Source organism: Mesonia aestuariivivens, from assembly GCF_019311235.1.
GTDB lineage: Bacteria > Bacteroidota > Bacteroidia > Flavobacteriales > Flavobacteriaceae > Mesonia > Mesonia aestuariivivens.
On the sequence record NZ_JAHWDF010000009.1, the window covers coordinates 57672 to 115342 of the forward strand.

Below are 57671 nucleotides of genomic sequence, written 5' to 3' on the forward strand. Positions count from 1 at the left end.
ATCATAACTAAGTTTATAATCTACTCCAGGAGGGAAATCGGCTTTCATATCTTCCAACTCCTCTTTTACTTTATCAATTACATCACTTGCATTACTACCATAACTTTGTTTTAATACAATTGCAGCTGAAGGGTGACCATCTAAATTGGAGTAAATATCAAAAAATTCACTACCTAGCTCTACCCGACCAACATCTTTTAGATGAAGACTTTCACCTTCAGAATTGGCTCTAATAATTATATTTTCATATTGCTTGGGATCGTTAAACCTCCCTTTATAAGTAAGCACATATTCTAAAGATTGCGCTTGTATACCAGAACTTCTACCTAACCTACCGGGACGCCCCACAATACTTTGCTCTTGCATGGCTTCCATAACTTCATCTACAGAAACATCATAGGCTCTCATACGGTCTGGGTCTAACCAAACACGCATCGCATATTTTCTACTCCCTAAAATGGTAGAACGTGCAATACCTTTAATTCTATTAATTTCAGGTATCATTTTCACATTAGCATAATTGTATAGAAATTTTTCATCTATACTCTTATCTTTAGCGTAAAGGTTAACATACATTAACATACTAGGCTGTATAGGTGTAATAGTAACCCCTTCTCGTTGCACTAACTCTGGCAACAATGGCATTACCTGATCCACCCTAGTTTTTACGCGTACTACAGCTTCATTAGGATCTGTACCCGGTTCAAAAATTATACGTAATGTAGCTTCACCGGCACTTGTTGCATCGGTAGCCATGTAACGCATATCTTGAACTCCATTAATAGAATTCTCTAAGGTAATTAAGGTCGATTTCACCAATACATCTGCACTTGCTCCTGGATACGCGATAAAAATATTTACCGTTGTTGGAGCAATTTGCGGAAACTGTGATATTGGTAATTTTTTTATGGCGAGAGACCCCATAAACACTATAATAATAGAAATCACTATAGCAAATACGGGTCTATGTATAAATTTACTAAACATATCGTTTTATTTTGCTATTGATTTACTCTGCGGAAAGTTGAAGGTGACTAAGCATCTCTTCTGGTTCTTGATATTCAAAAGAAATTTCATCTCCATCTTTCACTTTTCTTAATCCGTTAAGAAGAATTTTATCTGATTCACTCACCCCTTCTTTTATGACGTATAAATGTGGTATTTCACCTATCAATTTTATTTCTTTAGCATGAATTTTATGATCTTCTGAAACTACATAGATATAGTGTTTATCTAAAACTTCAAAAGTGGCTTTTTGTGGCACCAATAAAGCATGATTATAAGGTATTTTAGAAATAATATTACCAGTCTCTCCGTGTCTTAACAATCCATCTGGGTTATCAAAAGTGGCTCTAAATGGAATATTACCTGTCTCGTTATTAAAGTCTGCTTCGATGGTTTCTACAATTCCTTTTTCAGAAAATTTTTGATGATTAGCCATTAACAATTCTACTTGAGCCTTGGTGCTATCTTTATGAGCCATTTTAAAGTCTAAATACTCAGCTTCAGGCACATTATAATAAACCCACATTTTACTGTTATCTGACAAGTTCGTTAGCAATTCTCCTTCATCTACTAAACTCCCTTCTCTAACGTGAAAACGGTCAATGATACCATCAAAAGGTGCTCTAATGTCTGTAAATTGTAGGTGTACTTGTGATAGTTGTAGTTCTGCTTTAGCTTTATCGTATTTTGCTTTTGCCATTGCTAGTTCATTTGCTGCAACTACATTACTATCTGCTAATGTGGTCGTATTTTGGTATTCTATTTTAGCAAACTCTGCCTCTGCTTTAGCTTTTAGCATTTCTGCCTGATACAAGTTAGGCATAATTTTAAAAAGTAAATCTCCTTTTTTAACCGTCTGTCCTTCATCTACATAAATTTTTTGAAGATACCCTCTTTCTTGGGCTCTTAACTCAATATGTTTTATAGAGTGAATTTGACTTACATATTCTTTAGTAGTAATAGTGTCTTTTATAATAGGACTAGTGACTACTAATTTAGATTTTTCTTCTTTGTGTTCTTTTTTAGATTCACAACTTGTAGTAATTACAAGCGCAAATAAGCTTATAACCATGAGAATATTCCTCATCATAACTTCATTATATTAATAGTTTTGTTTGAATAATTGAAATAGTGTAATAAACACACCAGTAGCTTCATTTTAAATAAAAATGAATACTCATAAAACAACAGTGATTAGCTTAAAGACTATACTGTTTATCTTAAGTCAAAAAAATCAAATTCTATAAACACAAAATGCTATGTACAGAGGTTGCTGTACGGATGAATGTGGGGATAAATCCTCTGGAAAGGAGATGCCTTTACTATTTTCTTTAAGAATGTAATCAGAAAACAGTGTATAAAACAGTACGGTTAACGTATTATTTTTTTGGATAAGTTTTTTAACAGAAACCCACTCGTATTCTTCTACTTCTACATCTTCAATGGCTTTTATTTCAAAATCATTTTCAGAAGAAGAAGGCAAAGTTAGATATTGAAATGACTGTGGATTTACTTTTGATAGAATGTCTTCTTTATCTATCTTAATAAGATCTTCAAAAGTAAATGAGTTCGTATTCTTTTGATGAGCTAGCACTCCACTGTGGGCACATAAGCTTACCAAAAAAATAAACAACAAGGTTAAATATTTTGCAAAAACTCTTTTCATAATCTTTTACAAAAGTACATCAAGTCATCATAAATTACAAATTTTAAGCTTTTTAGTTCACGCTAACTTAAATAAAAACTCCTTTTCATTTAGGTAAAAGTAAGCTATCACTAGGTTTTTCATTAATTATTTAGTATTCTAATAATAACTTAAATATTTAATTTATGCAGTTAAGCTCTTCGCTTTTGTTTCATTAATCTGCTACATTTTAAAAAAACATAAACATTTATCGTACGAAATTGAAAATCAAAACATATATTTTTTTTTAAATTACTTTTTTAGTTTATCCATAACGAAATATCCTTTTAAAAACATGATGAATATTACTCCCCTTACAGTGTTTAGCCTATCTATTGAAATGAATCTTAAAATGTAGGATAAAAAATATACCTAAAAAACAAAAGAAATTGAGGGGTTACGTTTTAGTAGAAAGTTTATATTAGTTTTAAATATATTTGAAAAAATTATTCTAACTTATGAAAGCAATTCTCTCTTTATTAATCACTTTCTCTTTAATTAGCTGTCAAAAAGAAAAATCTAACAAAAGTTCTGAATGTGAACCGCTTGGTAATATTAATATTGTAGTACATAAAAACGACCATAAAATTGATAGTATTGGCATAAAAAACTCAAATAATAAACAAAAAGCGACCATTGTTAAAGCATCTGCAGACACTTTAAAGTTTCATATAAATGAGCCTTTAAATGATTTATATAAAATAAATTTCTTTTCAAAAAAACACATATCGCCATTAAAAATCTGGTTAGATGGTGATCATACTATTATAGATATTGAGATTAATAGATTTGCTAAAGTGACTCATGTAACCAACTCTCCAATACAGGATCATATTAAAGAATATTCAGCAACTTTAAAAGAACTTTACAAAAATCCCGAAGAAAATAAAGAAAAAATAAATAATTTTTTACTTACAGAAATTAAGAATAACATCAAATCTCCTTTTATCTTTTCTCCTGCTGAAATTTATTATTACAGCAACATCAACGATCAAGTAAAACTTCAAGAATTAGATAGCTTACTTCAACAAATACCATCAGATTTAAAAAATCATAAATTAAGTATACTTCCTAAGCTTCATAAAAGTCTAAATAATTAAAAAACTTAATTACGTTTAATAATTTAGCTTTAAAATTTTAACTAAAATATTTTTCTAAAGAAAGCCTTAGGGATGACTTTGCTAAAATTAGTATCTTGCATTTCATAAATTTATCCCATGCGTTTTCTACTTTTATTTATAGCTTTTCATTTTTTTCAAATTTCAACGGCTCAATTACTTTCTGATCATGACAAGAATTACACCAGGGCAGATTCACTAAGAGGTTCTTTGAGACCAGAAAGAACAGGCTATGATGTACTTAAATATGATTTGTATGTAAAAGTTATACCCGAAGAAAAATACATTTCGGGCGTTAACAAAATTACTTTTAAGACTTTAGAGGAATTGCCAAAAATGCAATTGGATTTATTCAAAAACATGAAGGTAGATTCGATTACTTATAAAGGGAAAAAAGTAAAATTTTATAGAGAATTTAATGCTGTTTTCATAGAATTTGAACAACCTATTCAACAAAAAAAAGAAAGTACACTTAACTTTTATTACTCAGGCAAACCAATTGTTGCCAAAACCCCACCTTGGGACGGAGGTTTTATTTTCACCAAAGATAAAAATAATGAAGATTGGGTAAGTGTTGCGGTACAAGGCACTGGAGCCAGCTTATGGTATCCTAATAAAGACCATTTAAGCGACGAACCAGAAGAAGCAGAAATACATATCGCTGCTCCAAAAAATTTAGTAGCAGTTTCAAACGGTCGGTTATTAGGAAAAGAAAAAGTAGATGAAAATTACACACAATGGAATTGGAAAGTTACCAACCCCATTAATAATTACAATATTATTTTAAACATTGGTGATTATGTGAATTTTTCAGATCATTACAAAGATCTAGACCTCAACTATTATGTTCTCTCTTACAACCTAGAAAAAGCAAAAAAATCATTTAAAGAAGTAACCCCTATGATGGATTGCTTTTATGAAAAAATAGGTCCGTATCCATTTCCTGAAGATTCTTATAAATTAGTAGAAACTCCATTTTTAGGTATGGAACATCAAAGTGCCGTTGCCTACGGAAATGGTTTTAATTTCGGATATATGGGCAGAGATTTATCTGGCACTGGAGTTGGACTAAATTGGGATTATATTATAATTCACGAATCAGGTCACGAATGGTTTGGAAATAGCATTACTGCAAAAGATATTGCCGATATGTGGATACATGAGTCGTTTACCTCTTATACCGAAGCGATCTATATTGAATGCCGCTGGGGCTTAGAAAAAGCGCTCACCTACCTTAACGGTTTAAGACAAACTATGGTAAGTAACGACCGCCCCATTATTGGCGATTACGGTGTAAATTCAGAAGGCTCTGGTGATATGTATTTTAAAGGCGCTAATATGATTAATACCTTGCGCTTTATGATTAATGATGATGAAAAATGGTGGGAAATTTTAAATCATTTTACTTCAGCATTTAAACACACGACAACAGATACAGAAGCTGTAGTTCGTTTTTTTGAAGAGGAAACCGATCTAGAATTAGCATCATTTTTCAATCAATACCTAAGGCATACAAAGCTTCCAGAACTTCAATTTAAAAAAGAAAACGCTACCATTTACTACCGTTGGAAAACCGATGTTGAAAATTTTAAAATGCCTGTAGAACTTTTAACTAATCAAAAAGAAATAAGAATTACACCTAGTAATTCTTGGCAAAAATTAGACAAGTCTATTTCTAAAGAAAATTTACAAGTAAACTTAAAAAAGTTTTATATTACCACCAATTTAAATGAAGTATTGAATAGGAGAGATCATAGAAATTAGCTTAAATTTTTTAAGCTAACCTTGCTTTTAAGGTATTAATTCTATTTACTTTTCCGGTATGTGTTTCTTCAAATTTTTCTACAAAATAGATTTTTTTAGGCTTTTCAAATTTATCTATTTTTTTTGATTTTTGTATTTCTTCTTTTAAATGTTCTAGTACTTCTTCACTAAAAGCAGCTTCTACAAATAAAATTAGCTTTTCACCTAAAGCATCATCAGGCAATGAAGTAACAAAAAAGCGTTGTAAAATAATATTTTGTAATTTTTTTTCTACTTCTTCAGGATGTATTTTTACGCCACCACTATTAATTACATTATCAATTCTTCCTTTCCAAAAAAACTTTTTATAAGTGATTAATTCAACTACATCATTAGTAACCACCAATTGGTCTGAAACTAAAGGAGCTTTAATGGTTAGACAATTTCTATCATCTTGGGCTACGGTTACATTCGCTAATACTTTAAAAGGAAGTTTCTTTTTTCTACTTTTTTTAGAGTTTATTCTTCGAGCTGCTATATGAGTTACGGTTTCTGTCATTCCGTAAGTTTCATAAATTTTAGTAGGAATACCTTGCACTAATTGCTTAAGATGAACAGAAACAGCACCTCCTCCAACAATTAATTTTTGAATTAAATGAAGTCGCCCTAAAGAATTATCTAATTGAAAAGGAGTCATTGCACAAAAATCATAGCGCTTAAACACTTGGTCTATAGGGTTAGATTTGGGCTGTACACTATCTAAATGCCAACCTAATACCATAGCTCTTACCAGCATCATCTTCCCAGCAATGTAAGAAGCAGGTAAACATAACAAGGCCGTAGTTTGTTCAGGAAGCTTAAAAAATTTACCAGTAGCCTTAGCGCTATTAACCATGTATTCTTTCTTAACCTGAACAATTTTTGGTGTTCCTGTAGAGCCTGAAGTTTTTACCTCTACATATTCTTTTTCATCTAACCAATCTAAAATAAATTCTCCTATTGATTCTTCATAAGGTTCTCCTTCATTAATATATAAATTAGCCAATTGAATTAAGCCAGTTTCATTTAACTTATTCTTATTAAACTGAAAATCCTCGTGTAAACGTGGCGTGTAATAATCTGCAAATTCATTCATAACCAAATATCTTATTTCAACTACTAGCAAATGTTAATAAAACAATAAGAAATATTTAAGATTCAGATATTGTAGTAATTTTTTCCTGCGAAGAAGAATCATAAACTCTACCAAACAATTTTTGTTTCCAGTTTTTCCAGTTATACATTTTCGCCATGATAAATGTAAAAATAGGATAAATAATTATTACCGGAAGTAAGATATCTAAACCAGCTTCTGGCTCTGCCATGTCTTTTAAAATTGAATCTGACTGAAAAGCAGTCCAATTGGCAGTCACCAATAAAATACCTGTTAAGTTGTTACCAGCATGAAAACCAAGCGCTAACTCCATCCCTTCATCCATCAAGGTAATTAAGCCTAAAAAAAGACCCGTACCTATGTAATACACCATGATTATAGGACCTAATTTACCAACCTCAGGATTGCCCAAATGCATTAAGCCAAACATAAGTGAAGTTACCAAAAATGGCAACCACCTATTTTTAAAAGTTAAGCCTAAGCCTTGCATAAGGTAACCTCTAAAAAAATATTCTTCAAAACTGGTCTGAATAGGCACCAAAATAATAGCGATAACAAATAGAATAGTAAATTTTTCTGTATTAAAATTATACAGATAATTTTCAGGATTGCTTTTATAATCTATAAATGTCATCACCACAGTAAATACACTTATCATAAAAAAACTAAACAAGATACGCTTCCAGTCAATCTTTTTTCGAGTGGTGGTTAATGATTTTAAAGTTTGCTTATGCACTAATTTAACCCACAAAAACAATAATCCTAAAAATACCACAAAAGGAATTAGTGACTCTAGCACTACCCGATTAGCTCCTTTTTTTGCCACCTCTTGCTGCATTACCTGCCCTACATCTACTTGTAAAAGTTGGATAGCTAAATAATTTATCGCCATTAAGCCTAAAAAACCTAAAGGAGGTAAAATATATTTCCATTTTTTAAAACTTCCCTCTTGCGCAGCAATGCTAATAAAATCTTTCATCTATTATTTTAAAATTGAATGAACACCCCAAATCTCTGTGGGTATATATTGAATAAATTCTCCTTTTACCGCTAACGGACTTTCGATATTATTGGTATACAAACTACCAGTACCCAAACCTTGCGGCATGTTAGTTTGCTTAGTATAGGTGAATTGTGCAATAGCATTTAAACCTATATTGCTTTCTAAAGCACTCGTAATCCACCAACCAATATTATACTTTTCTGCCAAATCTATCCATTCTTGTGTTCCTCTAAAGCCACCAATTAAACTTGGCTTTAAAATAATGTATTGTGGTTGTATAGTTTGTAACAGTTCTTCTTTTTTTGTTACAGAAAATACCCCAATTAATTCTTCATCTAAAGCAATTGGTAAGGGTGTGTGTTGACAAAGATTAGCCATTACTTGGTGCTGCCCTTGTTTAATGGGTTGTTCTATACTGTGCAAATTTAATTCACTTAGGCGTTGAAGTTTCTCTAAAGCTTGCTCAGCAGAGAAGGCTCCGTTAGCATCTACCCGTAATTCTATTTGTGTAGCCGTATATTTTTTTCTGATGGATTGTAACAGGGCTATTTCTTTTTCAAAATCTATGGCACCAATTTTCAACTTAATACAAGAAAAACCTTGTTCTAATTTTTGCTGAATTTGCTCATGCATAAATTTTTCTTCCCCCATCCAAATAAGTCCGTTAATAGGTATTTTATCTTCTCCTTTAGTAAACTTAGAGGGAAGTAATTGAAAAGGATGTATTGCTTCAAATGACTTTAGCGCCATTTCTAACCCAAATTGAATCGAAGGAAATTCCGTTAACTCTGCTAACAACTCTTCTTTAGAAAGATGAATATTTTCACAAACCCATTTTAGCTTTTCTTCATAATCTGGACGATCATCAATACTAAGTGTTCTTAAAATGCCGCATTCTCCAATACCAAATTGTTCACCATCTTTTAAAATGATAAACCAAGTTTCTTTGGTCGTAAGAACGCCCCGCGATGTTCCGCTGGGGCGTTTAAAATTTAAAATATACTTTTTATATGTTGCTTTCATTAAACCTCTATACTCTCTCCTATTGGTAATAAATGAAGTTCTTTATTCTTCATCTTAAATTTATCATGTGCTAATTTATGGTCTATTTTAATTAAACCAAAGGTATCGTAGTGACATCCTAATATTTTATCGCATTCAATAAAATCACTAGCAATAACCGCATCATCTACGCCCATCGTAAAATTATCTCCTATAGGTAAAACTGCAAGATCTAATTTGGTACGCATCGGGATAAGTTTCATATCCATGGTTAGTGAAGTATCACCTGCAATATAGAGATTTCCTTCTGCTGTTTCTAGAACAAAACCTCCTGGTTGCCCGCCATAGCTTCCATCAGGAAAAGAGCTACTGTGATGTGCTACTACATATTTTAATCTTCCAAAATCAAACTTCCAGCTTCCGCCGTGGTTCATTGGGTGAGCATTAAAACCTTTCGATTCGTAATGCGAAGCAATTTCAGCATTACTCACCATGGTAGCGCCTGTATTTTTGGCAATGGCTTCTGCGTCTAGAATATGATCTTGGTGAGCGTGGGTGAGTAAAATATAATCTGCCTTTAAAGCATCTAATGCTACTTTATCTTTTGCTAAGTCGTTTCCTGTGATAAAAGGATCTACAACAATATGCTTACCGGCCACTTCTATCGCTAATGAATTTTGACCGTAATAGGTGATTTTCATAATTTTTATCTTTTAGTTTTTCAGGCAAAAAATAATAAATTTTATAATAATCACCTTATATCTTCACATAGAAATAACATTAAATTTTAGACAAAAAAAGCCGTGAAATTAACGGCTTTTTTATTTTCTAAATCAAAGCACCTATCAAAAATAAAATTGAAAATAAAAAAGTGCTTAAAGCGACTTTCTTTAATTCGGGATCTAATTCTTTTGGGACTTTATTATTGGCCACCGTTTTTAAATGAAAGAATAACGGTAAGAATGCTATTAGACTAATAGCTAACCAATAGTTTTGCGAATAAAATATAAACTCTAGGCTAGCAAAAAAAGCAAATAGAATTAAGGCTGAATGGTATTTCTTTGATTTCTCTCCTCCTAATTTAACCACCAAGGTATGCTTACCAGCGTTAGCATCACTTATACGATCACGCATATTATTTAAATTAAGTACTGCCGTGCTTAACAAACCTATTGAAATTGCTGGAAGAAATATTGTAAAATTTAATTGATGATGATAAAGAAAATAACTCCCAACTACACTTAATAAACCAAAAAAAAGAAAAACGAACACATCACCTAAACCTCTATAGCCATAAGCAGATTTCCCTACCGTATATTTAATGGCAGCTCCAATAGAAGCAATCCCTAATAGAAAAAACACTATTGAATATAAAAAATTATTCCTTCCAAATGCTACATAAATTAAAGCCAGTGCAAAAAGAATAGTGATTACCGAAGTAATAATCATGGCTTTTTTCATTTCTTTATCGGTAATAATTCCGCTTTGTAAAGCCCGCATAGGTCCAATACGTTCTTCATTATCGGTACCTTTTATTCCATCGCCATAATCGTTTGCAAAATTAGATAGAATTTGTAAACCTAAAGTGGTACAAATAGCTAAAATAAAAATATCCCAAGAGAAAAAACCGTACAAAATAGCTAAAGCAGTACCCATAATAATTCCTGCTATCGATAACGGCAAAGTTCTTAATCTTGCTGCACCTATCCATGTTTTAAATTTTGTGCTCATTTATTTTAAAGATACTTTTATTAATAATTCTTTAAACAGATCTGAAGTATGAGCACCATTTGCTCCTACTCCTTTACTTTTTGCATCTACTTCTCTTAGTTTTTCCACAATCCCACTAACTTCTTTCATCTTATAATTTCTGGCAGCCACCGCATAATCTTTTACAAAAAAAGGATTCACTCCTAAAGTTTTGGCAACATTAGCTTTATCTTGATTATTTAAACTATGGTATTTTAAAATTTTAGTAAAAAAACTAAATAAAATAGCGGTTGTTTGAAGTACTGGATGTTCTCTGGGGTTTTGAGAAAAATAATCTATAATTCGAAAAGCCTTTTTAAAATCTTTTTCTCCTAAAGCTTTTTGCAACTCAAAGTTATTAAAGTCTTTACTTATCCCAATATTCTCTTCAATAAGTTCAGGAGTAATTTGAGAACCTTCGGGCAAAATTAACTGCAACTTTTCAAGTTCGTTATTAATTTTACCTAAATCTGTACCTAAAAATTCTACCAGCAGCAAAGATGCTTTTGGGGTAATGGTATAATTTTTACCTCGAAGTACTTTAGCTATCCAATCTGGAATTTGATTATCGTATAATGGTTTACTTTCAAAAACCTCCGCAGATTTATTTAAGGTTTTATATAATGCTTTCCGCTTATCTAATTTCTTATATTTATAGCAAATCACCAACACGGTAGAAGGTTGCGGATTTTCGGCATATTTCACTAACTTCTCGATGCTGCGAGAAAGATCTTGAGCTTCTTTTACGATTAACAGTTGATATTTAGCCATCATCGGAAAACGCTTTGCCGATGAAACAATATCATCTATACTAACATCTCTCCCGTATAAAACCGACTGATTAAAGCCTTTTTCTTCTTCCGTAAGCAAATTCTTTTCAAAGTAACTTGCCAAACTATCAATATAGTAAGGCTCTTCACCCATTAAAAAATAAATAGGTTTTACTTCGTCTTTTTTTATATCTGCTATAATTTTCTTTACTTGCTCCATAAAAGCGCTACAGCCTAAGTTGTACTATTTAAATGATAAAACTTAACTTTCCATCCTATCAATTTCGGGTCAAAAATAGCGAAAATAAAACGGCTATTTTCGATGAACTCCGAAAAAAATTTATCATCCTCACCCCAGAAGAATGGGTTAGACAACATACCATTCAATATTTAATTCAACAAAAAAATTACCCCAAACAACTTTTAAATGCTGAAAAACAATTAAAAGTAAATGGTTTAACAAGGCGTTACGACATTGTAGCTTATAATCCCAATGGAAGTATAAACCTTATTGTTGAATGCAAAGCTCCATCGATAAAAATTACACAAGACACCTTCGATCAAATCGCGCGTTACAATTTATCATTAAAAGCTGAACAGCTGATGGTCACCAATGGACTTGAGCATTATTATTGCCAAATGGATTATGAATTAGAAAAATATCATTTCTTAAGAGAAATCTCACCATATTCGCTTTAATTTGCAATGTGAAAATTGCAGTCGTCATCTTAAATTGGAATGGTAAAAAGTTATTAGAAACTTTTTTACCTTCAGTAGTGAAACATTCTACTGAAGCTAATCTTTACTTAGCAGATAATGCCTCAGAAGATAATTCTGTAGCATTTGTTCAACAAAATTTTCCTAGAGTACAACTTATTCAAAACAAAGAAAACGGAGGTTATGCTAAGGGGTATAACGATGCGTTAAAACATTTAAAAGAAGATATTTTTATTTTATTAAATAGCGACGTTGAAGTAACTCCTAATTGGCTAACCCCTATTTTAGCACATTTTAAAACACAAGCCAATACCGCTATTATTCAACCTAAAATCTTAAATTACACAAATAAGAATAAGTTTGATTATGCGGGGGCTTGTGGTGGTTTTGTAGATCAATTAGGCTATCCTTATTGCCGCGGAAGAATTTTTGAAACTTTAGAAGAAGATAAAAATCAATATAACGAACCTCTTCAAGTAAGTTGGGCGAGCGGAGCTTGTTTTGCAATCCGAAAAGAAGTATTCTTTGAAGCAGGAAAGCTTGATGAAGATTATTTTGCCCATCAAGAAGAAATAGATTTATGCTGGCGAGTGCATCAGTTAAACTATGCTATTTGGGCACTCCCACAATCTACAGTTTATCATCTAGGAGGCGGAACATTGCATGCCATGCACCCAAAAAAAACATTTTTAAATTTTAGAAACAGTCTCTTTAATTTAGTAAAAAACAAACAACAATTTGTAACTTTAACTATTCTAATAAGAATGGTCTTAGACGGTGTTGCTGGTATTAAATTTTTAATCGAATTAAAACCGAAACATTTTCTAGCTATCTTAAAAGCTCATTATAGCTTTTATAAGTATTTACCAAAAATGATCAAAAAAAGAAAACCTACTTACAATAAAGAAAAATTCAGTCCGTTAAAATCAATCGTATGGCGATACTTTATTGAGAAAAAAACAACCTACAGGCAGTTATAAACTACTGCGCTAAATTATTGTTAATACTCAATATCAATATTGCATTTTTAATAGCTTTGAACCCATAATTAACATTTTAATATAACTATGATGAATAGAGTTTTTTTATTTTCTGTACTATCAGTATTAATGTTTACGTCTTGCGTATCTAAAAAGAAATATGCTGAACTTGAAGAACAACAGAAGGAGACTCAAGATTTGCTAAACACTGCAACAGTGAAGCTTAATTCTTGTTTAGATGAAAAAGAAACCAGAGTTTCTTACTTAGAAGACCAAGTAAACACTTTGAAAAAGACCAATAATGCATTATTAACGAACCAAGGTGATTTAGCTACTTTATCTAAAAAAGGAGCTGAAAATTTAGAGCGTTCATTAGAAAGCATCAAAGAAAAAGACCTTCAAATTAAAACCATGCGTGATGCTATTAACAAAAAAGACTCTGTTACTCTAGCTCTAGTAACTAGCTTAAAAGGTGCATTAAGTAATATTAATGATGAAGACATTGAAATTAATGTAGAAAAAGGAGTCGTATTTGTTTCTATCTCTGATAAACTTTTGTTTAGAAGTGGTAGCTACCAAGTTTCCAACCGTGCTAGAGAAGTATTAGGTAAAGTTGCTAAAGTAGTTAAAAACAAACCAGATTTTGAGTTTATGGTAGAAGGTCACACAGATGACGATCCTATTAAAACTGAATGTATTCAAGACAACTGGGATTTAAGTACAAAAAGAGCAACTTCTATTGTACGTATTTTACAAAATGATTTTGATGTAGATCCTGCAAGAATGACTGCTGCTGGTAGAGGTCAATATGTACCTGTATCTTCTAATGATAATGCTGAAGGTAAAGCTGCTAACCGCAGAACAAGAATTGTAGTACTTCCTAAATTAGATCAATTTTACAATATGATTGAAGAAGGAATGAAAGAAGCTGCTCAAAAATAATTTAGAAGTTAATAAATCACAAAAAGCTACTCAAATTTGAGTAGCTTTTTTTATGCTTTAAAATAAGGTTCATATTGCAAAACCCTAAAATCTAAAGTATTCATCTCAGGATTTTTCTGTTTTAGATATTTGTAATAACTCATGCTTCCCACCGCTCGATTGGCAGCACCAGATGGAGCAGTTAATGAAACCGTCTTAATAATTCTTCCCTCCAAGTTAAATTCATGAATTCTTGGCACCTCATCACTAACTTTTTTAAGTTGAATTTTAGGATAATTTCGTAGGTGTTTTCTAAAAAAATATTCAGGTCCATTTTTGCTATTTCCGCCAGTAAAAAGCAATGTATCTACAAAAGAATGTTCTTGAATAATTTTTATGATATTCCTTAATTTCACCTCTTTCATTCCTAAATCTGAAGCATCAATTTTCTCCCGCATCGCATATGCTACCATATCACAAATTCCTATTTTTTGATGCTGAAGAAATTCTTTTCGTTGTAGAATAGCTTCCTCGGTAATTTCAAATTTGAGGTTTAAGTTAAAAATTCGATCTAGAATCGTCCATAACTGCCCGTCACGACTTCCATAACAAAAATTCACATCGCCTGGCTTAAATTTACCCGTAGTAAATCTTGGAGGCGGCAAAGTACCAACTATTAGTTTTTTTGTTCCTTTAGGAATAAATGGCTGGTAAGGATGGGTATGTTTAAACAACGTATTTGGTTTTAGTTTGAATATAAAAAAACCTTCCATTACTGGAAGGCTTTATGTTTTAAGTTTGCTGTATAGATTGTATAAATCTACTTCAACTCTACAATTAAATCATCACTAAAAACCATATCACCTGCTTTTAGATAAATCTTTTTCACTTCACCTTCATCATTAGAGGTAATGGTAGTCCCCATTTTCATGGCTTCAATTACGAATAAAGGTTGGTTTTTGGTTACTTTATCACCTTCTTTCACCATAATTTCTGAAAGTGAACCTTGTAAGGGAGCAGCAACTTGCTTCGCATCAGATTTATCAGCTTTAACGTGTTCTACTTTTTCAACTTTAACAGATTTATCTTGTATGCGAATATTTCTGGTCTGTCCATTAACTTTAAAGAAAACAGTCACCATTCCGGAAGCATCTGGTTTAGTGGTAGAGATTAAGGTGATTAATAATGTTTTCCCTCGATCTAATTCAATAATAATTTCTTCTCCCGGTTTCATTCCATAAAAGAAGTTTCTAGTAGGAATATTAATTACTTTACCATACTTCACATAATGATCGTAAAGGTCTGTAAATACTTTTGGGTACAATTTATAAGAAATAAAATCTGTAAGCTCCCATTCTCGGTCCATACCTCCACTAAACTTCTCTTTAAATTCTGCAAATTCTTTATCAAAATTTACTGGCTCTAAATGCGCGTTTGGTCTATCGGTATAAGGTTTTTCTCCTCTTAAAATAATATCTTGTACCTTTTTAGGAAAACCACCTACTGGCTGCCCTAAATCACCTTTAAAGAAACTTTTTACAGATTCTGGAAAAGATAAAGTTTCACCTTTCTCAAAAAAGTCTTCGATGGTTAAGTCATTACTCACTAAATATTGAGCCATATCTCCCACGACCTTACTACTTGGCGTCACTTTAATTACGTCACCAAAAAGCTCGTTCACTTTGCCATACATCTCGGTAATTTCGTTAAAACGATCTTTTAAGCCTAAAGATTCTGCTTGTGGTACTAAATTAGAATATTGACCACCAGGAATTTCGTGTTTGTAAACCTCTCCTGTTCCTGCTTTTAGACCAGACTCAAAAGGATAGTAATATTCGCGAACACTTGTCCAGTAATTAGAATATTCATTAAGCTTATCGATATTCATTTTATTTTCTCGCTCACTATCGCTCATTGCTTCAACTAAAGAATTGAAATTAGGCTGAGAAGTTAAGCCAGACATTCCTGCTAAAGAAACATCGACCACATCTACACCAGCTTCAATAGCTTTTATATAAGTTGCCGATTGAATGGATGAAGTATCGTGCGTATGTAAATGAATAGGTAAAGAAACTTCACTTTTTAAAGCAGAAATTAATTCTGATGCGGCATAAGGTTTTAGTAAACCTGCCATATCTTTAATCGCTAAAATATGTGCGCCTGCATTTTCTAAATCTTTCGCTAGCTGAACATAATATGCTAAGTTATATTTATTGTTTTTAGGCTGAAGTATATCTCCTGTATAACACATGGAAGCTTCTGCAATACCTTGTGTATTTTTACGAACGTGTTCTATACTTGGTGCTAAGGATTGCATCCAGTTTTGAGAATCGAAAATTCTAAAAATATCTACACCGTTTTCCCAAGCTTCAGCTACAAATTTTTCAATAAGGTTATCAGGATAAGCGGTATACCCTACCCCATTTGAACCACGAAGTAACATTTGTAATAATATGTTTGGCATCGCTTTTCTTAAGAGTCTTAGACGCTCCCAAGGATTCTCTTTTAAAAAACGCATACAAACATCGAACGTAGCTCCTCCCCAAACTTCTAAACTAAATACTTCTGGATGGTTTTTAGCAAAACCTTCAGCCACTTTCATCATATCGAAAGTACGCATTCGGGTGGCTAACAAACTTTGGTGTGCATCACGAAAGGTGGTATCTGTAAAATGAATTTTTTGTTCAGATTTTAACCACTTCGCAAATTCTTCTGGTCCTTTTTCTGTTAATAAATCTTTGGTTCCTTTTGGATAAGGATCTTTATGTTCAAATTTAGGAACTTTAGGAGTCACTAACTTTTTATGTGGGTCGGTAAATTTCACATCATCATTACCATTGACAATTACATTTCCTAAAAAGTTAACCATTTTAGTCGCCCGGTTTCTTGGCTCTTTTATTTCAAAAAGCTTGGGCGTATCTTTAATGTAATTAACAGTTACTTGTCCACTTCTAAAGTTTTCATCTTTTAAAATATTATCTAAAAATGCCATATTGGTTTTTACACCACGCACTCTAAATTCAGCTAAAGCTCTACGCATTTTTCGGCAGGCTCCATCTAGGGTTCTACTATTGGCAGTTACTTTTACCAGCATCGAATCAAAGAACGGTGAAATACTTACGCCCTGATAAACACTACCGGCATCTAAACGAATTCCGAATCCGGAAGCACTTCTATAAGTCGTAATGGTTCCGTAATCGGGTTTAAAATCATTTTGTGGATCTTCCGTCGTAATTCTACATTGTACGGCATAGCCCTGCGTAGAAAGTTTATCTTGTGTTTCAATTTTAATTTGCTGGTCTGATAATTTATAGCCGCCGGCAATAAAAAGCTGAGACTTTACAATATCAACTCCGGTCACTACTTCTGTTACCGTGTGTTCTACCTGAACACGTGGGTTTACTTCAATAAAATAAATGCTTCCATCATCGTCTACTAAAAATTCAACGGTTCCTGCATTATTATAATTTACTGCTTTACAAATAGACAAAGCATAGTCATATAATTTGTGTTTGGTTTCTTCTTTTAAGTTATAAGAAGGTGCTACTTCAATCACTTTTTGATAGCGGCGTTGTACCGAACAATCTCTTTCAAAAAGGTGTACCATATTCCCGTGGTTATCGGCAATAATTTGCACCTCTATGTGTTTAGGGTTTTCTACAAATTTCTCAATAAAAACAGTATCATCACCAAAGGCATTACCTGCTTCACGTTTAGATTCAGGAAAAGCTTTACGCAACTCATCTTCAGTTCTAATTACTCGCATTCCGCGACCACCACCTCCAGAAGCGGCTTTTAACATTACCGGATAACCAATTACTTTAGCTTCATCTAAAGCGATATCGACTGTGGTTAGTGCTTTTTTGTTACTCTGAATAATTGGAACATTATTTTGTATGGCAACTTCTTTTGCTGTTACCTTGTCTCCTAACGATTTGAGTACAGAAACTCTAGGTCCTACAAATATTATCCCGTTATCTTCACAAGCTTGGGCAAATTTTGAATTTTCAGATAAAAAACCATAACCAGGATGAATGGCATCAATATCATTCTCTTTTGCTATTTCAATAATTTTATCGATATCTAAATAAGGCTTTAAAGGATCATTATCTTCTCCAATTTGATAAGCTTCATCTGCTTTATATCGGTGTAACGAATAACGATCTTCAAAGGTGTAAATACCGACGGTTCTTATACCTATTTCTGTACATGCACGAAAGATTCTAATAGCAATTTCACCACGGTTGGCAACGAGAACTTTATTAATTTTCATTTAAAAAACTGGTTTACAATGTTTAAAAAAATACTGAATGTTTTTGTTAAATTCAGACTCGGTAATATCGTTATTTTTTAGCAGTTTTTAAAACGTTTTTAAGAAGATTAGGACTTTTATAACATTTTTATTGAATCAAATCAGATAGATTTTCAATTGAAATATTGTTTTATTCTCTACCTACTTTTCATTCACTTTCATTCTTATCTCACTCATCATCAAATACTAATTTTTAAAAGCTATATGAAGCATATTTTTTAGTAATTAATTTTGTTAAAATAGATTAAACATTTCATTAAAACTTAAACCTTAACTAAGAAATGGAAAGTTAAAAATTGTTTATTTTTGATGTATGAAAAAATTTGAGGAAATCAATAAGAATAGCTTCGGAATTTTATTCGAATCTGTTTCTGAAGGAATTATTGTTGTCAATAAAAAACAAATTATTGTAGCCAGTAATATTTCTGCTAATCGCATGTTTGGTTATGATGAAGGCGAATTAAAAGGAAAACACCTAGATATATTAATACCGCGTAAACACGTACATCATCACGATGTGCTTGTGGATAAGTTTATGCATAACAGCAGCCACCGACAAATGGGGAATGGTCGGGATTTACATGGTTTACGAAAAAATGGCAAACAATTTCCGGTAGAAGCAGGATTAAATCCTTTTCAATTAGAGGGTGAAAATTATGTCATGGCTATGGTGATAGATATTACCATTCGTAAAAACCAAGAACGCCAAATTCTAGATTTAAACAATCAGTTAGAACAAAAAATTCAAATCAGAACTGAAGAGCTTCGACAAACCGTAATCGAGCTAGAAGATGAGATTATTAAACGAAAAGAAGCAGAAAATAAAATTAAAGAATCACTCAAGAAAGAACGAGAACTTAACGATTTAAAAACTAAATTTCTATCGTTAGTTTCTCATGAGTTTAAAACTCCGTTAAGTGGCATTCTCACCTCAACCACGCTTATTGCAAAATACACAAAAGAAGAACATCAAGAAAAAAGAGAGAAGCATCTTAAAACCATTAAAAACAAAGTAAAATATTTAAATAATATTTTAGATGATTTTCTTTCTATAGAACGCCTCGAGACTGGAAAAGCAGCTTATAAATTTAGTAGTTTCCCGCTGAGTAAAGTAACCAACGAGGTAATTTATGATGCAAATATGCTGCTAAAAAGCGGACAAAAAATTAGTTACCCTCAAAACATCGATGATATTGTTTTAGAATTTGATGAGAAGATTCTCGAACTTATTCTCACCAACCTCATCAATAACGCCATTAAATATTCGCCAGAAAATACAACGATTAACACTGAAGCTTTTCTAGAAGAAAATAACTTGATCTTAAAAGTTACCGATCAAGGAATTGGAATTCCAGAAAAAGAACAAAAATATATTTTCAAAAGGTACTTTAGAGCAGAAAATGCGCTCCTCAATCAAGGTACTGGTATTGGGTTAAACATTATTAAAAGTCATTTGGAAAACCTTGGCGGAACTATTATTTTTACCAGCAAAGAAAACCAAGGAAGCACCTTTACGGTAAGTCTTCCTATGAATACAAACCAATAACCCTACTTTATGAAAACTATTCTTCTCATTGAAGATGATACGGCACTCCGTGAAAATACTGCAGAACTTTTAGAACTTTCAGATTACCAAGTCACAACAGCTCCTAACGGAAAATTAGGAATAGAGAAAGCTTTACAAGAGCATCCAGACATTGTCATTTGCGATATTATGATGCCAGAAGTAGATGGCTATGGCGTGTTAGAAGCTTTAGCAAAAAATCAACAGACACAACATATTCCATTTATATTTCTTTCAGCTAAAACAGAACACAAAGAAATTAGAAAAGGAATGGATTTAGGCGCTGATGATTACCTCACCAAACCTTTTGATGAAGAAGAGTTAATTAGCGCCGTAGAAAGTAGATTAGCAAAATCTAAAATTATTGCGCAAAACACAACTAAAAACGCTCAAACTGAAGTAGAAAAAGAAGACGAAGTTAGAAATCTAAATGAACTCAAAAACCTTTTTGATGATGAAGGTGAAGTGACTACGTATAAAAAAGGAGCGACCATTTATAAAGAAGGTGATCATTCTAATTATATCTTTCTAATCTTAGACGGGGTGGTAAAAACTCACCAAATGGATGAAAATGGAAAAGAATTAATCACTGCGCTTTTTAAAGCAGATGAATTTTTAGGCTTCACCTCTTTTGAAGAAAACATTCCTTACCAAGAATCTGCTACCGCAGTAAAAAAAGTAGAGCTTGCGGGTATTTCTAAGCAAAGCTTAAAGTTAATTTTAGAAAGCAACAAAAAAGTTTCGTTAGAATTAATGAACGTGCTAACCGATAACTTATCAGAAATTAAGCAACAATTACTGCAAATGGCTTATAGTTCTGTAAAAAGAAAAACAGCACAAACCATCCTTCAATTTGTAAAAATATTAGATAAAAAACCTTCAGAAAATATTAAAATTTCCCGGGGTGATTTAGCTAGCGTTGCTGGTATTGCCACAGAAAGCTTAATTAGAACACTTTCTGCTTTTAAAAAAGAAGGCTTAATTGAAATTGAAGGAAGAAATATTAAAATATTAGATATTGAAGGTTTAGAAATGATGGAGTAATTTTTATAGAGAATAGAGAATAGAGAATAGAGAATAGAGAATAGAGAATAGAGAAAATTAAAAAAACTCAATCAATTCCCATATAGATTAACTTCATCTTTTATGATTAACTCAAAAATTTTACTAGCCTGCAACTAAACAAAAAATGTGGACTCCATTTCAATATAAAAACCCTTTTTATTTTAATAATGAAAAAGATGAGTTTCTGTATGGTTGGCAGCAATACACTTCTAATGGAGAAATTTCATACGGCTTTACGGGAGGTTTAGTGACAGGCTACAGAAAATTTATTCATCAAGATATGACCATTATTGTCTTAACTAATGGCTTAAAAGAAAAACCTATTCACAATAAAATTATCAGCAAAATTGCCGGAATCGTTGATTCTGAACTCAACTAATTAAATACTCCCCTTTCTTTAAAAACCGATAACCTTTGCTGGTTGAAGGCTTGTACAAATCACACTTTTCTTTCATAAAAAATTGAAAACCTGATTTTTGTCATTTTTCAACAAGTACTCCTCTTCTATTTTTGCTTCAAAATATAATGTACGAGGAAGATGAATATTTTAATGCCTACTGATTTTTCTGAAAACTCATGGAATGCGATTAGCTATGCTTTATCGTTCTTTAAGAATGTGTACTCTAATTTTTATTTTGTACACGTTAACTCTCCTGAATGGGAGCAGAAAAACGAAAACTTATCACCCACGTTAGTAGCTTCTAAAAACGCTACAGTGGCTTTTCAACATTTACTAGAACGTTTGGGAAAGGAAAAACTGAATAAAAAACATCAGTTTTTTACTTCTATAGAAAGCGGTCATTTTGTAGATACGCTTCGAGCACATGTGAGTGAACGTGAAATAGATTTTATTGTGATGGGTACCCAAGGTGCTAGTGGTTATCAAGAAGCGACTGTAGGAAGCCATTCTACAGAAGTAATTACAAGGGTTAAATGCCCTGTGTTAGTTATTCCTGAAAACGCTACTTATCGTGAGCCTAGACATATTACATTTCCTACAGATTTTAATATTTCTTATAAAAATAAAGTGATACACACCTTAAAACAGGTTTGTCATTTTAATGAATCTGCATTAAATGTACTTTACCTTTCTAAGAAAAGCGAAGACCTTACCGAAAGACAAGAAAGTAATCGGGTATACTTAAAAGAACAACTGATGGAAATTGAACACGGTTTTCATTTTACCAGAAACGATACGTTAGAAGAAGCAGTAGAGTCGTTTGTCACCTCTCACGACACGCAAATGATCACTATGATGGCAAAAAATTTGAATTTCTTTCAGCATATTTTATTTCATCCTTTAGCCCATAGAATTAGCTATCATAAAGAGGTTCCGTTTTTAGTTTTACACGAATAAAAAAATAATTATGTGCCAACCGCTCATTCAAAAATATAATATTCCAGGGCCTAGATATACGAGTTATCCTACCGTACCATATTGGGACAGCAATACATTTTCGGCTCGACAATGGAAAAAATCTGTGCTTAACTCTTTTGAAGAAACAAATATTTCTGAAGGGATAAGCCTTTATATTCATTTACCTTATTGTGAAAGTATGTGTACTTTTTGTGGTTGCAACAAACGCATCACCAAACGTCACGAAGTAGAAGAACCTTATATAACTTCTGTATTAAAAGAATGGCAGTTATACCTTGACTTTCTACCCAATAGACCCTTAATTAAAGAAATACATTTAGGGGGTGGCACACCTACGTTCTTTTCTCCTGAAAATTTACAACAGCTTATTAAAGGAATTTTAAAGCATGCTGAATTAGCCAATAATTATCAGTTTAGTTTTGAAGGTCACCCCAACAATACCACCAAAGCACATTTAGAAGCACTTTATGAGGTTGGTTTTAGACGAGTAAGCTACGGCGTACAAGATTATGATGTTAAAGTACAACAAGCCATTCATCGTATTCAACCTTTCGAGAAAGTTGAAAAAGCTACGCAATTGGCTCGAGAAATTGGTTATACTTCTATTAGCCACGATATTATTTTCGGGTTGCCTTTTCAAAGTATCGATGCGGTTGAAAATACCATTCTAAAGACTAAAGCTTTAATGCCAGATCGTATTGCCTTTTATAGTTATGCTCACGTACCTTGGATTAAAGGCAACGGACAACGAGGTTACAGCGAACAACATTTACCAAGTGCAGAAACAAAACGTACCCAATACCAACTCGGGAAAGAATTGTTAGAAGAAATGGGCTATGTAGAAATAGGTATGGATCATTTTGGACTTAAAACCGACGAACTTTACCAGTCATTAAAAACCAATAACTTGCACCGAAATTTTATGGGCTACTCTGCTTCAAAAACGCAATTAATGATAGGCTTAGGAGTGTCTGCTATAAGTGATAGTTGGTATGGTTTTGCACAAAATTCTAAAAGTATAGAAGAATATCAAGAAATGGTAGGCAGAGGAGATTTACCTGTTTTTAGAGGTCATGTATTAAACGATGAAGACCTTATGATTAGAAAACACATTTTAAATTTAATGTGCCATTTACAAACAGATCTGAATGAAGAAAATCGCTTTTTCGAACTTCCCGAAACCTTACACCGTTTACAGGAAATGGAAAAAGATGGACTTATTAAAATAAATCCAGATTCATTACAAATTACAGAAAAAGGAAGACCTTTTGTTAGAAATATATGCATGGCGTTTGATTTGCGCCTGCAACGAAAAAAACCAGAAACAAGATTATTCTCGATGACGGTTTAATAATTAAGTTAAAGTAGGTTAAGTTTTTAGTAGGCGGCCAGCACCCTAAGGTTTTTAAGTAAACTGAAGGGTGTTGGCTTTTTTTGAAAAATTCACCTTCTATCCTAAAAATAGAAATTTAGTGGTATTCTGAAGAGATTAAAGCTTTGAAGCTATTTAATGTTTTTCGCTTGATCGGAATCAAGAGCTTTTATAAAACATCAAAAACGACTGCCGAAAAGCCAAGCCCCGTTAAGGCCTTGCCATAAAAATTTTCATATGAAAATTGGTGGCCATATTTCTCGCATGAAACTTAGCACGTTCAGCCATTTCTCCTTCAAAATATTCGTCTAAGGTATTTATCCAAAGGTTAAGCCATACACCAAAATGTTTAGCTTCAATTTGGTGATTAAATTGATGATCTACCATAATATGAGCCCTTCCTGGTCGCCCTCGGAAGGTTCCTGCATAAAATAAATTACTATCCCAGAAATCTGTTAGTTTTTCTAAATGATCACCCCAATTGGTAATCGTCTCATTAAAAAAAAAGCCAATCTCGGGATTGGCTCTTACTTTATCGTAAAACCGATGCACGAGTAATTGTACATCGGCTCTGTTTTCTAATTCTTTCATAATTAAATCATCATCATAATTCCGTAGTACAAAATAAATAATAAATTTACAGATACACTACCTACTAAAGCGTTAAAAACTTGTTTTGAGGGCAAACAAGACAATACTGCAGTATTATACCCCATGCTAATCATAACCACTAAAAATAACTGTAGCATTTGCCAAACTCCGTGATCGGTCATTAGAATAAGCATCGCTGCAATGGCTCCTAAACAACTCGAAGCAATAATACCTATTGATGCACTACCGTAATACATTTCTTTAAATTCACCGTAACATTTTTGATATACAGACATCTTCTCTTGTTTTTAAATTACACTATAAAATTACAGAGGAAGAGCGTTTTGAAAAATGATATTAATCAGGTTAAAAAATCACATCCATTTAAAATAAATACATTTAATTTTTAACTTTATTATTATTAACTTAACTTTATTAATATTAAATTAAATTTTATAAAAAATGGCTCAACTTCCTATTAAATGTCCCAGCTGTCAAGACACGCTCGAGGTAAGTGAACTTTCTTGTGCTAGCTGTGCTACAAAAATTTCAGGAACATATGCACTTCCTGCCTTAATGCAACTGCCTGTAGAAGATCAAGAATTTATATTGGCTTTCGTGATAACTGGCGGTAGCTTAAAAAAAATGGCTTCACAATTAGGTAAAAGTTACCCTACCGTGAGAAACAAATTAGATGATATTATTAATCAATTAAATTCAAAATAGAAATGAAAAAAGTATTACTTGAGCCTTTTGAACATTATACTGAAAAGAAACTTTTAGGCATTGGCATTCTTGGTACCCTTATCGGTTGTTTTATAGCTTATGTATTTCATGCTCGATTTGACGGAGTTTTGGATGTTCATTTTGTAAAAGCTATAGAAATCTACCATCCGTTTTTAGATAACAGCATCAACATTATTACGCTTTCTTTATTACTATTTATCACTGGAAAAATAATCAATAAGAAAACTCGATGTATCGATATTTTAAATGCTTGTTTAATTGCAAGATTACCGTATTACCTCATCAGCTTCGGGAACATTAATAATTATATGCTAATGCTTTCTCAAAAACTTCTAAACTTTGATCCTTCACAACCTCAACTTATGCCTATTGGCGGAGTTGACTTGCTCCTACTTTTAGCTTTCGCTTTCATCTCATTACTTCTACTCATTTACTTTTTGTATTTGCTTTATAAAGGGTATCAGATTGCCACCAATGCTAAAGGTGCTTTAGCGATTGGTTTATTTATCTTGGCTGTTTTAATTGCTGAAGTAATTTCAAAATACCTCATTTATACCCTCTACTAATCATGAAAAAACTCCTATTAATACTCCTTTTATTTACTTGTCAATTAAGCTTTACCCAATCTATAGAAGGTGATTGGAAAGGAAGTTTAAACGTACAAGGAACCACGCTCCCTACTGTTTTTCATATTGAAAAAATAGACAGCAGCTATACCGCAACAATGGATAGTCCAAAACAAAATGCGTTCGGCATTCCGCTTGATGAGGTAAAACTTACAGATAACCATCTTAGTATTACTCATGCAGCAGCTCAACTTAGTTATGAAGCAACATTAGTTGATGATACTCATTTAGAAGGAACATTCGAGCAACGTGGTTTTAGTATCTCGCTAAATCTTGAAAAATTTTCTACGGAAGAGAAACAAACTTCTGCCGTAAAACCAAATCGACCACAAACACCAATGGCGCCTTATGCTTATCGCGTAGAAGAGGTTACTTTTTATAACCCGAAAGCAAAAATAAATTTAGCAGGAACGCTTACGATTCCTCAAGGAAAAGGAAAATTTCCAGCAGTTATTTTAATTTCAGGTAGTGGCCCTCAAGACCGAAATGAAGAAATTTTTAATCATCAACCTTTTAAAGTTTTAGCCGATCACCTGACCAAAAACGGAATTGCAGTATTGCGTTACGATGACCGAGGAACGGCTGCTTCTGAAGGAGATTTCGCCAGCGCTACAACTTTTGATTTTACTGATGATGCACAAGCAGCTATCGAATACTTAAAAAGCAGAAAAGAAATCAATAAGAAAAAAATTGGGGCGATTGGTCACAGTGAAGGTGGTGCCATTGCTCCTATTCTAGCTTCGAAAAATATTTTAGATTTTATCGTATTAATGGCTGCTCCTGGACTTCGTGGAGATCTACTTTTAAACCTTCAGCGTAAAAAGCAAGAAGAGTTATTAGGTATTAATCCTGAAGCTACCCAAAAACGACTTGATATTTTTAGTGAAGTCTATGAAGTGATTTTAGATACCAGTTTAACTTCCGAAGCAACAGAACAACAAACCCTTGCCGTTTTTGAAAAACATTGGAAAGGAATGGTTCCTGAATCAAAATTAGCACAAATAAACGAACAACATAATTCTGAATGGCTCAAAACTTTTATTCGCTTTGACCCTTCACCTTATCTTCAAAAAGTAAATAGTGGGGTTTTGGCTTTAAATGGCGAAAAAGACACGCAAGTTCCTGCAAAAGAAAATTTAGCGGCGATTGAAAAAAGTGTTCAACAATCTAGTGAAAAGCTAACCCTAAAATCATATCCAAAACTGAATCACTTATTTCAAGAAGCAACTACTGGAAGTGTACAGGAATATGAAGAAATTGAACAAACAATTTCGCCAAAAGTTTTAGCAGATATTAGTACGTGGATTTTAGAGACGACCCGCTAAAATTGTAATTTTGTTGTGTCATGACCGACTTAGTCTTGGTAATGCTTATAAAAACTCACTCCGTTGATAATGAACAATCTTAAAGATTTAGAAAAATTTAGTCAGCATTTAAAAAATTCTCCAAAAATGCCGGCTTTTTTTATAGGCCACGGTAGCCCCATGAATGCGATTGAAGATAATGAGTTTGTACAACAATTTAAAAAATTGGGAGCACATATACCAATACCGCAAGCTATTATTTGTGTTTCGGCACATTGGCTCACGCAAGGCACCAAAGTAACTGCGATGCCCAATCCAAAAACCATTCATGATTTTGGAGGTTTCCCAAGACCTCTTTTTGAAGTACAATACCCAGCTCTGGGCGACCCCGAACTCGCGAAAATCACCAAAGAAATTTTGAGTCCGTTTGAGGTGGAGTTAGATGAACATTGGGGTTTGGATCACGGCTCTTGGACGGTTTTACGTCATATTTATCCAGCAGCTAACATTCCAGTGATTGAGCTGAGTTTAGATTATAGTCAGCCGCTTTCGTATCATTATGAGTTAGCCAAAAAATTGGCACTTTTGCGACATAAAGGAGTGCTTATTATAGGCAGCGGAAATATTGTACACAACCTTCGCTATGTAGATTTTCAGCATATTAATAAATTAAATCACGGTTATGACTGGGCGTTTAATATTCAAGAAAAAGTAAATCAACTCCTTTTAGCAGGTAATTTTCAAGATTTGATTAACGTTCAAAACTTAGGAAACGATTTTAAAATGGCCGTACCTAGTTACGATCATTACCTCCCGCTTATTTATAGCTTAGCGCTTAAAGATAAGCAAGACCAAATCGAATTATTTAACGATTATGTGATTGGGGGTTCCTTGAGTATGACTTCGGTAAAAATTAGTGCTTCATGAAGAGAACCCTCAGTTACCTCTGGCCTTTAACCAAAAAAGTAAGCTCTGAATTTAGTGGAGAGTTGGAAGTTACTTGGCTTAACGGAAAGAAAATTCTAGACACTAAAAATGCCAACTATTCTTATGGCACTTTACACCAAATTTTGGATGTGGCCTTGCAAAAAACCAATGCAAATCGTGGCGGTCATACCTTAATCTTAGGCTTAGGCGGCGGAAGTATTTTACAATTGCTTCGGAAAAAATATAATTTCTACGGAAAAATTACTGCGGTCGAACTCGACCCTAAAATTATTGAAATTGCAAAAAAAGAATTCAACATTCAGCAATATGAACCTTTGGAAGTGATTGGTGAAGATGCTGAAAAATTCGTCAAACAAAACGATAAGAAATTCGATACGGTAATTGTCGATCTTTTTATAGATATAAAAGTTCCTGAACAATTTTATGAAATAGAATTCTGGCAGAATGTTTCAATATTACTTCAACCTAAAGCTACCATTATTTTTAACGCTGGCATTGGCGAAAATCAGCAAGCAAAAATTAATCAGCTTCAGCAGCAAATCGCTCAATCTATTTCATTTGAAAAAATAGAACACGTTAAAGGCACCAATACACTTTTACTGGGAAATAAAATTTAAATCTTTTGCTAGAAGATGATTTCCTTTTTAAATTAAACTCATATTTTTACAAAAAATTATTGATTTATGAACTCTAACTTTTCTGAAGCTGCTACATACCAAGCTCCTTCACTTACGCAAGACGAGATTAAAAAAGCTCAAGCTGGCTTTATCACCAAAGTGTATAGCTGGATGACTTTAGCCTTAATGATTACCGGATTGGTTGCTATTATAACGGCCTCTACCCCAAGTTTATTAAATGCCATTTTTGCCAATAAAATTGTATTTTTCGGACTTATTATTGGTGAGTTTGCTTTAGTAGCTTACTTAAGTTCTGCTATCAAAAATATGTCGGCAAGCACAGCAATAGCCCTATTTATTGCCTATGCCTCGCTTAATGGGCTAACCTTATCGTTTATCTTTTTGGCATACACCTCAGGATCTATCGCTTCTACATTTTTTGTAACTGCAGGAACTTTTGGGGCGATGAGCGCTTATGGTTATTTCACCAAAAAAGATTTAACCAAAATCGGAAACCTGTGCTTTATGGCACTTATAGGTATAGTGATTGCTTCTATCGTAAATTTATTCTTTCAAAATGAAATCTTATATTGGATTGTCACTTATGCAGGTGTACTTATTTTCGTAGGTTTAACGGCTTGGGATACGCAAAAGTTAAAACGAATTGCTGTTGAAGGAAATGAAAATTCTGAATCAGGACAAAAGCTTTCTATTATTGGGGCATTGACTTTATATCTAGATTTTATCAACTTGTTCTTGTTTTTACTTCGCATCTTAGGAAATAGAAGATAATTTTCAAAATAATCTTTTCGTATTCCTGAATTTATTTCAGAATCACATCAAATTCTTCTACTGACTCAGATGAGATTCCAGATCAGTTCTAGAATAACACAAAATAAATTATAAAAAAATCCCTAGCTTAAAAACTAGGGATTTTTTTATAATTGATTGTCTGTTCGAGCGGAGTCGAGAACTCAATTTAGATTAAAAAATTAAAACTAAAGACCTTTCAAATCAAATCCGCTCAAGAAACCAATTCATTTTATCTAAAACGTTCGAACATCGCTTTATCTAAACTTTCTTGATGATCTGGATGCGCTATAGATATTAAGGCTTTTGCACGTTGCTTTAAACTTTTTCCGTATAAATTTACCACTCCATTTTCTGTAGCAATATAATGAACGTGAGCTCTTGTTGTAGTGACTCCTGCGCCCTCTTTTAAGTAAGGAACTATTTTTGTAATTCCTTTAGCGGTAGCAGATGGCATGGCAATAATCGCTTTTCCTCCTTCAGAAAGGGATGCTCCACGAATAAAGTCCATTTGGCCGCCAACGCCAGAATATTGCATTTTACCAATGGTATCTGCACAAACTTGACCGGTTAAATCTATTTCTATGGCACTATTAATGGCGGTCACTTTTGGGTTTCGACGAATAATAGAAGTATCGTTGGTATAAGCTGCTTCTTTAAAATGCACTAACGGATTGTCATCTAAAAACTGATATAATTTAGGAGAGCCTATAGCAAAACAGGTAACTAGTTTTCCATTTTTCACCACTTTATTTTCACCGGTAATAATGCCTTTTTCTATAAGCGGTAAAACTCCGTCTGAAAACATTTCAGTATGGATTCCTAAATTTTTATGGTTGTATAAATTATTCAACACTACATTAGGGATTCCGCCAATTCCCATCTGCAAAGTAGCGCCATCTTCAACTAATTGAGCTACATGGTAACCAATTTGTTTTTCAACTTCAGAAGGTTCTACAGTAAATACTTCATGAATAGGCTCATTTACTTCTACGGCAGCATCAATTTTACTCATATGTATAATGCCATCACCATGTGTTCTTGGCACTTGCGGATTTACCTGTGCAATTACTTGTTTAGCACATTGTATAGCAGTTAGCGTTACATCTATAGAAGTCCCTAAGGAACAGTAACCGTGCTTATCTGGTGGTGATACTTGAATAAAAGCGACATCTAATGGTAAAATTCCGCGTTTAAACAACAGGTGCATTTCGCTTAAGAAAATAGGAATATAATCACCGTGTTCAGAATTTACCGTGCGTCTTACGTTACCACCTACAAAACAACTATTTACGTGAAAACTTTTGTTGTAAGGATCTTGAGCATACAAAGCATCACCTTCCGTATGCATCTGCACCAGTTCTATATCTTTAATTTCTTGATAACGTTCGCATAGCGCTTTAATAATTACCTTAGGGGTCATTGCGGCTCCCTGAAAAAATACACGATTTCCCGATTGCACATTTGCTACAGCATCTTCTGCCGAAATAAATGGTATCATAACTCTTCTTTTTTAATTTCTACGACAAAATTAGTACACTAGTAGCATTTAAAATATGATATTTAGCATACTTCAACAAAAAGAAGTTTTTGATGAAAAAATATTGGGCGCAACCCAAGGCTCGGACTATTTGTTATCTCTTTTTTGCTTTGCTTCGACAAGCTCAACATGACAATAAAAAAGGATAAATATATTCTGAGCGAAAGTTGAAGGGCTACTATCCTTTACGCGGAACGTGACAATCTATTTGTGAAGAAATTTTTTCTGTGGTATGAATTGCTTTAGGAGAAACATACGGAATTCCTAATCCTAAACCGCGAAGTATAAATAATAATCCCACGATCACTACAAATACAGGAATGGCTTTTTGTATTTTTTGCCGAAAAGAAACGCTTAGAAAATTACCGGCTAACACCACAGTCGTCATTAACGGGATTGTACCTAAACCAAATAAAAGCATGTACACTAAACTCATAGGTACACTTTCATAAGCAAATGAACCAAAAATAGCCATATAAAGCAGCCCACAAGGTAAGAAACCATTTAAAAAACCAATGGTTAAAAATGTATCGGGAGTCTTCTTTTGAAGTTCTTTTCCTAAGGCTGATTTCACTTTAGAAATGAGTTGAAATACAGGTCTTGAGAAATTATATTTATTGAATTTTTGATGCGGAATTATTACGACTAAAATCATAAGCACACCAATTGCTATCGATATGTTCTGCTGAATCCCAAATAAAAATAAGCCCTTACCTAAAAGTCCAAATAGCAACCCTATAAAGCTATACGTGAACAACCTACCCACATGGTAAAGGCTTAATTGTAGTAGTGTTTTAAATTTATTTTTTCTATCCAGCGGAAGCATAAAAGCGATGGGGCCACACATGCCTACGCAGTGAAAACTTCCTAACAATCCTAATATGAAAGCTGAATAAAGCATGATTCTTTTTATTGTCGCTCTGAAATTGCCTGTTGGCAGACAGGTTTATTTTCAGGATTTTATTACTTATTTTTTGAAAATTGTCAAGTCAAGCGGAGTCGAGAACTTTTTATTTTTGTAATTTCAAAAAACCTCTCGACTCCGCTAGAGGTGACCAATTCATTAATTTTCAATTTTTCCTTGTAAATTATAAAGAGATACCATCACCTTGAAATCGATTCAGGACTTCATTTCGCAAGATTTTATTTTTCTATTTGTTATGTGGTTCCAAATCAAGTCTGGAATGACGAAAGCATCAATGAGAACAAAAAAACATTATCGCTAAGGTCTAATTTGTAAATCTTCAGTATACAAATAGCTTTCACCACCTGATGTCCAGTTCACCGACAAGATATATTTTCCTTCCACTAAAGTTTTTGCAGCTACAAACATTTGCTGATTTTCTAAAGTAATAGGTATTTCTACATCTAATTTTTTACTTGAAGGTCTGTAAAAATTAACTGTGCCTTCAATATTTTTCTTTTCTGCTGGAAAAACAATTTTTATTCCTTGTTCATCTACGTTAACATGAATATTATTAACCAAATTAGCTGAATTTTGTTTAGCATTTATTTCATCTTGAAAAGCTAATTCTTGTTTGTAATATTCTTCAGTCACCAAATCATGATCAAATTTTTTATCGGTACTCATGCGTACGATAAAAAACATGATAAAACTTATAAAACATACAATGGCAATTAAAATGCCGGTTCCCCAATTTATTTTTTTCATCGCTATTTATTTTTTAATTTTCTAAAACACACTTCGACTAGAGCTCAAAGTAACATGTATAGTTCAACTTTAAAACCGTCGATTCTCGTCCCAATTTTTCTTAGTTATCATAGCGCCAAATCACTCGAACTGACAAGTTTCCTATCACCTAAAACTACGTGGGCCTAAAAATGAAGCTTTTGTTTTTTCGATTAATTCATCTCCACTATAAACTCCAATTTCCACGCGCTCTTTATCACTTTCTAATGCGGACTGATTAATATCTATAAATAATGTTCCTTTAGACAAACCTTGTTCTGGCACTTCAAAATTAGCATGTGTCACCAATTCTATTTTTCCTTGATGAGATAATAATTTAAAATGAACATCTTCAATACTTTTTACTGTTTTATTGACCAGCTTAAAGGTGTACACGTTTCTAATCACATTATTATCCTTTTTTTCATACAACTGGCCTGGCAAACGTAATAAAGAAGCTTCTACATCATTTCTTAAAAATAGCATTCCAGTTAAAACACCGATAAGAATAATTAAAACGGCGGTATAAGCTTTTAGACGAGGACTAAAAGTAACTTTCTTTTTTTCTGCAATATTCTCTTCACTAGCATACCGAATTAAGCCTTTAGGTAAATCTACCTTTTCCATTATAGCATCACAGGCATCAATACAGGCGGTACAATTAACACATTCTAATTGGGTACCGTTTCTAATATCTATTCCGGTAGGACAAACATGTACACATTGAGAACAATCTATACAATCACCTTTACCTGTAGCTTCACGGTCTTCGTTTTTTCTAAATTTAGCTCTTCCTTTTTCTTTCTCTCCGCGTTTATAATCATACGCAACCACAATAGATTTTTGATCTAATAAAACGCCTTGCAATCTACCATAAGGACAGGCAATAATACACACTTGCTCTCTAAACCATGCGAAAATAAAATAGAAGACCCCAGTAAATATAAGAAGAGAGATGAGTGTGCTTTTGTGAGTACCGGGGCCTTCTGTTACATATCTTAAAAGTTGATCACTCCCAATTAAATAAGCTAAAAATACATTGGCGATAAGAAAACTAATGATAAAATAGATACTCCATTTTAAAGCTCTTTTTCTAATCTTTTCTGCATTCCAATCTTGTTTAGCTAAACGAATTTGCTTTCCACGATCGCCATCTATCCAATATTCAATCTTTCTAAATACCATTTCTAAAAAAATGGTCTGCGGACAAATCCATCCACAAAATATTCGACCAAAAGCTACGGTAAACAAGATAATAAAGACAATACCGGTGAGCATCGATATGACAAACAAGTAAAAATCTTGGGGCCAAAAAGGAAATCCAAAAATATTAAAGCGACGTTCCATCACATTAAATAACAAAAACTGGTTTCCATTCACCTTTATAAAAGGAGCTGAAATTAAAAACAGCAGAAGAATGTAACTTACCCAGGTTCTATATTTATAAAATTTCCCACTAGGCTTTTTAGGAAAAACCCAAGATCGTTTTCCTTCTTTGTCGATTGTACCTATAGAATCTCTGAATCTTTCGTTATCTGAAGTTTCCAATGTGTTGAGTTTTGGGATTAATGAATTCGAATTAGAAATTGAAGCATAAAACCCCGGAACGAGTCCGGGATAATTTATCTAAATTTCATCGGTTACTTTTATGGTATCTAATGAAGTGGTGTTTTCTGCTCTTTCTAAATGATCTGCTTTAGGAGCATCACCTTCTTCAACCCAAAGATCTCCTTGAGGTTCTTTTGGTTCTGCGGGCGTGGTTCCTTGTAATGAAATTACATAACTGGCTACTTGTGCTCTTTCTACAGGTTTTAGCGTTCCTTCCCAAGCTACCATTCCTTTACTAGAACGGCCTCCTTTGGTTACGGTTTTAAATACATTTTTAATTCCTCCTCCTAAAATCCAATATTTATCGGTTAGGTTAGGGCCAATACCACCACCACCATCAGGTTTGTGGCAAGCAGCACAATTGGTTTGAAAAATATTTTTCCCTGCGGCTAAATCTGAAGCTTCTGTTAACAATTCAACCGTATTAACATCTACTAAGTTTTTAGCGGTTTTTTTGTATTCTGCAATAGCTATTTTTGCTTCGACCACTTCAGCTTCATATTCTTCAATTTGATTATAGTCTTGAAAAATATGAAATCTTACTAAATACACTCCTGCAAAAAGTATGGTAGCATAGAAAAGATAGATCCACCAAGGTGGTAAATTATTATCTAACTCTTTTATACCATCATAATCATGATCTAAAACAATTTCATCTTCTTGATCTAAGGGTTTACGACCTACTAACTTATGATAAGTTTTCTTAAACCATACAAAACGTTGGGCTCTACTTTCTTTTTCTGCAGCTAAGTAGCGTTCTTTTGCTTCGGCATCTAAAGATTTAAAAAGCACATTCTGTAGGGCAGCTATACAAAACTCTACAGCGATGGCAAACAAACCTGCAATTCCTAAAACCAACCAAGCCAACGGATAAGTGGTAAACACAGAGCCTGTTTTTACTTCTACCGTGTATTCTATTAATAAGTAGCCAATTAGTAAAAATAAAACTACTCTAAGGTATGATGCAAAACTTCTCATAAGGCAGAATCTTTATCGGTTTCTAACGGAAGGCTACTTACTTCGTTGATGTAATCTTTTTTAGCAGTGAATACCCACCAAAATAGAGCTACAAAAAATAGAAAAAATATGAGTAAGGAAATTATAGGATAAATCTCTATCCCAGCTATAGTTTCCATATGTCCTTTTATAAACTTCAACATGGTTTTTGGTTTTAGTTTGAACTTGTTTCTTGGTTAGCGTCTTTAATTTTTATATCGGTTCCTAATCGTTGAAGGTATGCGATAAGAGCTACAACTTCACGATTTTTCATATCTACAAACTCGATCCCGTTTTCTTTTGCAAACTTTTTATCTGCTTCATAGCTGTCTGCAAAATCTGGATCTGAGTAAAGGTTTTGCTCAATTTGTGCTGCCTGCTCGTCCATCCATTTTTGTGCATTTGCTATTTCTTCATCGGTATAAGGCACTCCTAAAGAAACCATCGCACGCATTTTAGCTTCTGTTTGGCTACGATCGTGCTCGTCTTTGGTTAGCCATTTGTAACTAGGCATAATTGAACCTGAAGAAGTGGTTTGCGGATCGTAAAGGTGATTAAAGTGCCAGTTGTCTGAATATTTACCACCTACTCTAAATAAGTCTGGTCCTGTTCGTTTACTTCCCCATAAAAATGGGTGATCATATACATATTCTCCAGCTTTAGAATATTCTCCATAACGTTCTACTTCACTTCGGAAAGGTCTAATCATTTGAGAGTGACAAGAAACACAACCTTCACGAATGTATATATCTCTACCTTCTAGTTCTAATGGTGTATAAGGCTTGACACTTGAAATCGTTGGAATGTTAGAATCGATCATCAAAGTAGGTACAATTTGAACAGCACCCCCTATTAAAATTGCAATTGTCGCATAAATAGTTAAACGTACTGGTCTTCTTTCTAACCAAGTATGGTAACCTTCACCTGAAACTCGTTTTTGAGTTACTTTTGTTAATGGAGCTGCTTCTGCTAACTCATCAGTTACTTCATTTCCTGCTTTAATGGTTCTTACAATATTATAAAGCATAACGAAAGCTCCTAAAATGTATAAACTACCACCGATAGCTCTCATCCAATACATGGGTATAATTTCTTGTAAGGTTTCTAAGAAATTACCATAAGTTAAACTTCCATCGGGATTAAATTGTTTCCACATTGAAGCTTGCGTAAAACCAGCTACATACATAGGCAACGCATACATAATGATTCCTAAAGTACCTACCCAAAAATGTACATTAGCTAATTTGGTAGACCATAAAGTAGATTTCACTAATCGAGGCACTAACCAATATACCATTCCGAAGGTTAAAAAGCCATTCCAAGCTAAAGCGCCCACGTGAACATGTGCAATAATCCAATCACTATAATGAGCGATGGCATTAATGTTTTTTAAAGCGAGCATAGGACCTTCAAACGTAGCCATCCCATAACCGGTGATTGCAACCACCATAAATTTAAGAACAGGATCTGTTCTTACTTTATCCCAAGCTCCTCTTAAAGTTAACAAACCATTAATCATCCCTCCCCAAGACGGTGCAAGCAACATAATAGAAAAAGCAACTCCTAGGTTTTGTGCCCAATCTGGTAAAGCTGTGTATAATAAATGGTGAGGACCAGCCCAGATATAAATGAATATTAAAGACCAAAAGTGAACAATTGATAATCGGTAAGAATATACCGGACGATTAGCCGCTTTAGGCACAAAGTAATACATTAAACCTAAAAATGGAGTCGTTAAGAAAAAGGCTACCGCATTATGCCCATACCACCATTGTACCAGTGCATCTTGTACACCTGCATAGACAGAGTAACTTTTTAATGCACTTACCGGCAACTCTATATTATTAAAAATATGAAGTACCGCTACCGTTACAAACGTAGCTAAATAAAACCAAATTGCTACATACAAATGACGCTGTCTTCTTTTGAAGATAGTCCATATCATATTTACCCCAAAGGCTACCCAAACCAAAGCAATAGCAATATCAATAGGCCACTCTAATTCGGCATATTCTTTAGAAGAAGTATAACCTAACGGAAGGGTAATTGCTGCAGCGACTATAATTAACTGCCAGCCCCAAAAATTAAAGTTACTTAATGCATCACTAGCCATTCTAGCCTTTAATAAACGCTGTAAAGAATAATAAACCCCAGCAAAAATTGCATTCCCTACAAAAGCAAAAATTACGGCGTTGGTATGCAATGGACGTAATCGTCCAAAACTCAGCCAGGAGATTCCATCGGTAACGTTAGGGAATAAAAACATAAACGCTAAAAGAAGTCCTACAGACATCCCTACGATTCCCCAGAAAATCGTAGCGTACAAGAATTTTTTTACGATCTTATTGTCGTAATAAAACTGATCCATTTCCATTTTTATGATTGTTTATCTTTAGTTAATATTTGTTTTTGATTTTTCTCTTTTTTCAGATCTTCATCTTTCACTAACTCATCTTCAAAAAGCATTCGCACCGATGGCGTATATACATCGTCATACTGCCCACTCTTTACTGAAAAAATGAAAATAACGAAGAATAATACCGCAACGGTGACGCTAATGGCTAATAAAACATACATGACACTCATACTAAAACTCTTCTTATTAGAGTTCAAAAATAAATGTGAAGACTTTCTTAAAAAATGACATTTGTCAGGGTTTGAAAAATAGGCTTCTAAAATTAGGTTTAGGTTTTAGGGAATTTTTAATGCGGTGAGTAGTTAGTGAAGTAGTGAGTGAGTGAGTGAGTTCTAAGATAAAAGATAAAAAACAATTTCAATTTCATAATTCAAACAAATCGAAACCATGTTGTACGTGCTTGCTCCAAGTATAATTTTTCTCTAATTGATAATGGATGGTTTTTCTTATACCTACGGAAGAATAGCATATAAAATCAAATGATTTGGGTTTTACTAAATAACCACCCCAATGTTTTGGCATAGGAATGGGTTTATTTTTAAATTTCTTTTCAAAATATAACAACCTGTCTTCTAAAGCTATTCGTGAGTTTAATTGACTTCCTTGTGCTGATGCCCAAGCTCCTAATTGGCTTCCTGCAGGTCGTTGTAAAAAATAAGCTTCTGATACTGATCGTGGTAATTTTTCTGCCTTTCCTTGAATATGAATTTCGCAATCTATTTCTTGCCAGTTAAAATGCAAACTTACATTAGGGTTTCGTGCAATAGCCCTTCCTTTTTCACTCGTGTAATTGGTGAAAAATAAAAAACCTTCCCAAGTAAAGCGTTTTAACAATACCATTCTACTCTTAGGAGATGCGTCTTCCCCTATAGTCGTTAATAACATGGCATTCACCTCTCCTATTTCATCAGACTGTTCTGCTTGGTAAAACCAATGTTGGAATTCTTGTATAGGGTTGTGATCTAGATCCATACCTTCACTTTATTTCTTAAAAACACTTTATTTTAAGAAATTATTTATAAATTATTCTTGCATTTCAACTTCCAAATATCCAACCTCAATGCTAAAAATTAATTACAATTTCTTAAACAATTTTCTACCTTTTAGATTGGTAAGTACCGTTACAAATACCAATACCGTAATAGAACTTAAGGGCATTAAGATAGCTGCAATAATAGGCGACAACTGTCCGGTTACTGCAAAATACAATCCAATAACATTATAAATAAAAGATAGTACAATGCTCGATTTAATAATACCTACAGTTTGTTTAGCGGCTTGAATAAATGCACCAATCTGCTGAAACTGCCCAGCTTCTAAAATAGCATCACAAGCCGGTGAAAACACATTTACATTTTCGGCGATAGAAATTCCTACCTCACTCTGCGCTAAAGCTCCGGCATCATTTAAGCCATCGCCGACCATCATTACTTTTCGACCTTCTTTTTGGAGTGTATGTATATAATTGAGTTTATCTTCTGGTTTTTGATGAAACAGCATATCTGTTCCTAAAGGTAATAATTGCTGCAAGTATTTTTTTTCTCCTTGATTATCTCCAGAAAGAATCATTAAATGAAATCCTTTTTTTAATTGCTGAAAAAGTTCTTTTACTCCTTTTCTATATTGATTATGAAACACATATTTACCTTTATAATGATTACCTGTCTTTACATGAACAGCGGTAGCTAAAGTCTCGGTTTCAGTTTCATTGCCTACAAATTTAGCAGAACCTACGGCGATAGATTTATTGGCTTTTATAGCGTGCATTCCTTTTCCTGTAATTTCTTGAAAATCGTCTAAGGTTTGTATATCTTGTTCTGCTAGAAAATCATACAATGCTCTGCTTAACGGATGGTTGGAAGAACGCAATGTGTTTTTTAGTAATGAAGCTTCTTCATTAGAAAGTGGCATTCCTTCGTAAGCGATACTTGCTTTTTTATTCGTGGTAATGGTTCCTGTTTTATCAAAAATAAGCGTATCAATTCTTGCTATTTTTTCAATTACGTTTGCGTTTTTTAAGTAGAATTTTTGTTTACCAAAAATACGCAGCATATTCCCCAAGGCAAAAGGGGTGGCTAATGCCAAAGCACAAGGGCATGCAATAATAAGTACAGAAGTAAGTACATTTATCGCTAAACTACTATCGACCATTAACCAATAAGATGTCGCAACTACCGCAATGCTCAACACTGCCCAAGTAAAATGTTTACTTATGGTGTTAATTAAACCCACAAAACCCTGTTCTCGATCTTTTGAAAACACCGCATTGCTCCATAATTGTGTTAAATAACTCTGTTCTACAGATTTAATGGCCTCCACTTCAATAGCACCTGCCAACTGTTTTCCTCCGGCAAAAAGTTGATCTCCAGAATTTTTAGCTACTGTTTCACTCTCTCCAGTTACAAAACTGTAATCTATTTGTCCATTTCCTGAAATTAAAATACTATCTACTGGGAGTAACTCTGCATTTCTTATGAGTAATCGATCTCCTTTTTTAATCTTATATACTTGAATATTTTCTTCTTCAACTCCACCTTCAATTTTAGAAATTTTAGTCACCGCAATTGGGAAATACGATTTATAATCGCGCTCAAAAGAAAGAAATGAATAGGTTTTTTGCTGAAAAAATTTACCTAACAATAAAAAGAAAACCAAACCAGTAAGGCTATCAAAAAAACCAGAACCCGTATTGGTCAGCACTTCATAAGTACTTCTTAAAAAAAGAACCGAAATCCCTAAAGCAATAGGTACATCTATATTTAAAATCTTAGAACGTACACCTTTATAGGCCGAAATAAAATACTCTTGTGCAGCATAAAATACTACGGGTAATGAAAAAGCAAAGGTAAGTCCGCGAAACAAATACTTGTATTTTTCTAACCAAAAATCAGAAACTTCAAAATATTCAGGAAAAGAAAGAAACATCACATTTCCAAAAGCAAAACCAGCTACTCCCAATTTATAAATTAAACTACGGTCTACTTTTTTCTTTCCCTTTGAATAATCGTTTAAACTAATGTAAGGCTCATAGCCTATAGCACTAAGAAGCTTAACCACTTCTTTTAGTGAAACTGTATCAGTTTTAAAAGTTATACGTACGGTTTTCTTTGGAAAATTAACCTGTGACGTTTTTATGGCTGATTGTAACTGATTTAAATTTTCTAAAATCCAAATGCACGAACTACAATGCATATGTGGGATGTACAGGTTAACTACCTGAATATTTCCAGCGTTAAACTCTATTAATTTTTTAATAATATCAGGATGATCGAGATAATCGTATTTTCCTTCAATTTCCTGCGGAATAGCTCCAGGAGACGATTGCAAATCGTAATAGCTGGATAAATTATTAGTTGAAAAAATCTCATAAACCGTTTGGCAACCATGACAGCAAAAGTTTTTCTCGTCAAACAAAATAGGCGATTTCACACAATCATTTCCACAATGATAACAAGGTTGTTGCATCTTCTTTTCTAAAATATTTACAACTACAAAGTTGCACAAGAAGCCTTGGTTTAAAAATGATAATTGTCAGGATCTCTAAAATTTAATTTTAAAATTTTTATACTACCTTTCGGTATCTAAATTAAATTTCAATGAAAAGACTTGTTATTATAGTTTACCTGCTAAGTACGATTAGCTTCGCTGTTTGTGCACAAGCAGAACAAAACGTATTCAATATTTTGCACAAAGGCAAAGACATTGGTACCTTATATGCTAAAAAAGAGAACGTAGGAGGCAAAACCATTTATAGCAACCGTACTGAAATTGATACGCGTATGATTACTAAAATTGAAGTAGACTACAATTACAAAGTAGTATATGAAAATGAACTCTTATCGCATGCACACGTATTGATACTATTTAACGGAAAAGAGAAAACTAATACCTACACAGACCATAACAAAACCGGATATATTTTTTACGAAGACGATAAAGAAGAAAACCGTATTCATGAAAATATTAGGTACTCTACGGTAAATTTAATGTTTGAAGAACCAGACGGCATCGAAAAAGTTTATGCTGAAGAACATGGTATTTTTCATCAGATTAAAAAAATAGGAGTTCATCAATATGAAAAGACCAATCATAAAGGAAAATCTAGCATCTATACCTATAAAGACGGACATTTAACCGAAGCCGAAATTGATGCTGGACTTATAAGTTTTAGAATAATAATGAAATAAAAAAAACACCACAATTGCTTGTGGCGTCTTTAAAAATTTGGGGAAAATTTTTATTTGGTACGAATTGATTTGTAAAAACTTCTTTCTGAAGATACTACTGCTAGCATATAATTTCCTGCAGGAACCTTAGAAAAATCAAATGTTTTTTTAATCACTAAATCATTATTTTTTAGAGAAGTAACAATATTCCCTTTTTCATCATACACATATAAATGCATAATCTCTTCATTAGGGTTAGTAAACGCTACTTTTAATTGGTTGTTTTCTTCTTTAAAAGTTGGCTTGAAGATAATTTTTGAAGCTTCATTTACAGTTATTGTTTGTTTTCTTTTTACAATCTCTCTTGCATAAATACTATTTTCATCTTCTAAATGAAGAAAATATTTACCATCTGGTACCATCTCTAAGCTTAATTGCTTTTGAAAATCACTCGTTAAATTCATTTCTTTAAACAATACTTTTCCTTCTGCATCTAATAAAGTTAACATATCTCCTGCCTGGGCATCATTCAACTCTACCATTAAAATTTGATTCTTAGCGACCGCTACCTCAAAATTCTTTGCTGCATTTGCATTGTAACTTACAATAAGCAATAATGTAAATACGATTGTTTTAATTGTTTTCTGCATCATCTTTAGTTTTAATGGTTACTAAAAAATTTCTTTTATAATTACATGACAAATGTACGAGCATAAGTAAGTTTATTTTAGCACGCATTAAACTTAAATATGTGCTATATTAACCCTTAACCTTTGCTTAATGTTAATTTAATGATCAATTACATACATAATAATGTTGATGCAATATTTTTAGTATATTCATAAATTAAAGTTTAATTTTTTTTCAGAATCATAATATGCCTACAAAAAAAAATTCTAAACCTATTTTTGAGAAAGTTGAACCCTTATTTGGGAACTCTTTTTCTTACAAACATTTTAATCAAGATAACCTCAATAAGAGTGAAAAGTTTTGGCATTACCATCCAGAATTAGAATTGGTATACGTGAATAGAGGATCGGGAAAACGCCAAATAGGAAGCCACGTATCTCATTATAGGAATGGAGATTTAATTTTAATTGGTGCCAATTTACCGCATTGTGGTTTTACCGATCAAATGAGAGAAGAACAACAAGAAACAATTATTCAGTTTCTTCCTGATTTTTTAGGGCAATACTTTTTTGATATTCCAGAAATGTCGCCTATTAAAAATTTATTTGAACGTGCAGCCAAAGGCATTGTTTTTCATGGTCAATATAAACGTACCATTGGAGCTAAAATTCAGGGCTTGCGTTATGAAGACAGTTATCATAAACTCTTGGGGTTATTAGAAATTCTCAAACTTTTAGAAGAAGCTAAAAACTACACGGTTTTAAATGCCGAAGGTTTTATGCTCGAAACCAAATTAGAAGACAACAATCGTATCAATACCGTTTTTAATTTTGTGAAAGAGGAGTTTCAACGTCCCATTTCATTAGAAGAAATTGCAGAATTGGTCAATATGACGGTTCCTGCATTTTGTAGGTATTTTAAAAAAATTACCGGTAAAACTTTTGTTCAATTTGTAAATGAATACAGACTTACGCATGCAGCGAAACTACTTCATGAAAAACAAATTAGCATTACCGACGTATGTTTTCAAAGCGGATTTAATAATTTTAGTTATTTCAACAAAAAGTTTAAAAGCTTAACCGGAAGATCGCCGTCTACGTATAGAAATGAGTTAAATTTTACGCTGAGTTAATCAATTGTAATCAAATGATTATTCGCTATAAAACCAAGCTATCCTAAAGATGAGTGCATATGCTCTGTAATAACTAATGCGCTGTCGTAGCACTTTTTTGTTTACTACGGGTTGACTAAAGAAACATTTTTACAATTTATTGATAATCAAAAAAAAAACTATTTTAAATCATCTGAAAAATGTCCTGTATGCTTACCCTTTAAAAATTTCTGCTGATTAAAATCGGTAGATTTTCCTTTAGGTATGCTTAAACTTTTCCATTCTTCTCCTTTTATCATTCTACCTATATATACAATTTGCCCTAAGTGGTAAGCATAATGTGCTAACTGTCTATTGATTGCATCGAGTACGGAGTGTTCTTGATTTCGAATGTAAATTTTGGTATCAAAATTCTCTTCTGTGATGGTATTTAAAGCGCTAAAAAGGCACGTCCAACCTTTTTCCCATTTCTCAAGCAATTCTTTTTTAGTCGTGATCACTTCTTCAAACTCTGAGTCTCTATTTCTCCACCATTTCTCTCCATCTGTAGTTAAAAAATCGGTCCACCTAGATTGCATATTTCCCCATAGGTGATTTACGATAATTCCAATAGAATTTGAGGCTTCATTATATTGCCAAAAAAGTTCTTTTTCTGAAAGCTGATCAAAAGTTTTCTCGCCCACAGATTTATAGTATTCAAATTGCTTAAAGACACTTTCTAAATATTCGGTTTTCATTTTATTTTGGTTTTAAAAGAATAACGTCACAGCATCTCAATTTTGTTCTAATTGATTATTCTCTAAAATAATAAAATTGAATAAGAACCTTGGGGTTTGAAGAATTATTAATTTTGAATTTGATGAAACCTAATGATAAGTTGTTTTATTTCGGCATTGCTCACCAACTGTTTATTGGCTTTAATTTATTGCCTGCTTTATCAAACTCATTATATACTCCAAATCTTTAGTATGTTTAATCATGGTTTCATAATCACCATTACCCCAATGACCAGTATTAGATACATCCCGCATTATTTTTTTGGGGTCCTCAAGTTTCCCTATTGGCAGATTAATAAAAAGCTTTAGCCCTTTTTTAAGAATAACAATATCTGATATGTTTTTGTCTTTTTTAAAGGCTATATAAAGTTTTTTAGGTTCTATCTCAATGTCATCTGCTAGGTTTAAAATAGCTTCCTTAAATGCTTCATACAATTCAATGACCTCGTCACAGGTATTGCTTAAATGATCTTCTTCAGTATACACTTTTATTTCTTTGGTTACTGATTCTAGTTTTGAGTTAGAAGCTGTAATTGGTTTGATACTTTCGGCAGCTTTGCTTTTCTTGATTTCGTTTACGCTTATTAAATCATTCTCGTAACGTTTAACCTCCCATAACTCAATAGCGATGTCTTTAAAATTGGTTGCTGTTTTTTGGTTTTCTGTAAAGCTTGTAGAAACAAAAACTACCCTAGTCTGACTCCAATCTACTTCAGAACGTTTTAAATGAGTTTTTAGAGTTTCATTATACTCTATAATAAAATCTGCTTTATTTTCGAGCATTAGGCTTAAATAGGTAAAGCCCTGGTCTACGACACTTATATTTTTGCTTCTTTTGTATTCTATAATAATAAATGCCTTTGATTGTGTATCGTAGGCTAAGGTGTCTATACGCTTGTTTTTTATGGAGAATTCAGATTTTACCAACTGTAAATTCATCAACTCACTTAAATTAGTTTCAAAAACCTGCTGAATTTCCTTTTCTAACTTGAAAGGTTTTTCTTTTAGACTACTTATACTGTTTGAATGTAATTTATATAAATTCATTAGATACTTTTTCTATTGACTAATCTCCCTATTAGAGTTGACCACCTACTCCTTTAAACTTTTCGACAAAGCCTGCTATTTTTTGAAACACGCTTTGTTTTTTGGTGAGGTATTGCGGGTTTAACGGACTCATTTTTGGTAAAATCGAATTTAACTCTGTGCCGTTTTCACTAGCATATTCACGTTTTAGAGAAGATAACATATAGCGTTTGGCTGCTGCTTCATTTAAGTTATCGTCTTTAATTAATTCTTCGGCTTCTTTCTTTTGCTTCTTTTGAGCAAATGCAAAAAAAGCTTCTATAATACCAGATTTGTCTTCTATCGCATCTAAGTCTGTTGAATTGATAAAATCTACCACTAAGCTTTCTTTGGCTCTATTGCCAATACTCGCACGAATTACGCGTCTTATTTCTTCTACTAAATCGGCTTTACTTTTTGTTTTCTTATTGTTTTCAAAAATCAACTCAATAATATAGTCTAAGTTGATTTCTTGTGATTTCAATAAATCAATTTCAAAAACTACATCGTCCCAATCAATACTAGATTCTTCTGCTTCTTTGCCTTGTTTATCTCTTCTTAGCCAATCACGAATATCATTATAGGTAGAGCGATAATCTTGTACGGTTCGTTCTTCCAGTACATCAAGGCCTTGCATATTTTCTAGATCTGCATCGGTTAAGAAGTTGTTTTCTTTAAATTCTTCTACAGCCTCTTTATCATCTTTGTCTATTTTTTGAAGTGCTTTCAGGTACGTAAATTCATCGTAGTTCTGCAAGATGTTTTCTACACGTAAGTATTCCCCAAAGAGTTTAGAAAATTCTTTTTTATCTTTTTCGGTTTCTATCTGGTCTGTATTTGGGAACTTCTCGTTTAACTCGTTTACGATTTCTATATAACCACGACGTGCTTTCCCTGTAGCGATATCTGCAAAACCTTCTAAATATTCTTTATAGCTTTTTTCTAAAACAACATTCTTGGTTTTGCTATCTCCAAATAGCGTAATCGCATCTACCGTAGCTTTTTCTAAATCTCTAAACGTGACAATATTTCCAAAGGTTTTGGTGGCATCGTAAATACGATTGGTACGCGAAAAGGCTTGCATTAAACCGTGGTAACGTAAGTTTTTATCTACAAACAAAGTATTTAAAGTAGGTGCATCAAAACCGGTTAAGAACATCCCTACCACAATTAAAAAGTCGATATCCTGATTTTTAACTCGCTTGGCTAAATCGCGATAATAGTTTTGAAATTCTTTACTATCTACTCCAAAACTGGTTTTAAATAGTTGGTTGTAGTCGTTAATCGCTTTGGTTAAAAATTCTTTAGCACTCATATCCATTGCTGAAACTTCAAAACTTTCGTCTTGAATTTCGCCTATGGCATTTTGCTCTTCATTAGCTGCAAAAGAAAAGATAGTGGCAATTTTTAAAGGTTTGTCGCTATCTTTTTGCAACGCATTAAGCATCTCGTAATAAGATTTTGCTGCATCTATACTACTTACCGCGAACATGGCGTTAAACCCGCTATTGCCGCCTTTTGTTCTATGCGTTTTTCGCCTAAAATTATTTAATATGTATTGTGATATTTCTTTTATACGTGTAGGGTGTAATAAAGCCTTTTTGTTTTCAGCTGCACTTAGTTTTTCTAAATCCTGTTCGGTTTCTATTCCTTTAAATTGAGGACGAACATCATTATAATCTACCTTAAACTTTAATACTTTTTCATCCCGAATAGCATCGGTAATCACATAAGAATGTAACTCTGTGCCAAATACGCCTGCGGTTGTATCTGCGCCCAACGCATTTTCAGGAAATATTGGCGTACCAGTAAAGCCAAATTGATAGTATTTTTTAAACTTCTTTTGAAGATTTTTTTGAGCTTCCCCAAATTGTGAGCGATGCGCTTCATCAAAAATGAACACGACTTGCTTTTGGTAAAGCTCTAAGTCTTTTTCACTTTTAATGAGGTTGTTTAATTTCTGAATGGTCGTGACAATAATCTTATTATCGTCTTTTTCGATATTTCTTTTTAAACCAGCTGTGCTATCAGAACCGTTTACACTATCTGGAGAGAATCGCTGATACTCCTTCATGGTCTGAAAGTCTAAATCTTTACGGTCTACTACAAAAAATACTTTATCTATAAAGTCTAATTCTGTGGCTAGGCGGGCTGCCTTAAAACTGGTTAAGGTTTTTCCCGATCCTGTGGTGTGCCATATAAAACCGCCACTTTCTGTAGTTGCCCATTTTTTAGCTTCGTAACTACTTTTTATTTTCCATAAAATACGCTCGGTGGCTGCGATTTGATAAGGACGCATGATCAGCAAGATATTACTAACATCGAATACAGAATAATTCAGCAGAATATTAAGTAATACATTTCTTTGAAAAAAGGTAGCGGTAAAATCTTTTAAATCGAAAATCCGTTGGTTATCTGCCAATGCCCAATTCATCGTAAAATCAAAACTATTTTTATTTCGTTCTACGGTATTGGCAAAATAACGCGTATCTGAACCGTTAGTAATGACAAAAAGCTGTAAATATTTGAATAACGAATTTGTGGTATTAAAACTCTCTTTGGTATACCGATGTACTTGGTTAAAAGCTTCACGAATGGCAATGCCTCTTTTTTTAAGCTCTATTTGCACCAAGGGCAAACCATTCACTAAAATAGTAACATCATAACGATTGGCGTGTGTGCCTTTTTGCTCGAATTGCGAAATAACTTGCAATTTATTTCGTGTTATATTTTGCTTATCGACCAGGTAGATGTTTTGGATATGCCCATCATCAAACACGAAATCGTAGATATAATCGTCGTGTATTTTTCTGGTTTTATCGACAAGGTTATCGCTAGGTTTATCTAAATACTCAACTACAAAACGCTGCCACTCTTTATCGGTAAATTGCATATCATTTAGGTTTTGCAATTGTACCCGTACATTGGCTAACATGGTTTGTTGATTAAGCTGCGGAAGTAACTCGTAACCTTGGTTGTTTAGATCTTGAATAAGTTCTTTTTCTAAAGCCGCTTCGGTTTGATAGCTTACCGGGGCTTCGTTAACTTCTGAAAACTTTTGGTATCTATCTAAAATAATAAAGTTTTTAGATTCTGCGATGGGTTTATACATAATAATGGTTAATTATTAATGGTTAGTTGTTAATGTTGGTTTTAGTTGTTTTTATAATGGTTGTGATTAACTTTATAATTTCAACAGCCTTATTATTTAGACTCATAAATTCTTCACTTGTAAGATAATTTGTAGCTTTTAATAGCTCTAACCAATATATCGTTTCATTAATTTCTTTTTGAGCAATAGCCATTTTATGGATAAAGTCTTTTTTTGTTTCTGCGTGTTCTGCCTCACGCAGCATTGCGCCTACACTTGTACCAGAACGTAATAATTGTTTTGATAAAACAAACTCCTTTTTCTGTTCGCATAAATATTGATAAAGCTTTACGATACGCACCGCAAACTCAAAACTCTTATCCTTTACAATATTCTTCTTCATTCTTTAATTATTAGTAGTCAACCATTAACCATTTATCATTAACCATTTATCATTAACCATTTATCATTAACCATCAACCATTAACCATTTATCATCAACCATTAACCATTAACCATTTATCATTAACCATTTATCATCAATCATTTATCATCAACCATTAACCATTTATCATTAATCATTAACCATTTATCATTAACCATTTATCATCAACCATTTATCATTAACCATTTATCATCAACCATTTATCATCAACCATTAATCATCAACCATTAACCATTTATCATTAACCATTAATCATCAACCATCAACCATTTATCATTAACCATCAACCATTAACCATTTATCATCAACCATTAACCATTAACCATTAATCATTAACCATTTATCATCAACCATTTATCATTAACCATCAACCATTAACCATTTATCATCAACCATTAACCATCAACCATTAACCATTTATCATCAACCATTAACCATCAACCATTAACCATTTATCATCAACCATCAACCATTAACCATTAACCATTAATCATTAACCATTTATCATCAACCATTAACCATTTATCATTAACCATTAATCATTAACCATTTATCATTAACCATTAACCATTAAAACTTAACCATTACCAAACGCTAACAATTGATTGCGATAATACTCATATTGCTTTTGCCGTAACGCTATTTCTTTAGGTAACCCCTCGCTGATAGAAGTGGTAATTATATCGAACTTATCCAGAATAGATACGATGCGTTCTTGTTCTTTCGGTGAAGGAATGGGTATTAAATAATCCATTATCTTCGTTTTATTACCACGAGGCATTTTAGCTCCTTTTGAGTACTTCATATTGAATGCAAAGAAATTATCATCTGCTAAAACTTGATATAGAAATTTTGGACTTATATTTTCGTTAATTAGTCTAATAGTTAAAACGTCTCCATTAGTTCCGCCTATGCTATCAGACAACCAAATTTTCTTTAAATACGGTCTTATATTTCCAATTAGTATATCATTAATTTGAAATCGTGTAGAATTTCCTTTAGTAGGTACTCTGGTCGAAATTGTCTTACCTAACTTATCTTGTAATAGATTGTCGACACCTACGTAATTATTCTCATCTAACTCTTCAAAACCGATACGATCTTTAGAATATTCTCCAATTTCTCCCAAAGTCTTCCACTCAACCTCATTTTCATCAAAACTCAACAACTGTTCCCGATAGTAGCTAAACTGCTGTTTACGGGCGGTAAGCTCTGCGGTAAGCTCTGCGGTAAGCTCTGCGGTAAGCTCGGTAAACGTATCGAGAATGTCAACTATCTTTTGTTGAATTTCTAAAGATTTTTTTGGGTTTTCCGGGCAAGGGATGGGGATTTTATACTCTTTAAGTTTCTTAACACCTATAATACCGAGACTACCATTCTTATTAGCGTTTTCTTTACACCAATTACTGAATTTAAAGAAATAATGAAACATAAATTTGATACTCAAAATTTCTTTATAGGCATCTTTTAGACTAAAACTGGTAATTTGTTGATTAGTTAAAAATGGAGTTAAAACTAAAGCGTGCTCACCTATTGTTGCAGTAGTAGACATAAATAGAGAGTTTGCAGGAATTAGGTCACCTTTAACTGCTGATTTCGTGACTTGTTGAAACGCAGTATTTAAAATTCTCCCATTTTGTCTAATATCCTCTAAACGGAACCACGGTATATCCCCATTTTGCCAAAATTCCTTTTTCTTTTTTGAAGGTGTATATCCATTTTTCACATTAAATATTTCATCAACTGTTTTCCATTCCACTTCAACCCCATCTAATAAATTCTCTAAAAATGGGAGATTATCTTGGCTATTAGTATTTGCTTCTGCATTATCCATTTTTAATTTTTCTTTATCCATTAGGCTTGCGGCTTTCTTTTTTGGCTTTCTTTTCTAAGGCAGCAAGGGTGTTTAAATAGTCTTTTTCTACGGTACTTAGTGTTTTGGCTTTGTACTTTTTGTATTCTTGGCTTGCTTTTTCTTTAGCTTTTTCTGAAGATATTTTACCGGCATCGCCCAGCACTTTACGGCCTGTAGTGGCTAAGATATTGTCTAGTTCTTGTACATAATCTGCCATACGCATTTCTTTTTCTTCAATCGCATTTAATTCGGCTAAATCAAAATAAGCGGCTACCAGATTATTGAGTACTTTAAGTTCTTTTTCGGCTAAAAAATTTTTGGCGACCATGGCTTCTGCCTGGGTGGGTTGTTCTCCCTTAAAATTGGTGAGGCCAGCAAAAGGTTTATTACTGTCTACTCTTAAAAAAATAACTTCACTAGCCGTATTGCCGTGGGCGGCATAGTGTAGTTTGTTTTGTACAATTTTAAAGAAGGTAGTGCTTTCTTGGCTTTTGGGGTTGTAGTCTGTAGCGGTAGCATATAAATCTAATACTTGCCTATACATTACTTTTTCGCTAGAACGTATATCGCGTATGCGGTTTAATAACTCTTTCCAGTAATTGCCACCGCCAAGGTTTTTAAGGCGGTCATCATCTATGGTAAAACCTTTTACGATATATTCTTTTAAGCGTTGGGTTGCCCAGATACGAAATTGTGTTGCAATTTTAGAATTAATTCTATACCCTAAAGCTATAATCATATCTAGGTTATAATAGTCTAGATGCCTAGTAACCTCCCGATTACCTTCTGTTTGAACTGTTCGGATTTTCCGAACAGTTGCTTCTGGCATTAGTTCTTCATCGGTATAAATATTCTTTATATGCTCACTTACTGTAGACTTTGAAGTTTGATAGAGTTCTACCAATTGCTTCTGGGTTAACCAAACATCTTCATCTTCTAGATGAACGGATAGTTGAGCAAGACCATCATCACTTTTGTAAATTATAAGGTTACTATTTATTTTACTCATCCTTCAATTTCTTTTACGATGGCATCAATTTCTGACCTTAGCTTATCTATTTTTTTTACGGTTTGTTCAACTTCTTTATTGAGTACCTTAATATCTATTTTCTCTCGGGTATCTTTTGGTGCTACATAAGAACTGACCGATAGGTTATAGTCGTTGTCTGCTATTTTCTTATTATCGATAGTCGTCGCTACGTGAGCTACTTCCTTCTTATTATCAAACATCTCAATAATGGTATCAATATGCTTATCGAGCAACACATTATTATTGGTTTCTTTTTTAAAGAAGTCTTCCCCACTTACGTCTATAAATTGGGTTTTCGTATCGGTTTTACTTTTTGAAAGCACCAAAATATTTACGGCTATAGAAGTCCCAAAAAACAAATTAGGCGCTAAAGAAATAACGGTTTCTACAAAGTTGTTTTCTACCAAATATTTTCTAATTTTTTGCTCGGCACCGCCACGGTAAAAAATACCCGGAAAACAAACTAAAGCCGCTCTACCTTTACTTGATAAATAACTTAAGGCGTGTAGTACAAAAGCAAAATCTGCCTTCGATTTAGGTGCTAACACACCAGCGGGCGCAAAACGATCGTCGTTAATCATGGTAGGATCATCGTTACCAATCCATTTTACCGAATAGGGCGGATTGGAAACAATGGCTTCAAAAGGTTTTTCATCTCCCAATTCAGGAGTTATCAGCGTATCACCGTGTACCAAATGAAACTTGTCGTAATTGATGTTATGCAAAAACATATTCATCCGCGCCAGGTTATAGGTGGTATAGTTAATTTCTTGGCCGTAAAAACCTTCTTGTATGATATGATTTTTAAAATAAGGTTTCGCTTGCAATAATAATGAACCCGAACCCGCCGCAGGATCATAGATTTTATTAACCGTCTCTTGTTTATGTAATGCTAATTTTGCAATAAGATGCGAAACATTGGGAGGCGTAAAAAACTCTCCACCAGATTTCCCTGCATTGGCCGCATAATTGGAGATTAAAAATTCATAGGCATCTCCGAAGAAATCGATTTTATTGTCTTCAAAACTACCAAATTTTAAACCGGCCACTCCTTTTAAAACTTTTGCTAAACGGCTGTTTTTACTTTCTACCGTGCTTCCCAGTCGGCTACTGGTAGTGTCAAAATCTGCAAATAAGCCCTTAATATCTTCCTCAGAAGGGAAACCGTTGGCAGAACTTTCAATAGCAGAAAAAATGGCGGCTAAATCTGTATTTAAGTTTTCGTTAGAGTTAGCATTCTTTACGATATTTTTAAAAAGCTGGCTTGGGTAAATAAAATAGCCTTTGGTTTTTATCGCATCTTCTTTAATTTCTGGGGTAATTACCTCATCTGATAAACTGGCATAATCTATACTTTCATCACCACCCTCAATGTAAATGGTGAAATTTTCACTAATAAAACGATAGAAAAGACTTCCTAAAACAAAATGCTTAAAATCCCAACCATCTACTGAACCTCGAACGTCATTGGCTATTTTCCAAATTTGGCTCTGTAATTCGGCTCTTTGTGCTGTACTTGTCATTTATTAAATTTAGATGTTTTATTCCCTATAGTGGAATATTTTTTCAACAAAACTTAGTTTTCAACGCTACAAAGTTTTTTTTAATTGAAGAGGTTAAAAATATAAATCTTTTTTGACAAGTTAATAAGTATTAAAGCTTATCCCTAGGAAGTTTTATAACCTACTTAAAGCAAGCCTTTAACCAACGTTAGTTTTTGTTTGTAGAAGAAAAAAGGTATTAGGTTAGAAAATAGATGATAAACAAAGTATAGAAGCAAAAGAAGCTTAAGTTTCTTTTGCATCCTAAAAAAAATCCGCAGTCTAATTAAAGACTACGGATTCCAACTTACGTGGGGTAAAAAGTTTTTAGTTGAGAAGTGATAAAATTTTATGGTAAATTTCGTTATTTTCATACACTCCGGTAAATTTTTGAGCTTGGGGTCCGTATGCAAAAACCGGCACCATGGTAGCGGTATGATCATGGGTGGTAAAGTCACCTTCTATCATGTGATTTTCTAGATTTCCTTGCGGAACGCTAAATCCTGAAGTTTCATGATCTGCGGTAATAACCACCAAAGTTCCGGGGTGAGTATCTGCAAATTGCAAAGCTCTTGAAATTGCTTTATCAAAATCTATACCTTCGCTGACTATCCCACCTACTTCATTAAAATGTCCAAATTTATCGATCTGGGCACCTTCAATCATCACAAAGAAAGGTTGTTTTTGTTTTTCTAAAAACTTAAGACTATGCTCAACAACTTTTGGAAATTGCTCACCACGACCTTTTAATACAGAAGGCACCCCAGCATTCGCCATAAAATAACCTACACGTGCTGCTGTTGATGAAGAAATAGCTTCTGGAGTTTCGACCAACTGAAAAGGCATTTCTACTTCAAAATATTTTTTCCCTCCTCCAGCAAAAAGCGTAAGTTCACTCTCATATAAGTCTGAAGCTATGGCTTGCGTCATGCCACGATCTTTTTGGTGTGCATAAAAAGAACTAGGTGTTGCTCCTGTAATTTCATCGGTAGTGATCACTGCGGTATTAAAATTTCTTTGTTGTAAAACTTCACAAATACTTGAGATTTTATTGCCTGAAACATCAACCCCAATGGCACGGTTATAAGTTTTTTCACCTGTAGCCAAAGCAGTTCCCGCAGCAGCAGAATCGGTTGTAAAATCGTCTGCAGAAGAAGTTTTAATTAATCCCACGTGTTTTAGTTGTGTTAGACTAAGCTCGCCTCCATTAGCTAAAGTTGAAGCAGAAATTTGAGAAAGCCCATTACCATCTCCTATTAACAAAATAATATTTTTCACTGCTGTTTCTTCTCCATCAGTGGCATAAGTAGGCTGGTATACTTTTGAAAATATTTCATTTTTATAGATACGTTTGGGCAGAGTTTCTATATAGTTTACACAGGTAAAAGGTTGGTCTGTATTAATTACTTCTACACCTAAATCTACAAACGCTTTCCAAGCACTTTTAGAATCTGGAGTTCCCCAAAAGCGAAAAGGTTTTCCATAAGCCTGAGCTTTTTTAATCACTTGTGTTACCTGTTGCAGGTCTTGTTCTGTAAATCTACCTTTCCCATTCCAGTTAGCATAGTTGGGGTAAGGAAGACTAATCATGGCAACACGTTCCCATTGAGCAGAGGTTAGTGGCGCTAACGATTGATAATCAAATTGAATAAAATTAGGGTAGTTATGAAATTGTTTTGGTGAAGGTTGATTTCCTGAAATGATAATTTTAATAGTATTCTCTGCCAACAACGCTTTATAATTGGCTAAAACCTTTACTAACTCTTTTAGTGTTTGATGCGCATCGGTTTTAACATCTATTAATAATTGAAGTGGCTCATTAGTTAGCATTTGTAATGATGCCGCCTCTTTTAAAGGTTGTAAGTAAAGACTTTCTAGTGTTCTAGTTTCTGAAATTTCATCTTCTCTGTGGGCTACACAAAGCTTTTTGTGTTTATAAAAAACATCAATTTCTATAGAACGAGCTCCTGCAGCATAAGCTTGCCAAAATGGAATTTGCTGTTCATAATCATTATGAGAATGAACTATTGGATATTGCTGTGCGTACAGACTACCAAAGCCTGTAATTAGGATCCAAAAACTTAGTATTAAATTTTTCATAGTATAAAATAGAGGTAGTAAAAGCTGCTATTTTAAGAATAGCAGCTTTACATGAAACAAACAATCAAATATTACCAACCTAGGTTTTGAGGTATTCCTGAGCTTTCAATCACTGTAGTTGGTAGTGGCCAAACGTGCATATAAGAACTATCGTAATTTCTTGCACTCCATACTTCTTGTATGCTATAATTAGAGTTAGGATCTGTACGATCTTCGTGTATTCTTCCGTGTAAGGGTTGAGCATATACTTCTTCGGCATCGCCCCAACGCACTAAATCAAAATGGCGGTTGGCAAATTCTCCTGCCAATTCTACACGACGTTCATGCTTTACATCTTCTAAAGTAGCTCCTGAAATTGCAGCTAAGCCTGCTCTATCGCGAACCGCATTTAAGGGTGCATCACCATTTTGTCCTTGCATGATTAAAGCTTCAGATTTCATCAATAATACTTCGGCATAACGTAAAAGTGGTATATTATAAACTGTAGATGGATCGTCACCATTGCTATTTACATAAGTTCCAATAGGGTTTTCATACCCAAACTCATACATGTATTTGTTAAACTGAAATCCAGATAAAGAATTTTCTGAGTAGTATCTTCTATCTTCTCCAAAATAAGAGAACTCGTCTCCATACGCTAAGATAGTTACTTCTTTACGGGCATCATTTGCTTCAAAAGCTTCATACAATTCTAAAGTGGGTTGGTAGTAACCCCAACCATTATATTTACTCCATCCTTTATTTTCTAACATCACACCAGATAATATACTACCCCCATTTACACCAGAGTTGACCGACCAAATGTATTCGCTCGTCCAATTGTTTAAATGACTGTGCAATAATCTAAAATCTTCTGCTGGTTGATCGGTATCAATTAAAGCTCTTCCTGAACCTGAATTGGTCACTTTATCACTAAATTTAACCACATTTTCATATTGACTAGCATCATATTGTGCCCAGTATAAATACGTTTTCGCGATATAAGCGTAAGCAGCATCTTTATGCGCATGCCCATAATCTGCTCCAGACATTTCTGTAAATAGCGGTAATAATTCTGCTGCAGCTTCTAGGTCTTGCACAATTTGATCGTAATTTTCTACTACACTTGAGGGACGCTCATAAGTTCCTGCCGAAGCATCCATATTATCTACAGTAACAATAGGAATCCCCCCGTTTTGACCATCATCACCATAGGTATGGGCTAACCAGAAATAGAAAAAACCACGCATAAAATAAGCTTCTCCCATTGCTTGATTTTTTAAATCTTCACTAATATTCATTGCTGGAATATTTTTTAAAATATCATTCGCTCTACGAATTACTTTAAAAGCCCTAGGGTACATATTACCGGTATACCCTTCATCGCCAGTACATACAAAGTTTTTCACATTATCGGCATCGGCTTTAATACGCCCCGTAATCATATCGTCGGAGGCATTGATGTACCAAAAGAAGCCACGCCCAAACATTTCTGAAGTTTTCATTTCTTCATACATACCATTAACCGCAAGATTTACATCATCTGCTGTTTTCCAGAAATTTCCGTAAGAAACGCTTCCTTTAGAGTTTACATCTGTAAAATCATCTGAGCACGAAGTAAACATTAACGCTGCTATAGAAAAAAGCGCAATGCTTTTAAGTTTGATATAGTTTATCATAATTTTCTTTTTATGTATTTGATATTAAAATGACAAGGATAATCCAAGAACATATTTAGAAGACAATGGGTATCTACCTATATCTAAGCCATTATTGCCTACCTCAGGATCCATCCCTTCATAATCGGTAATTGTGAGTACGTTATCTGCAGATGCGTAAATACGCAAAGAAGAACCTTTAAAAATATGATTCATCGTAGTAGTGGGTAGTGTATAGCCTAGGGTGATGTTTTTAACTCGTAAATAAGAAGCATTTTCTAGGTACCAACTAGAGGTAGTCCCAAAATTACCGTTAGCATCACTTGTAGATAATCTAGGAATCGTAGCTCCTGTATTTTGTGGACTCCAAGCATTTAACACACGATTATCTAAATTATACCCCTGTAAGGAAGCATTGTAAGTAGAATATTTATAAGCATTAAAAGCTTTAGCTCCCGATACTCCTTGAAATAAAGCACTTAAATCCCAATTTTTAAAATTCAAATTCATCCCAAAACTATAGGTAAAATCTGGCAAATAACTTCCTGAGAATTTACGGTCACCACTATCTATTTTACCATCGCCATTGGTATCTTCAAATCTAAAATCTCCTGGTTGCGCATTGGGTTGAATTAATGCTCCATTACTATTAGTGTAGGCATTAATTTCTTCTTGAGATTGAAATATTCCCGTTTGAGGTACCAAAAAGTAAGAATATAAATTCTCTCCTACGGCAGATCTTAACGGTCTTAACACACCTCTTACATCATCGCTATGTTGGATAAAATCTATTCC

Annotated in this window: 52 protein-coding genes (2 of these 52 cut by a window edge); 18 read left to right on the forward strand and 34 right to left on the reverse strand. The window is 33.4% G+C overall.

What is annotated here, in order from left to right:
* The 3 genes from KW502_RS09545 to KW502_RS09555 form a co-directional block, all read right to left on the reverse strand.
* Nucleotides 1–987, reverse strand: partial view of an efflux RND transporter permease subunit gene (locus tag KW502_RS09545; protein WP_219040330.1) — the beginning only. The gene continues 2217 nt to the left of window position 1, outside the view; only the first 987 of its 3204 coding nucleotides appear in the window; it begins with the start codon at nucleotides 985–987; its stop codon lies beyond the left edge, outside the window.
* A 22-nt stretch (nucleotides 988–1009) separates the two neighbouring features.
* On the reverse strand, nucleotides 1010–2092 hold the full coding sequence (locus tag KW502_RS09550) for an efflux RND transporter periplasmic adaptor subunit (RefSeq protein ID WP_219040405.1): 1083 nt from the start codon (nucleotides 2090–2092) through the stop codon (nucleotides 1010–1012).
* A gap of 147 nt (nucleotides 2093–2239) precedes the next feature.
* Entirely contained in the window at nucleotides 2240–2671 is a 432-nt protein-coding gene (locus KW502_RS09555; RefSeq protein ID WP_219040331.1) for a hypothetical protein, read from the reverse strand.
* A 476-nt stretch (nucleotides 2672–3147) separates the two neighbouring features.
* Here KW502_RS09555 and KW502_RS09560 point away from each other — a divergent pair, with 476 nt between their 5' ends.
* The gene (locus tag KW502_RS09560; RefSeq protein WP_219040332.1) at nucleotides 3148–3789 is read left to right on the forward strand and encodes a hypothetical protein; all 642 of its coding nucleotides are present in this window, start codon (nucleotides 3148–3150) and stop codon (nucleotides 3787–3789) included.
* Nucleotides 3790–3906: 117 nt separating this feature from the next.
* On the forward strand, nucleotides 3907–5571 hold the full coding sequence (locus KW502_RS09565; RefSeq protein WP_219040333.1) for a M1 family metallopeptidase: 1665 nt from the start codon (nucleotides 3907–3909) through the stop codon (nucleotides 5569–5571).
* 10 nt (nucleotides 5572–5581) lie between these two features.
* Here the strand turns inward: KW502_RS09565 and KW502_RS09570 are convergent, their stop codons facing one another.
* From KW502_RS09570 to holA, 6 genes are all read right to left on the reverse strand, one after another.
* Nucleotides 5582–6685 (reverse strand): AMP-binding protein, encoded by a 1104-nt coding sequence (locus KW502_RS09570; RefSeq protein ID WP_219040334.1) that lies wholly within the window; start codon nucleotides 6683–6685, stop codon nucleotides 5582–5584.
* Nucleotides 6686–6740: 55 nt separating this feature from the next.
* Nucleotides 6741–7682, reverse strand: coding sequence for a CPBP family intramembrane glutamic endopeptidase (locus KW502_RS09575; RefSeq protein ID WP_219040335.1), 942 nt, complete (start codon nucleotides 7680–7682; stop codon nucleotides 6741–6743).
* A gap of 3 nt (nucleotides 7683–7685) precedes the next feature.
* A complete protein-coding gene (locus tag KW502_RS09580) occupies nucleotides 7686–8729 on the reverse strand; it encodes an o-succinylbenzoate synthase (protein WP_219040336.1) in 1044 nt (347 codons plus the stop codon).
* Nucleotides 8729–9409: a metal-dependent hydrolase gene (locus tag KW502_RS09585; protein WP_219040337.1), complete on the reverse strand. Its 681-nt coding sequence runs from the start codon at nucleotides 9407–9409 to the stop codon at nucleotides 8729–8731. Before KW502_RS09585 ends, KW502_RS09580 begins: the two co-directional genes overlap by 1 nt.
* A 127-nt stretch (nucleotides 9410–9536) precedes the next feature.
* Nucleotides 9537–10439, reverse strand: a complete 903-nt coding sequence (locus tag KW502_RS09590) for a 1,4-dihydroxy-2-naphthoate polyprenyltransferase (RefSeq protein WP_219040338.1) — start codon at nucleotides 10437–10439, stop codon at nucleotides 9537–9539.
* Nucleotides 10440–11447, reverse strand: coding sequence for a DNA polymerase III subunit delta (gene holA, locus KW502_RS09595; RefSeq protein ID WP_219040339.1), 1008 nt, complete (start codon nucleotides 11445–11447; stop codon nucleotides 10440–10442).
* Nucleotides 11448–11479: 32 nt separating this feature from the next.
* Between holA and KW502_RS09600 the strand changes: the two genes are divergently transcribed.
* From KW502_RS09600 to KW502_RS09610, 3 genes are all read left to right on the forward strand, one after another.
* The gene (locus KW502_RS09600) at nucleotides 11480–11926 is read left to right on the forward strand and encodes a type I restriction enzyme HsdR N-terminal domain-containing protein (protein ID WP_219040340.1); all 447 of its coding nucleotides are present in this window, start codon (nucleotides 11480–11482) and stop codon (nucleotides 11924–11926) included.
* An 8-nt stretch (nucleotides 11927–11934) separates the two neighbouring features.
* Nucleotides 11935–12924: a glycosyltransferase family 2 protein gene (locus KW502_RS09605; protein WP_219040341.1), complete on the forward strand. Its 990-nt coding sequence runs from the start codon at nucleotides 11935–11937 to the stop codon at nucleotides 12922–12924.
* Nucleotides 12925–13014: 90 nt separating this feature from the next.
* Nucleotides 13015–13866, forward strand: coding sequence for an OmpA/MotB family protein (locus KW502_RS09610; RefSeq protein WP_219040342.1), 852 nt, complete (start codon nucleotides 13015–13017; stop codon nucleotides 13864–13866).
* A gap of 50 nt (nucleotides 13867–13916) precedes the next feature.
* On the opposite strand, the gene KW502_RS09615 is transcribed toward KW502_RS09610, so the two are convergent.
* Both KW502_RS09615 and KW502_RS09620 read right to left on the reverse strand, forming a co-directional pair.
* The gene (locus KW502_RS09615; RefSeq protein ID WP_255554196.1) at nucleotides 13917–14579 is read right to left on the reverse strand and encodes a uracil-DNA glycosylase family protein; all 663 of its coding nucleotides are present in this window, start codon (nucleotides 14577–14579) and stop codon (nucleotides 13917–13919) included.
* An 86-nt stretch (nucleotides 14580–14665) separates the two neighbouring features.
* Entirely contained in the window at nucleotides 14666–18118 is a 3453-nt protein-coding gene (locus tag KW502_RS09620) for a pyruvate carboxylase (protein ID WP_219040344.1), read from the reverse strand.
* Nucleotides 18119–18470: 352 nt separating this feature from the next.
* On the opposite strand from KW502_RS09620, the gene KW502_RS09625 reads away from it, so the two are divergent.
* The 5 genes from KW502_RS09625 to hemN all read left to right on the forward strand — a co-directional run bounded on the left by KW502_RS09625 (nucleotide 18471) and on the right by hemN (nucleotide 23515).
* Nucleotides 18471–19703, forward strand: a complete 1233-nt coding sequence (locus KW502_RS09625) for a PAS domain-containing sensor histidine kinase (RefSeq protein WP_219040345.1) — start codon at nucleotides 18471–18473, stop codon at nucleotides 19701–19703.
* Between the two features lie 9 nt (nucleotides 19704–19712).
* Nucleotides 19713–20765 carry a response regulator gene (locus KW502_RS09630; RefSeq protein WP_219040346.1) on the forward strand — a complete coding sequence of 351 codons (1053 nt, stop codon included), beginning with the start codon at nucleotides 19713–19715 and terminating at the stop codon, nucleotides 20763–20765.
* 145 nt (nucleotides 20766–20910) lie between these two features.
* On the forward strand, nucleotides 20911–21165 hold the full coding sequence (locus KW502_RS09635; protein ID WP_219040347.1) for a hypothetical protein: 255 nt from the start codon (nucleotides 20911–20913) through the stop codon (nucleotides 21163–21165).
* A gap of 159 nt (nucleotides 21166–21324) precedes the next feature.
* Nucleotides 21325–22143, forward strand: coding sequence for a universal stress protein (locus tag KW502_RS09640; protein ID WP_219040348.1), 819 nt, complete (start codon nucleotides 21325–21327; stop codon nucleotides 22141–22143).
* A 10-nt stretch (nucleotides 22144–22153) separates the two neighbouring features.
* A complete protein-coding gene (gene hemN, locus KW502_RS09645; protein ID WP_219040349.1) occupies nucleotides 22154–23515 on the forward strand; it encodes an oxygen-independent coproporphyrinogen III oxidase in 1362 nt (453 codons plus the stop codon).
* 231 nt (nucleotides 23516–23746) lie between these two features.
* Here the strand turns inward: hemN and KW502_RS09650 are convergent, their stop codons facing one another.
* Together KW502_RS09650 and KW502_RS09655 are read right to left on the reverse strand one after the other, a co-directional pair.
* Nucleotides 23747–24127: a group III truncated hemoglobin gene (locus KW502_RS09650; RefSeq protein WP_255554197.1), complete on the reverse strand. Its 381-nt coding sequence runs from the start codon at nucleotides 24125–24127 to the stop codon at nucleotides 23747–23749.
* A gap of 2 nt (nucleotides 24128–24129) precedes the next feature.
* Nucleotides 24130–24423 carry a hypothetical protein gene (locus KW502_RS09655; protein WP_219040350.1) on the reverse strand — a complete coding sequence of 98 codons (294 nt, stop codon included), beginning with the start codon at nucleotides 24421–24423 and terminating at the stop codon, nucleotides 24130–24132.
* Nucleotides 24424–24589: 166 nt separating this feature from the next.
* Here KW502_RS09655 and KW502_RS09660 point away from each other — a divergent pair, with 166 nt between their 5' ends.
* From KW502_RS09660 to KW502_RS09685, 6 genes are all read left to right on the forward strand, one after another.
* Nucleotides 24590–24853 carry a DUF2089 family protein gene (locus KW502_RS09660; RefSeq protein ID WP_219040351.1) on the forward strand — a complete coding sequence of 88 codons (264 nt, stop codon included), beginning with the start codon at nucleotides 24590–24592 and terminating at the stop codon, nucleotides 24851–24853.
* Between the two features lie 2 nt (nucleotides 24854–24855).
* Nucleotides 24856–25440, forward strand: coding sequence for a hypothetical protein (locus KW502_RS09665; RefSeq protein WP_219040352.1), 585 nt, complete (start codon nucleotides 24856–24858; stop codon nucleotides 25438–25440).
* Nucleotides 25441–25442: 2 nt separating this feature from the next.
* Entirely contained in the window at nucleotides 25443–26825 is a 1383-nt protein-coding gene (locus tag KW502_RS09670) for an alpha/beta hydrolase family protein (protein WP_219040353.1), read from the forward strand.
* Nucleotides 26826–26894: 69 nt separating this feature from the next.
* A complete protein-coding gene (ygiD, locus tag KW502_RS09675; RefSeq protein WP_219040354.1) occupies nucleotides 26895–27731 on the forward strand; it encodes a 4,5-DOPA-extradiol-dioxygenase in 837 nt (278 codons plus the stop codon).
* Nucleotides 27728–28369 (forward strand): spermidine synthase, encoded by a 642-nt coding sequence (locus tag KW502_RS09680; protein ID WP_219040355.1) that lies wholly within the window; start codon nucleotides 27728–27730, stop codon nucleotides 28367–28369. The genes ygiD and KW502_RS09680 overlap by 4 nt, the downstream gene beginning before the upstream one ends.
* Nucleotides 28370–28435: 66 nt before the next feature.
* Nucleotides 28436–29161, forward strand: coding sequence for a Bax inhibitor-1/YccA family protein (locus KW502_RS09685; protein ID WP_219040356.1), 726 nt, complete (start codon nucleotides 28436–28438; stop codon nucleotides 29159–29161).
* 250 nt (nucleotides 29162–29411) lie between these two features.
* Here KW502_RS09685 and KW502_RS09690 read toward each other — a convergent pair whose 3' ends face one another.
* The 10 genes from KW502_RS09690 to KW502_RS09735 form a co-directional block, all read right to left on the reverse strand.
* Complete coding sequence (locus KW502_RS09690) at nucleotides 29412–30680, reverse strand: acetyl-CoA hydrolase/transferase family protein (RefSeq protein WP_219040357.1); 1269 nt, start codon at nucleotides 30678–30680, stop codon at nucleotides 29412–29414.
* A 217-nt stretch (nucleotides 30681–30897) separates the two neighbouring features.
* Nucleotides 30898–31620: a sulfite exporter TauE/SafE family protein gene (locus KW502_RS09695; RefSeq protein ID WP_219040358.1), complete on the reverse strand. Its 723-nt coding sequence runs from the start codon at nucleotides 31618–31620 to the stop codon at nucleotides 30898–30900.
* Between the two features lie 321 nt (nucleotides 31621–31941).
* The gene (locus KW502_RS09700; protein WP_219040359.1) at nucleotides 31942–32391 is read right to left on the reverse strand and encodes a FixH family protein; all 450 of its coding nucleotides are present in this window, start codon (nucleotides 32389–32391) and stop codon (nucleotides 31942–31944) included.
* A gap of 144 nt (nucleotides 32392–32535) precedes the next feature.
* Nucleotides 32536–33957, reverse strand: coding sequence for a cytochrome c oxidase accessory protein CcoG (ccoG, locus tag KW502_RS09705; protein ID WP_219040360.1), 1422 nt, complete (start codon nucleotides 33955–33957; stop codon nucleotides 32536–32538).
* A gap of 78 nt (nucleotides 33958–34035) precedes the next feature.
* Complete coding sequence (locus tag KW502_RS09710; protein WP_219040361.1) at nucleotides 34036–34995, reverse strand: cbb3-type cytochrome c oxidase N-terminal domain-containing protein; 960 nt, start codon at nucleotides 34993–34995, stop codon at nucleotides 34036–34038.
* Nucleotides 34992–35177, reverse strand: a complete 186-nt coding sequence (locus tag KW502_RS09715; protein ID WP_219040362.1) for a CcoQ/FixQ family Cbb3-type cytochrome c oxidase assembly chaperone — start codon at nucleotides 35175–35177, stop codon at nucleotides 34992–34994. The genes KW502_RS09710 and KW502_RS09715 overlap by 4 nt, the downstream gene beginning before the upstream one ends.
* A gap of 11 nt (nucleotides 35178–35188) precedes the next feature.
* Nucleotides 35189–37387: a cytochrome-c oxidase, cbb3-type subunit I gene (gene ccoN, locus KW502_RS09720; RefSeq protein ID WP_219040363.1), complete on the reverse strand. Its 2199-nt coding sequence runs from the start codon at nucleotides 37385–37387 to the stop codon at nucleotides 35189–35191.
* A gap of 2 nt (nucleotides 37388–37389) precedes the next feature.
* A complete protein-coding gene (ccoS, locus tag KW502_RS09725) occupies nucleotides 37390–37599 on the reverse strand; it encodes a cbb3-type cytochrome oxidase assembly protein CcoS (protein ID WP_219040364.1) in 210 nt (69 codons plus the stop codon).
* 193 nt (nucleotides 37600–37792) lie between these two features.
* Complete coding sequence (pdxH, locus tag KW502_RS09730) at nucleotides 37793–38401, reverse strand: pyridoxamine 5'-phosphate oxidase (RefSeq protein ID WP_219040365.1); 609 nt, start codon at nucleotides 38399–38401, stop codon at nucleotides 37793–37795.
* A 102-nt stretch (nucleotides 38402–38503) separates the two neighbouring features.
* Nucleotides 38504–40894 carry a heavy metal translocating P-type ATPase gene (locus tag KW502_RS09735; RefSeq protein WP_219040366.1) on the reverse strand — a complete coding sequence of 797 codons (2391 nt, stop codon included), beginning with the start codon at nucleotides 40892–40894 and terminating at the stop codon, nucleotides 38504–38506.
* A 131-nt stretch (nucleotides 40895–41025) separates the two neighbouring features.
* Between KW502_RS09735 and KW502_RS09740 the strand changes: the two genes are divergently transcribed.
* Nucleotides 41026–41616, forward strand: coding sequence for a DUF6134 family protein (locus KW502_RS09740; protein WP_219040367.1), 591 nt, complete (start codon nucleotides 41026–41028; stop codon nucleotides 41614–41616).
* Nucleotides 41617–41666: 50 nt separating this feature from the next.
* Here the strand turns inward: KW502_RS09740 and KW502_RS09745 are convergent, their stop codons facing one another.
* The gene (locus KW502_RS09745; RefSeq protein ID WP_219040368.1) at nucleotides 41667–42245 is read right to left on the reverse strand and encodes a T9SS type A sorting domain-containing protein; all 579 of its coding nucleotides are present in this window, start codon (nucleotides 42243–42245) and stop codon (nucleotides 41667–41669) included.
* A 227-nt stretch (nucleotides 42246–42472) separates the two neighbouring features.
* Between KW502_RS09745 and KW502_RS09750 the strand changes: the two genes are divergently transcribed.
* On the forward strand, nucleotides 42473–43357 hold the full coding sequence (locus KW502_RS09750) for an AraC family transcriptional regulator (protein ID WP_219040369.1): 885 nt from the start codon (nucleotides 42473–42475) through the stop codon (nucleotides 43355–43357).
* Between the two features lie 158 nt (nucleotides 43358–43515).
* Here the strand turns inward: KW502_RS09750 and KW502_RS09755 are convergent, their stop codons facing one another.
* From KW502_RS09755 to KW502_RS09800, 10 genes are all read right to left on the reverse strand, one after another.
* A complete protein-coding gene (locus KW502_RS09755; protein WP_219040370.1) occupies nucleotides 43516–44073 on the reverse strand; it encodes a DUF1572 family protein in 558 nt (185 codons plus the stop codon).
* A 180-nt stretch (nucleotides 44074–44253) separates the two neighbouring features.
* Nucleotides 44254–45159 carry a DUF5655 domain-containing protein gene (locus tag KW502_RS09760; protein WP_219040371.1) on the reverse strand — a complete coding sequence of 302 codons (906 nt, stop codon included), beginning with the start codon at nucleotides 45157–45159 and terminating at the stop codon, nucleotides 44254–44256.
* A 31-nt stretch (nucleotides 45160–45190) separates the two neighbouring features.
* Nucleotides 45191–48289: a type I restriction endonuclease subunit R gene (locus KW502_RS09765; protein ID WP_219040372.1), complete on the reverse strand. Its 3099-nt coding sequence runs from the start codon at nucleotides 48287–48289 to the stop codon at nucleotides 45191–45193.
* A 22-nt stretch (nucleotides 48290–48311) separates the two neighbouring features.
* Nucleotides 48312–48671 (reverse strand): four helix bundle protein, encoded by a 360-nt coding sequence (locus KW502_RS09770; RefSeq protein ID WP_219040373.1) that lies wholly within the window; start codon nucleotides 48669–48671, stop codon nucleotides 48312–48314.
* A 619-nt stretch (nucleotides 48672–49290) separates the two neighbouring features.
* On the reverse strand, nucleotides 49291–50568 hold the full coding sequence (locus KW502_RS09775; RefSeq protein WP_255554198.1) for a restriction endonuclease subunit S: 1278 nt from the start codon (nucleotides 50566–50568) through the stop codon (nucleotides 49291–49293).
* Nucleotides 50561–51577 carry a virulence RhuM family protein gene (locus tag KW502_RS09780; protein WP_219040374.1) on the reverse strand — a complete coding sequence of 339 codons (1017 nt, stop codon included), beginning with the start codon at nucleotides 51575–51577 and terminating at the stop codon, nucleotides 50561–50563. Before KW502_RS09780 ends, KW502_RS09775 begins: the two co-directional genes overlap by 8 nt.
* Nucleotides 51574–53121 (reverse strand): type I restriction-modification system subunit M, encoded by a 1548-nt coding sequence (locus KW502_RS09785; RefSeq protein ID WP_219040375.1) that lies wholly within the window; start codon nucleotides 53119–53121, stop codon nucleotides 51574–51576. Before KW502_RS09785 ends, KW502_RS09780 begins: the two co-directional genes overlap by 4 nt.
* 345 nt (nucleotides 53122–53466) lie before the next feature.
* The gene (locus KW502_RS09790; protein ID WP_219040376.1) at nucleotides 53467–55239 is read right to left on the reverse strand and encodes an alkaline phosphatase; all 1773 of its coding nucleotides are present in this window, start codon (nucleotides 55237–55239) and stop codon (nucleotides 53467–53469) included.
* Nucleotides 55240–55310: 71 nt separating this feature from the next.
* Nucleotides 55311–56897: a RagB/SusD family nutrient uptake outer membrane protein gene (locus KW502_RS09795; protein ID WP_219040377.1), complete on the reverse strand. Its 1587-nt coding sequence runs from the start codon at nucleotides 56895–56897 to the stop codon at nucleotides 55311–55313.
* A gap of 24 nt (nucleotides 56898–56921) precedes the next feature.
* Nucleotides 56922–57671, reverse strand: the 3' end of a protein-coding gene (locus KW502_RS09800) for a SusC/RagA family TonB-linked outer membrane protein (RefSeq protein ID WP_219040378.1). Its footprint extends 2322 nt past the window's final position; the window shows 750 of its 3072 coding nt (coding positions 2323–3072); its start codon lies off the right edge, out of view; its stop codon occupies nucleotides 56922–56924.

Bases quoted from the DNA above. Each gene is read 5' to 3' on its own strand.
- holA (WP_219040339.1), bottom strand. From the start codon at position 11,447: ATGGAGCAAGTAAAGAAAATTATAGCAGATATAAAAAAAGACGAAGTA.
- KW502_RS09795 (WP_219040377.1), bottom strand. From the start codon at position 56,897: ATGATAAACTATATCAAACTTAAAAGCATTGCGCTTTTTTCTATAGCA.
- KW502_RS09620 (WP_219040344.1), bottom strand. From the start codon at position 18,118: ATGAAAATTAATAAAGTTCTCGTTGCCAACCGTGGTGAAATTGCTATT.
- KW502_RS09665 (WP_219040352.1), top strand. From the start codon at position 24,856: ATGAAAAAAGTATTACTTGAGCCTTTTGAACATTATACTGAAAAGAAA.
- KW502_RS09585 (WP_219040337.1), bottom strand. From the start codon at position 9,409: ATGAAAATCACCTATTACGGTCAAAATTCATTAGCGATAGAAGTGGCC.
- KW502_RS09760 (WP_219040371.1), bottom strand. From the start codon at position 45,159: ATGAATTTATATAAATTACATTCAAACAGTATAAGTAGTCTAAAAGAA.
- KW502_RS09695 (WP_219040358.1), bottom strand. From the start codon at position 31,620: ATGCTTTATTCAGCTTTCATATTAGGATTGTTAGGAAGTTTTCACTGC.
- KW502_RS09740 (WP_219040367.1), top strand. From the start codon at position 41,026: ATGAAAAGACTTGTTATTATAGTTTACCTGCTAAGTACGATTAGCTTC.
- KW502_RS09640 (WP_219040348.1), top strand. From the start codon at position 21,325: ATGAATATTTTAATGCCTACTGATTTTTCTGAAAACTCATGGAATGCG.
- pdxH (WP_219040365.1), bottom strand. From the start codon at position 38,401: ATGGATCTAGATCACAACCCTATACAAGAATTCCAACATTGGTTTTAC.
- KW502_RS09650 (WP_255554197.1), bottom strand. From the start codon at position 24,127: ATGAAAGAATTAGAAAACAGAGCCGATGTACAATTACTCGTGCATCGG.
- KW502_RS09630 (WP_219040346.1), top strand. From the start codon at position 19,713: ATGAAAACTATTCTTCTCATTGAAGATGATACGGCACTCCGTGAAAAT.
- KW502_RS09750 (WP_219040369.1), top strand. From the start codon at position 42,473: ATGCCTACAAAAAAAAATTCTAAACCTATTTTTGAGAAAGTTGAACCC.
- KW502_RS09580 (WP_219040336.1), bottom strand. From the start codon at position 8,729: ATGAAAGCAACATATAAAAAGTATATTTTAAATTTTAAACGCCCCAGC.
- KW502_RS09775 (WP_255554198.1), bottom strand. From the start codon at position 50,568: ATGGATAAAGAAAAATTAAAAATGGATAATGCAGAAGCAAATACTAAT.
- KW502_RS09565 (WP_219040333.1), top strand. From the start codon at position 3,907: ATGCGTTTTCTACTTTTATTTATAGCTTTTCATTTTTTTCAAATTTCA.
- ygiD (WP_219040354.1), top strand. From the start codon at position 26,895: ATGAACAATCTTAAAGATTTAGAAAAATTTAGTCAGCATTTAAAAAAT.
- KW502_RS09550 (WP_219040405.1), bottom strand. From the start codon at position 2,092: ATGAGGAATATTCTCATGGTTATAAGCTTATTTGCGCTTGTAATTACT.
- KW502_RS09770 (WP_219040373.1), bottom strand. From the start codon at position 48,671: ATGAAGAAGAATATTGTAAAGGATAAGAGTTTTGAGTTTGCGGTGCGT.
- KW502_RS09625 (WP_219040345.1), top strand. From the start codon at position 18,471: ATGAAAAAATTTGAGGAAATCAATAAGAATAGCTTCGGAATTTTATTC.
- KW502_RS09780 (WP_219040374.1), bottom strand. From the start codon at position 51,577: ATGAGTAAAATAAATAGTAACCTTATAATTTACAAAAGTGATGATGGT.
- KW502_RS09575 (WP_219040335.1), bottom strand. From the start codon at position 7,682: ATGAAAGATTTTATTAGCATTGCTGCGCAAGAGGGAAGTTTTAAAAAA.
- KW502_RS09590 (WP_219040338.1), bottom strand. From the start codon at position 10,439: ATGAGCACAAAATTTAAAACATGGATAGGTGCAGCAAGATTAAGAACT.
- KW502_RS09710 (WP_219040361.1), bottom strand. From the start codon at position 34,995: ATGAGAAGTTTTGCATCATACCTTAGAGTAGTTTTATTTTTACTAATT.
- KW502_RS09670 (WP_219040353.1), top strand. From the start codon at position 25,443: ATGAAAAAACTCCTATTAATACTCCTTTTATTTACTTGTCAATTAAGC.
- KW502_RS09555 (WP_219040331.1), bottom strand. From the start codon at position 2,671: ATGAAAAGAGTTTTTGCAAAATATTTAACCTTGTTGTTTATTTTTTTG.
- ccoS (WP_219040364.1), bottom strand. From the start codon at position 37,599: ATGAGTGTCATGTATGTTTTATTAGCCATTAGCGTCACCGTTGCGGTA.
- KW502_RS09700 (WP_219040359.1), bottom strand. From the start codon at position 32,391: ATGAAAAAAATAAATTGGGGAACCGGCATTTTAATTGCCATTGTATGT.
- KW502_RS09785 (WP_219040375.1), bottom strand. From the start codon at position 53,121: ATGACAAGTACAGCACAAAGAGCCGAATTACAGAGCCAAATTTGGAAA.
- KW502_RS09715 (WP_219040362.1), bottom strand. From the start codon at position 35,177: ATGTTGAAGTTTATAAAAGGACATATGGAAACTATAGCTGGGATAGAG.
- KW502_RS09560 (WP_219040332.1), top strand. From the start codon at position 3,148: ATGAAAGCAATTCTCTCTTTATTAATCACTTTCTCTTTAATTAGCTGT.
- KW502_RS09690 (WP_219040357.1), bottom strand. From the start codon at position 30,680: ATGATACCATTTATTTCGGCAGAAGATGCTGTAGCAAATGTGCAATCG.
- KW502_RS09680 (WP_219040355.1), top strand. From the start codon at position 27,728: ATGAAGAGAACCCTCAGTTACCTCTGGCCTTTAACCAAAAAAGTAAGC.
- KW502_RS09655 (WP_219040350.1), bottom strand. From the start codon at position 24,423: ATGTCTGTATATCAAAAATGTTACGGTGAATTTAAAGAAATGTATTAC.
- KW502_RS09570 (WP_219040334.1), bottom strand. From the start codon at position 6,685: ATGAATGAATTTGCAGATTATTACACGCCACGTTTACACGAGGATTTT.
- hemN (WP_219040349.1), top strand. From the start codon at position 22,154: ATGTGCCAACCGCTCATTCAAAAATATAATATTCCAGGGCCTAGATAT.
- KW502_RS09610 (WP_219040342.1), top strand. From the start codon at position 13,015: ATGAATAGAGTTTTTTTATTTTCTGTACTATCAGTATTAATGTTTACG.
- KW502_RS09685 (WP_219040356.1), top strand. From the start codon at position 28,436: ATGAACTCTAACTTTTCTGAAGCTGCTACATACCAAGCTCCTTCACTT.
- KW502_RS09745 (WP_219040368.1), bottom strand. From the start codon at position 42,245: ATGCAGAAAACAATTAAAACAATCGTATTTACATTATTGCTTATTGTA.
- KW502_RS09600 (WP_219040340.1), top strand. From the start codon at position 11,480: ATGATAAAACTTAACTTTCCATCCTATCAATTTCGGGTCAAAAATAGC.
- KW502_RS09755 (WP_219040370.1), bottom strand. From the start codon at position 44,073: ATGAAAACCGAATATTTAGAAAGTGTCTTTAAGCAATTTGAATACTAT.
- ccoN (WP_219040363.1), bottom strand. From the start codon at position 37,387: ATGGAAATGGATCAGTTTTATTACGACAATAAGATCGTAAAAAAATTC.
- KW502_RS09735 (WP_219040366.1), bottom strand. From the start codon at position 40,894: ATGCAACAACCTTGTTATCATTGTGGAAATGATTGTGTGAAATCGCCT.
- KW502_RS09660 (WP_219040351.1), top strand. From the start codon at position 24,590: ATGGCTCAACTTCCTATTAAATGTCCCAGCTGTCAAGACACGCTCGAG.
- KW502_RS09790 (WP_219040376.1), bottom strand. From the start codon at position 55,239: ATGAAAAATTTAATACTAAGTTTTTGGATCCTAATTACAGGCTTTGGT.
- KW502_RS09765 (WP_219040372.1), bottom strand. From the start codon at position 48,289: ATGTATAAACCCATCGCAGAATCTAAAAACTTTATTATTTTAGATAGA.
- KW502_RS09635 (WP_219040347.1), top strand. From the start codon at position 20,911: ATGTGGACTCCATTTCAATATAAAAACCCTTTTTATTTTAATAATGAA.